General features: G+C 71.9%; 58 protein-coding genes (1 of these 58 only partly in view). 21 read left to right on the top strand and 37 right to left on the bottom strand.

Annotation, left to right across the window (positions count from 1 at the left end; all coding sequences use genetic code 11):
- Positions 1-126: 126 nt before the first annotated feature.
- Positions 127-957, bottom strand: coding sequence for a VTT domain-containing protein (locus tag AB0K10_RS31455; protein WP_363689583.1), 831 nt, complete (start codon positions 955-957; stop codon positions 127-129).
- Between the two features lie 290 nt (positions 958-1247).
- On the opposite strand from AB0K10_RS31455, the gene AB0K10_RS31460 reads away from it, so the two are divergent.
- The 3 genes from AB0K10_RS31460 (at position 1248) to AB0K10_RS31470 (ending at position 4845) form a co-directional block, all read left to right on the top strand.
- Positions 1248-4100: an aconitate hydratase gene (locus AB0K10_RS31460; RefSeq protein ID WP_363689585.1), complete on the top strand. Its 2853-nt coding sequence runs from the start codon at positions 1248-1250 to the stop codon at positions 4098-4100.
- Positions 4101-4216: 116 nt separating this feature from the next.
- Entirely contained in the window at positions 4217-4474 is a 258-nt protein-coding gene (locus tag AB0K10_RS31465; RefSeq protein ID WP_363689587.1) for a type II toxin-antitoxin system prevent-host-death family antitoxin, read from the top strand.
- Positions 4471-4845, top strand: a complete 375-nt coding sequence (locus AB0K10_RS31470) for a type II toxin-antitoxin system VapC family toxin (RefSeq protein WP_363689589.1) — start codon at positions 4471-4473, stop codon at positions 4843-4845. The genes AB0K10_RS31465 and AB0K10_RS31470 overlap by 4 nt, the downstream gene beginning before the upstream one ends.
- Positions 4846-4849: 4 nt before the next feature.
- Here AB0K10_RS31470 and AB0K10_RS31475 read toward each other — a convergent pair whose 3' ends face one another.
- On the bottom strand, positions 4850-5233 hold the full coding sequence (locus tag AB0K10_RS31475; RefSeq protein WP_363689591.1) for a hypothetical protein: 384 nt from the start codon (positions 5231-5233) through the stop codon (positions 4850-4852).
- 114 nt (positions 5234-5347) lie between these two features.
- Between AB0K10_RS31475 and AB0K10_RS31480 the strand changes: the two genes are divergently transcribed.
- Complete coding sequence (locus AB0K10_RS31480) at positions 5348-6115, top strand: Scr1 family TA system antitoxin-like transcriptional regulator (RefSeq protein WP_363689593.1); 768 nt, start codon at positions 5348-5350, stop codon at positions 6113-6115.
- Positions 6106-6294 (top strand): DUF397 domain-containing protein, encoded by a 189-nt coding sequence (locus AB0K10_RS31485; RefSeq protein ID WP_363689595.1) that lies wholly within the window; start codon positions 6106-6108, stop codon positions 6292-6294. Before AB0K10_RS31480 ends, AB0K10_RS31485 begins: the two co-directional genes overlap by 10 nt.
- 280 nt (positions 6295-6574) lie before the next feature.
- Here AB0K10_RS31485 and AB0K10_RS31490 read toward each other — a convergent pair whose 3' ends face one another.
- The 9 genes from AB0K10_RS31490 to AB0K10_RS31530 all read right to left on the bottom strand — a co-directional run bounded on the left by AB0K10_RS31490 (position 6575) and on the right by AB0K10_RS31530 (position 16323).
- Positions 6575-7843 carry a sigma-70 family RNA polymerase sigma factor gene (locus AB0K10_RS31490; protein ID WP_363689597.1) on the bottom strand — a complete coding sequence of 423 codons (1269 nt, stop codon included), beginning with the start codon at positions 7841-7843 and terminating at the stop codon, positions 6575-6577.
- A gap of 4 nt (positions 7844-7847) precedes the next feature.
- On the bottom strand, positions 7848-8183 hold the full coding sequence (locus tag AB0K10_RS31495; RefSeq protein ID WP_234588219.1) for a YciI family protein: 336 nt from the start codon (positions 8181-8183) through the stop codon (positions 7848-7850).
- Positions 8184-8267: 84 nt separating this feature from the next.
- Positions 8268-8879, bottom strand: a complete 612-nt coding sequence (locus AB0K10_RS31500; protein ID WP_266244318.1) for an ATP/GTP-binding protein — start codon at positions 8877-8879, stop codon at positions 8268-8270.
- A complete protein-coding gene (locus tag AB0K10_RS31505) occupies positions 8860-9246 on the bottom strand; it encodes a DUF742 domain-containing protein (protein WP_007462630.1) in 387 nt (128 codons plus the stop codon). Before AB0K10_RS31505 ends, AB0K10_RS31500 begins: the two co-directional genes overlap by 20 nt.
- Before the next feature lie 5 nt (positions 9247-9251).
- Complete coding sequence (locus AB0K10_RS31510; RefSeq protein ID WP_363689674.1) at positions 9252-9674, bottom strand: roadblock/LC7 domain-containing protein; 423 nt, start codon at positions 9672-9674, stop codon at positions 9252-9254.
- Positions 9675-9765: 91 nt separating this feature from the next.
- The gene (locus tag AB0K10_RS31515) at positions 9766-12345 is read right to left on the bottom strand and encodes a nitrate- and nitrite sensing domain-containing protein (protein WP_363689600.1); all 2580 of its coding nucleotides are present in this window, start codon (positions 12343-12345) and stop codon (positions 9766-9768) included.
- 123 nt (positions 12346-12468) lie between these two features.
- Positions 12469-14079, bottom strand: a complete 1611-nt coding sequence (locus tag AB0K10_RS31520) for a prenyltransferase/squalene oxidase repeat-containing protein (RefSeq protein WP_363689602.1) — start codon at positions 14077-14079, stop codon at positions 12469-12471.
- Positions 14072-14989: a terpene synthase family protein gene (locus AB0K10_RS31525; protein ID WP_363689604.1), complete on the bottom strand. Its 918-nt coding sequence runs from the start codon at positions 14987-14989 to the stop codon at positions 14072-14074. Before AB0K10_RS31525 ends, AB0K10_RS31520 begins: the two co-directional genes overlap by 8 nt.
- The gene (locus AB0K10_RS31530) at positions 14986-16323 is read right to left on the bottom strand and encodes a cytochrome P450 (RefSeq protein WP_363689676.1); all 1338 of its coding nucleotides are present in this window, start codon (positions 16321-16323) and stop codon (positions 14986-14988) included. The genes AB0K10_RS31525 and AB0K10_RS31530 overlap by 4 nt, the downstream gene beginning before the upstream one ends.
- Positions 16324-16779: 456 nt before the next feature.
- On the opposite strand from AB0K10_RS31530, the gene AB0K10_RS31535 reads away from it, so the two are divergent.
- Positions 16780-17028 carry a DUF2630 family protein gene (locus AB0K10_RS31535; protein WP_363689606.1) on the top strand — a complete coding sequence of 83 codons (249 nt, stop codon included), beginning with the start codon at positions 16780-16782 and terminating at the stop codon, positions 17026-17028.
- A gap of 49 nt (positions 17029-17077) precedes the next feature.
- On the opposite strand, the gene AB0K10_RS31540 is transcribed toward AB0K10_RS31535, so the two are convergent.
- From AB0K10_RS31540 to AB0K10_RS31550, 3 genes are all read right to left on the bottom strand, one after another.
- Positions 17078-18010, bottom strand: a complete 933-nt coding sequence (locus tag AB0K10_RS31540) for an RIO1 family regulatory kinase/ATPase (RefSeq protein WP_363689608.1) — start codon at positions 18008-18010, stop codon at positions 17078-17080.
- A gap of 201 nt (positions 18011-18211) precedes the next feature.
- A complete protein-coding gene (locus tag AB0K10_RS31545) occupies positions 18212-18856 on the bottom strand; it encodes an HAD family hydrolase (protein ID WP_363689610.1) in 645 nt (214 codons plus the stop codon).
- Between the two features lie 65 nt (positions 18857-18921).
- Positions 18922-19782 (bottom strand): carbon-nitrogen hydrolase family protein, encoded by an 861-nt coding sequence (locus tag AB0K10_RS31550; protein WP_363689612.1) that lies wholly within the window; start codon positions 19780-19782, stop codon positions 18922-18924.
- Positions 19783-19859: 77 nt separating this feature from the next.
- Between AB0K10_RS31550 and AB0K10_RS31555 the strand changes: the two genes are divergently transcribed.
- The 6 genes from AB0K10_RS31555 (at position 19860) to mug (ending at position 24326) form a co-directional block, all read left to right on the top strand.
- Positions 19860-20432 (top strand): TetR/AcrR family transcriptional regulator, encoded by a 573-nt coding sequence (locus AB0K10_RS31555; RefSeq protein ID WP_039906560.1) that lies wholly within the window; start codon positions 19860-19862, stop codon positions 20430-20432.
- An 86-nt stretch (positions 20433-20518) separates the two neighbouring features.
- Complete coding sequence (locus AB0K10_RS31560; RefSeq protein ID WP_363689614.1) at positions 20519-21451, top strand: TIGR04222 domain-containing membrane protein; 933 nt, start codon at positions 20519-20521, stop codon at positions 21449-21451.
- On the top strand, positions 21448-22266 hold the full coding sequence (locus AB0K10_RS31565; RefSeq protein ID WP_363689616.1) for a DUF692 domain-containing protein: 819 nt from the start codon (positions 21448-21450) through the stop codon (positions 22264-22266). The genes AB0K10_RS31560 and AB0K10_RS31565 overlap by 4 nt, the downstream gene beginning before the upstream one ends.
- Entirely contained in the window at positions 22263-22733 is a 471-nt protein-coding gene (locus AB0K10_RS31570) for a hypothetical protein (protein ID WP_363689618.1), read from the top strand. The genes AB0K10_RS31565 and AB0K10_RS31570 overlap by 4 nt, the downstream gene beginning before the upstream one ends.
- Positions 22734-22806: 73 nt before the next feature.
- Positions 22807-23568, top strand: a complete 762-nt coding sequence (locus AB0K10_RS31575) for an SDR family oxidoreductase (protein WP_363689620.1) — start codon at positions 22807-22809, stop codon at positions 23566-23568.
- Positions 23569-23702: 134 nt separating this feature from the next.
- A complete protein-coding gene (mug, locus tag AB0K10_RS31580) occupies positions 23703-24326 on the top strand; it encodes a G/U mismatch-specific DNA glycosylase (protein ID WP_363689678.1) in 624 nt (207 codons plus the stop codon).
- A gap of 85 nt (positions 24327-24411) precedes the next feature.
- Here the strand turns inward: mug and AB0K10_RS31585 are convergent, their stop codons facing one another.
- The 3 genes from AB0K10_RS31585 to AB0K10_RS31595 form a co-directional block, all read right to left on the bottom strand.
- Positions 24412-26388 (bottom strand): ABC transporter ATP-binding protein, encoded by a 1977-nt coding sequence (locus tag AB0K10_RS31585; RefSeq protein WP_363689680.1) that lies wholly within the window; start codon positions 26386-26388, stop codon positions 24412-24414.
- Between the two features lie 118 nt (positions 26389-26506).
- Positions 26507-27274: an enoyl-CoA hydratase/isomerase family protein gene (locus tag AB0K10_RS31590; protein ID WP_363689622.1), complete on the bottom strand. Its 768-nt coding sequence runs from the start codon at positions 27272-27274 to the stop codon at positions 26507-26509.
- Positions 27275-27320: 46 nt separating this feature from the next.
- Positions 27321-27548 (bottom strand): helix-turn-helix domain-containing protein, encoded by a 228-nt coding sequence (locus AB0K10_RS31595; RefSeq protein WP_007462679.1) that lies wholly within the window; start codon positions 27546-27548, stop codon positions 27321-27323.
- A 212-nt stretch (positions 27549-27760) separates the two neighbouring features.
- On the opposite strand from AB0K10_RS31595, the gene AB0K10_RS31600 reads away from it, so the two are divergent.
- Entirely contained in the window at positions 27761-28360 is a 600-nt protein-coding gene (locus tag AB0K10_RS31600) for a cadmium resistance transporter (RefSeq protein WP_363689624.1), read from the top strand.
- Positions 28361-28405: 45 nt separating this feature from the next.
- Here AB0K10_RS31600 and AB0K10_RS31605 read toward each other — a convergent pair whose 3' ends face one another.
- A complete protein-coding gene (locus AB0K10_RS31605) occupies positions 28406-30010 on the bottom strand; it encodes an ABC-F family ATP-binding cassette domain-containing protein (protein WP_363689626.1) in 1605 nt (534 codons plus the stop codon).
- Positions 30011-30272: 262 nt separating this feature from the next.
- Here AB0K10_RS31605 and AB0K10_RS31610 point away from each other — a divergent pair, with 262 nt between their 5' ends.
- Positions 30273-31196 (top strand): neutral zinc metallopeptidase, encoded by a 924-nt coding sequence (locus AB0K10_RS31610; RefSeq protein ID WP_363689627.1) that lies wholly within the window; start codon positions 30273-30275, stop codon positions 31194-31196.
- Positions 31197-31253: 57 nt separating this feature from the next.
- Here the strand turns inward: AB0K10_RS31610 and AB0K10_RS31615 are convergent, their stop codons facing one another.
- The 12 genes from AB0K10_RS31615 to AB0K10_RS31670 form a co-directional block, all read right to left on the bottom strand.
- The gene (locus AB0K10_RS31615) at positions 31254-31619 is read right to left on the bottom strand and encodes an SgcJ/EcaC family oxidoreductase (protein WP_363689629.1); all 366 of its coding nucleotides are present in this window, start codon (positions 31617-31619) and stop codon (positions 31254-31256) included.
- 2 nt (positions 31620-31621) lie between these two features.
- Positions 31622-31996 carry a muconolactone Delta-isomerase family protein gene (locus AB0K10_RS31620; RefSeq protein ID WP_363689631.1) on the bottom strand — a complete coding sequence of 125 codons (375 nt, stop codon included), beginning with the start codon at positions 31994-31996 and terminating at the stop codon, positions 31622-31624.
- Positions 31997-32103: 107 nt separating this feature from the next.
- Positions 32104-32766: an acVLRF1 family peptidyl-tRNA hydrolase gene (locus AB0K10_RS31625; RefSeq protein WP_363689633.1), complete on the bottom strand. Its 663-nt coding sequence runs from the start codon at positions 32764-32766 to the stop codon at positions 32104-32106.
- Positions 32767-32960: 194 nt separating this feature from the next.
- Positions 32961-33593, bottom strand: coding sequence for a LysE family transporter (locus tag AB0K10_RS31630; protein ID WP_363689635.1), 633 nt, complete (start codon positions 33591-33593; stop codon positions 32961-32963).
- 609 nt (positions 33594-34202) lie between these two features.
- Positions 34203-34664 carry a metal-sulfur cluster assembly factor gene (locus AB0K10_RS31635; RefSeq protein WP_363689682.1) on the bottom strand — a complete coding sequence of 154 codons (462 nt, stop codon included), beginning with the start codon at positions 34662-34664 and terminating at the stop codon, positions 34203-34205.
- Positions 34665-34809: 145 nt separating this feature from the next.
- A complete protein-coding gene (gene sufU / locus AB0K10_RS31640; RefSeq protein WP_363689684.1) occupies positions 34810-35283 on the bottom strand; it encodes a Fe-S cluster assembly sulfur transfer protein SufU in 474 nt (157 codons plus the stop codon).
- A 2-nt stretch (positions 35284-35285) separates the two neighbouring features.
- Entirely contained in the window at positions 35286-36590 is a 1305-nt protein-coding gene (locus tag AB0K10_RS31645) for a cysteine desulfurase (RefSeq protein ID WP_363689637.1), read from the bottom strand.
- Between the two features lie 20 nt (positions 36591-36610).
- A complete protein-coding gene (gene sufC, locus AB0K10_RS31650; protein WP_151489655.1) occupies positions 36611-37384 on the bottom strand; it encodes a Fe-S cluster assembly ATPase SufC in 774 nt (257 codons plus the stop codon).
- Positions 37384-37710, bottom strand: a complete 327-nt coding sequence (locus AB0K10_RS31655) for a non-heme iron oxygenase ferredoxin subunit (protein WP_007462703.1) — start codon at positions 37708-37710, stop codon at positions 37384-37386. Before AB0K10_RS31655 ends, sufC begins: the two co-directional genes overlap by 1 nt.
- Positions 37710-38852, bottom strand: coding sequence for a Fe-S cluster assembly protein SufD (gene sufD / locus AB0K10_RS31660; protein WP_363689639.1), 1143 nt, complete (start codon positions 38850-38852; stop codon positions 37710-37712). The genes AB0K10_RS31655 and sufD overlap by 1 nt, the downstream gene beginning before the upstream one ends.
- A 91-nt stretch (positions 38853-38943) precedes the next feature.
- Complete coding sequence (gene sufB, locus AB0K10_RS31665; RefSeq protein ID WP_363689641.1) at positions 38944-40374, bottom strand: Fe-S cluster assembly protein SufB; 1431 nt, start codon at positions 40372-40374, stop codon at positions 38944-38946.
- Positions 40371-41168 (bottom strand): transcriptional regulator, encoded by a 798-nt coding sequence (locus tag AB0K10_RS31670; protein WP_363689643.1) that lies wholly within the window; start codon positions 41166-41168, stop codon positions 40371-40373. Before AB0K10_RS31670 ends, sufB begins: the two co-directional genes overlap by 4 nt.
- Before the next feature lie 98 nt (positions 41169-41266).
- On the opposite strand from AB0K10_RS31670, the gene AB0K10_RS31675 reads away from it, so the two are divergent.
- The gene (locus tag AB0K10_RS31675) at positions 41267-42229 is read left to right on the top strand and encodes a COX15/CtaA family protein (protein WP_363689645.1); all 963 of its coding nucleotides are present in this window, start codon (positions 41267-41269) and stop codon (positions 42227-42229) included.
- Positions 42230-42350: 121 nt separating this feature from the next.
- Here the strand turns inward: AB0K10_RS31675 and AB0K10_RS31680 are convergent, their stop codons facing one another.
- The 3 genes from AB0K10_RS31680 to AB0K10_RS31690 all read right to left on the bottom strand — a co-directional run bounded on the left by AB0K10_RS31680 (position 42351) and on the right by AB0K10_RS31690 (position 44860).
- Complete coding sequence (locus AB0K10_RS31680; RefSeq protein WP_363689647.1) at positions 42351-43271, bottom strand: hypothetical protein; 921 nt, start codon at positions 43269-43271, stop codon at positions 42351-42353.
- Between the two features lie 14 nt (positions 43272-43285).
- Positions 43286-43621, bottom strand: a complete 336-nt coding sequence (locus AB0K10_RS31685; protein ID WP_363689649.1) for a hypothetical protein — start codon at positions 43619-43621, stop codon at positions 43286-43288.
- A gap of 285 nt (positions 43622-43906) precedes the next feature.
- A complete protein-coding gene (locus tag AB0K10_RS31690) occupies positions 43907-44860 on the bottom strand; it encodes a heme o synthase (RefSeq protein WP_363689651.1) in 954 nt (317 codons plus the stop codon).
- A 265-nt stretch (positions 44861-45125) separates the two neighbouring features.
- On the opposite strand from AB0K10_RS31690, the gene tkt reads away from it, so the two are divergent.
- The 6 genes from tkt to pgl all read left to right on the top strand — a co-directional run bounded on the left by tkt (position 45126) and on the right by pgl (position 53593).
- Complete coding sequence (tkt, locus tag AB0K10_RS31695) at positions 45126-47264, top strand: transketolase (RefSeq protein ID WP_363689653.1); 2139 nt, start codon at positions 45126-45128, stop codon at positions 47262-47264.
- 15 nt (positions 47265-47279) lie between these two features.
- Positions 47280-48455 carry a transaldolase gene (gene tal, locus AB0K10_RS31700; RefSeq protein WP_363689655.1) on the top strand — a complete coding sequence of 392 codons (1176 nt, stop codon included), beginning with the start codon at positions 47280-47282 and terminating at the stop codon, positions 48453-48455.
- Positions 48456-48489: 34 nt separating this feature from the next.
- The gene (locus tag AB0K10_RS31705; protein WP_363689657.1) at positions 48490-50139 is read left to right on the top strand and encodes a glucose-6-phosphate isomerase; all 1650 of its coding nucleotides are present in this window, start codon (positions 48490-48492) and stop codon (positions 50137-50139) included.
- 2 nt (positions 50140-50141) lie between these two features.
- Positions 50142-51695 carry a glucose-6-phosphate dehydrogenase gene (gene zwf / locus AB0K10_RS31710; protein WP_363689686.1) on the top strand — a complete coding sequence of 518 codons (1554 nt, stop codon included), beginning with the start codon at positions 50142-50144 and terminating at the stop codon, positions 51693-51695.
- The gene (locus AB0K10_RS31715) at positions 51692-52708 is read left to right on the top strand and encodes a glucose-6-phosphate dehydrogenase assembly protein OpcA (protein ID WP_363689659.1); all 1017 of its coding nucleotides are present in this window, start codon (positions 51692-51694) and stop codon (positions 52706-52708) included. The genes zwf and AB0K10_RS31715 overlap by 4 nt, the downstream gene beginning before the upstream one ends.
- A gap of 114 nt (positions 52709-52822) precedes the next feature.
- Positions 52823-53593: a 6-phosphogluconolactonase gene (gene pgl / locus AB0K10_RS31720; RefSeq protein WP_007462731.1), complete on the top strand. Its 771-nt coding sequence runs from the start codon at positions 52823-52825 to the stop codon at positions 53591-53593.
- Positions 53594-53630: 37 nt separating this feature from the next.
- Here pgl and AB0K10_RS31725 read toward each other — a convergent pair whose 3' ends face one another.
- The 4 genes from AB0K10_RS31725 to AB0K10_RS31740 form a co-directional block, all read right to left on the bottom strand.
- Positions 53631-53975 (bottom strand): RNA polymerase-binding protein RbpA, encoded by a 345-nt coding sequence (locus AB0K10_RS31725; RefSeq protein WP_007462733.1) that lies wholly within the window; start codon positions 53973-53975, stop codon positions 53631-53633.
- A 139-nt stretch (positions 53976-54114) separates the two neighbouring features.
- Positions 54115-54375 carry a preprotein translocase subunit SecG gene (gene secG / locus AB0K10_RS31730; protein ID WP_007462735.1) on the bottom strand — a complete coding sequence of 87 codons (261 nt, stop codon included), beginning with the start codon at positions 54373-54375 and terminating at the stop codon, positions 54115-54117.
- A 95-nt stretch (positions 54376-54470) separates the two neighbouring features.
- The gene (tpiA, locus tag AB0K10_RS31735) at positions 54471-55262 is read right to left on the bottom strand and encodes a triose-phosphate isomerase (protein ID WP_363689662.1); all 792 of its coding nucleotides are present in this window, start codon (positions 55260-55262) and stop codon (positions 54471-54473) included.
- Between the two features lie 2 nt (positions 55263-55264).
- Positions 55265-56274, bottom strand: the 3' portion of a protein-coding gene (locus AB0K10_RS31740) for a phosphoglycerate kinase (protein ID WP_363689664.1). Its footprint extends 190 nt past the window's final position; the window shows 1010 of its 1200 coding nt (coding positions 191-1200); its start codon lies off the right edge, out of view; it ends in the stop codon at positions 55265-55267.

Below are 56274 nucleotides of genomic sequence, written 5' to 3' on the forward strand. Positions count from 1 at the left end.
GGTCACCGTCGAGCACCTCGCCGACTGGATCGCCACCCGCGGCTACGCCACCAGCTGACCCCGCGAGCACACCACCGAAGGGCCGGACCCCACCAGGGGCCCGGCCCTTCTCGGCATATCCAGGGGTCAGCGATTCCTGCCGGTACGGACCGCCGCGGCACCCCGCACCGAGGTCGGCTCGTCGTCCAATGCCAGCTCGGCGCCCAGCGTCGGCGTCGGCTCTGCGGACCCTGCCGGCCCGGCGGACCGCACAGGCTCTGGGGAGTCTGTCCGCTCGGCGGAGTCTGTCCGCTCGGCGGACCCCGTCCGCTCCGCAGACTCCGCCGGCTTCGTGGACCGCGTCGGCTCGGCCGCCTCCAAGCGGTGGGCCCGGCGGCGCAGCCACCACGTGCTGGCCAGCCCAGCGAGCACCGCCAGGACCAGGCCGGCCCAGGAGATGTCCTTGAGCCAGTGTTCGGCGGCCCGGCCGACGGTGAACAGCAGGTACGTGGTGCCGAACGCCCACACGAGCCCACCGGCGGCGTTGGCCAACAGGAACCGCCGGTACGGCACGTGTAGTGCCCCGGCGAGCGGGCCGGCCAGGATCCGCAGCAGCGCCACGAACCGACCGAAGAACACCGCCCAGACACCGTGCCGGGCGAAGCTCTGCTCGGCCCGGGTGAGCTGGGCGGGGCCGAGATGGCGCGGGAAGCGTCGGCCCAACCGGGCCAGCAGCGGGCGGCCACCTCGGCGACCCACCGCGTATCCGATCGAATCGCCCACGATCGCGCCGGTGGCGGCGGCCGTGGCCACCCACTCCGGCTCCACCACTCCGGTCGCCGCGAGTAGGGCCGAGCTGACCAGGACGATCTCACCGGGCAGGGGGACGCCCATGCTCTCTACGCCGATCACCCCGGCGACGAGCAGGTAGACCGCGATCGGCGGCAGCGACACGAGCCAGTGCTGGACGTCGAACACGGTTGACCCTCCTCCGACCGGGCCTCGAACCCTACTCGTGGTCGGCGCACCCGACCGGCCCTCGGCCAGGACACCGGTCCGCACCCCCGCGGGAGTGGGCGGGCAGACACCCGCTATCCGTCCTAGGAGGCTAGGGGTAAGGCGCGGGCGACCGTGTGGGCCGGGTTGCGGAACTAGCAAGACGGACGTACGGTTTTGTTGGAGAGCGGAATCGGCGGTAAGTGTCACCTAACCTCGGCGGCACCCCGGCCGGTGCGACACACTGCTCAGGACTACTCACGGTCGCTGGTGTGAAGGAGTACGACGTGGCGAGCCTCGACACCTTCGGTGCGAAGACCCAGCTACGCGTCGGAGACGCGAGCTACGAGATTTTCAAGATCGACAAGGTGGACGGCCACGACCGGCTGCCGTACAGCCTGAAGATCCTCCTGGAGAACCTGCTGCGGACCGAGGACGGCGCGAACATCACCGCCGACCACATCGAGCAGCTCGGCGGGTGGGACCCCACCGCCGACCCGAGCGTGGAGATCCAGTTCACCCCGGCGCGGGTGCTCATGCAGGACTTCACAGGCGTGCCCTGCGTGGTCGACCTGGCCACCATGCGCGAGGCCGTACGTGAGCTGGGTGGCGACGCCACCAAGGTCAACCCCCTCGCCCCCGCCGAGCTGGTCATCGACCACTCGGTGATCGCCGACCTGTTCGGCCGCGAGGACGCGTTCGCCCGCAACGTCGAGCTGGAGTACGAGCGCAACAGGGAGCGCTACCAGTTCCTGCGCTGGGGCCAGACCGCGTTCAACGAGTTCAAGGTCGTCCCCCCGGGCACCGGCATCGTGCACCAGGTCAACATCGAGTACCTGGCCCGCACCATCATGGAGCGGGGCGGCCAGGCGTACCCGGACACGGTTGTCGGCACCGACTCGCACACCACGATGGTCAACGGCCTGGGCGTGCTGGGCTGGGGCGTCGGCGGCATCGAGGCCGAGGCCGCGATGCTCGGCCAGCCGGTCAGCATGCTGATCCCCCGCGTGGTGGGCTTCAAGCTCTCCGGCGAGATGCCGGCCGGCACCACCGCCACCGACCTGGTGCTGACCATCACCGAGATGCTGCGCAAGCACGGTGTGGTCGGCAAGTTCGTCGAGTTCTACGGCCCCGGCGTAAGTGCCGTGCCGCTTGCCAACCGGGCCACCATCGGCAACATGTCCCCGGAGTACGGCTCCACCGTCGCGATCTTCCCGATCGACGCCGAGACGATCCGCTACCTGGAGCTGACCGGCCGCGACGCCGCGCAGGTCGCGCTCGTCGAGGCGTACGCCAAGGAGCAGGGCCTCTGGCACGACCCGGAGGCGGAGCCGGCCTACTCGGAGCGCCTGGAGCTGGACCTGGGCACCATCGAGCCGTCGCTCGCCGGCCCGAAGCGCCCGCAGGACCGGGTGCCGCTGGGCGCCGCCAAGACGCTGTTCCGCTCGGCGCTCACCGACTACGTCGCCGACGACTCCGTCGGTGAGCGTGACCTCAAGCCGGGTGTGGCGCGCGAGCAGTTGCCGGTGGGGGCGAACGGGCCGGCCGACGAGGCCAGCGCCGAGTCGTTCCCGGCCAGCGACCCGCCCGCCAACCAGTTCAGCGACCCGGCCGACGAGCCGCGCGACCTGGAGACCGCTGCGGTCGGCGCGGGCGGCCGGGCCAGCAACCCGGTCCGGGTCACCGGCGCCGACGGCGTCGAGTACGAGCTGGACCACGGCGCGGTGGTGATCGCGGCGATCACCTCCTGCACCAACACGTCCAACCCGCAGGTGATGATCGGTGCCGCTCTGCTGGCCCGCAACGCCGTGGAGAAGGGCCTGACCCGCAAGCCGTGGGTGAAGACCACCCTGGCGCCGGGCTCCAAGGTCGTCATGGACTACTACGAGCGCGCCGGTCTCACGCCCTACCTCGACAAGCTGGGCTTCAACCTCGTCGGGTACGGCTGCACCACCTGCATCGGCAACTCGGGCCCGCTGCCCGAGGAGGTGTCGGCGGCGGTCAACGAGCACGACCTGTCGGTCGTCTCGGTGCTCTCCGGCAACCGGAACTTCGAGGGCCGGATCAACCCGGACGTCAAGATGAACTACCTGGCGTCCCCGCCGCTGGTGGTCGCGTACGCCCTCGCCGGCACGATGGACATCGACCTGGCCAACGAGCCGATCGGTGAGGACAGCGACGGCAACCCGGTCTTCCTGCGCGAGATCTGGCCGAACAGCGCCGAGATCCAGGACGTCATCGCCCAGGCGATCGGCGCGACCGGGTTCAGCGCCGCGTACGCCGACGTCTTCGCCGGCGACGAGCGGTGGCAGTCGCTGCCCACCCCGACCGGCGACACCTTCGCCTGGGCCGACGACTCGACCTACGTGCGTAAGCCCCCGTACTTCGAGGGCATGCAGCCGGAGCCGAGCCCTGTCGTCGACATCTCCGGCGCCCGGGTGCTGGCCAAGCTGGGTGACTCGGTGACCACCGACCACATCTCGCCCGCGGGCTCGATCAAGGCCGACTCGCCGGCCGGCGCGTACCTCGCCGAGCACGGTGTGCCGCGCCACGAGTTCAACTCGTACGGCTCCCGCCGGGGCAACCACGAGGTGATGATCCGGGGCACCTTCGCCAACATCCGGCTGCGCAACCAGCTGGTGCCCGGGGTGGAGGGCGGCTTCACTGTCAACCACCTCACCGGCGAGCAGACCTCGATCTACGACGCCTCGATGGCCTACCAGGAGGCCGGCATCCCGCTTGTCATCCTGGCCGGCAAGGAGTACGGGTCGGGCTCGTCGCGGGACTGGGCGGCCAAGGGCACCATGCTGCTGGGCGTCCGGGCGGTCATCGCCGAGTCGTACGAGCGGATCCACCGCTCGAACCTGATCGGCATGGGCGTGCTGCCGCTGCAGTTCCCGGTGGACGTCACCGCCGAGTCGCTCGGCCTGACCGGCACCGAGATGTTCACCATTACCGGGGTGACCGCTCTCAACGACGGTGACACCCCGCGCACGGTGACTGTCACCACCGACACCGGCGTGGAGTTCGAGGCCGTCGTGCGGATCGACACTCCGGGCGAGGCGGACTACTACCGGCACGGCGGCATCCTGCAGTACGTGCTGCGCCGCATGATCGCCAACTGACGTACCGACGTCGCCAGGCTCCTTCCCGCCCTCGGCGGGAGGGAGCCTGCGTCGTTCCCGGGTCGTTCCTCGTGCGGGGCCCCACCACGGGCTAACCTCTTAGCTAAGGAGGTGTCATGGTGGCCGGTGAACCTGCGGCGCAGTTCAACATCCACGATGCGAAGACGAACCTGTCACGCATCATCGAACGGGTCGAGCACGGCGAGGAGATCGTGATCAGCCGGGCTGGTAACCCGGTCGCCAAGGTCATTCCTCTGCGTCGTACAACACGCACCGGTCGCGGGTCTCTGCGCGGTGCGCTGGATCTCAGCGGTGACTGGGATTCCGACGAGGTCAACGACGAGGTTGCTCGCGACTTCGGGCTGTCCGGATGAGGCTGTTGCTCGATACGCACGTGGTGCTCTGGTGGCTGACCGACGACCCGATCCTCGCCACGGACATCAAGGACCGCATCGACACCGAACCCGATGTGTACCTGAGCCCGGTCACGCTGTGGGAGGTCGCCATCAAACAGTCGTTGGGCAAGTTGGCCGGCCCGGCCGACCTCGCCGAACGACTCCGTGACGCTGAACTCCGGGAACTCCCGATCCGCCACGATCACGCCATCGCGGCTGGTCGGCTGCCACTGATCCACCGGGATCCCTTCGACCGGATGCTTGTCGCGCAGGCCCTGCACGAAGGGCTGACCCTGGTAACCCGGGACGACCGCATCCAGAAGTACGACGTACCGATCCTGGTGGTGTGAGCGCTCAGCGCAGCCGCAGCGCGACCGCGCGAGCCTCCTCGTCGGTGAGGGGCAGGAACCAGAGGAAACGGCGGACGATGGCGACCGGATCGGGGCCGCCCGGCCGGCCGCGCAGGTCGCGGATCGCCCGGCGGGTGATCCGCGAGAACTCGGGGATCAGGGTCGCGCGGCGGGCGGCGTCCGTCGGGGTCGCCCGCAGCGCCGGGCAGGGCCAGTCCTGCCCGCAGGCGTCGCAGATCCACAGAGGGCCGTCGGCGGTGTGCGTGACCGCCGGGCCGCACCGGGAGCGCCAGCGTGCTTCGGGTACGACGTTCGGCGCGCGACCCGGGCCACGGTACGGGGGATGCGGTGGCCCGGTCGGGCGGTTCCGGGGTCTGTTCTCGCTCATCCTGTGCTCCCTCCTCGATGCTGTCTCCACAGCAGCCTGCCGAGGGTTGCCAAGCGATTACACCGCGTAGAACTATTACCTTCCGACGTCTGGAACGTTCTGAAGGGCCGGGAGATGAATCGAGCAGTACAGGCCGCGATGGTGGAGAGGGGCTACACAGCAGACACTCTCGCCGCTCAGATCGGTGTCGATCCGAAGACGGCGGCGAAGTGGGCGAGCAGGGACCGAATTCCCCAGACGCGTCATCGTGCTCGGGTCGCCGAGCTGCTCGGCCGGAACGTCGACGAGCTCTGGCCGGATGCGCTGAAGCGCCGGACGCCAGCCTGGTTTCGGCCCTGGGCCGAGGTCGAGCGCGAGGCGTTGTCGCTTCGGTCGTTTCAGCTCGCGTGGGTACCGGGCCTTCTTCAGACCAAGGCGTACGCGCTGGCGACGCTTGTCGGCGAGGCGTTGACGCCCGCGGAGGCCGACAATCTCGCCGAGGCGCGGCTGAGTCGGCAGGCCATCCTGCGCCGGGAACGCCCGCCGCTGCTCGTCGCGGTCCTGGACGAGGGAATCCTCCGGCGCACCCTCGACGGCGACCGCGCCATGATGCGGGAGCAGTGCGAGCGGCTGGCCGAGCTGGCCGCCCTGTCGAACGTGTCGCTGTTCGTCGTGCCCGCCGACGTCGGCATGTACCCGGGCCTCGGTGGCCCGTTCACCATCGCCGAGATGCCGGACGGTGCGCGGGTCGCCCACGTCGACAGCCAGGCGCAAGCTCAGCTCATCGACAAGGCTGCCGACGTTGCTACCCTCGACCGACGGTGGGAGCGCATTCGCGACGGTGCACTGTCGCGTGCGCAGTCCCTCAATCTCCTCACAGAAGCGGCAGCATCATGGACCTGACCGGCGCTCGGTGGCGCAAGAGCAGCAAGAGTGGCAACAACGGCGGCGACTGCGTCGAGGTGGCCGACAACTTCGCGAGCGTCGTCGGCGTACGCGACTCCAAGGACCCGGCCGGTCCGACGCTCGCTTTCGACCCGGCGTCCTGGACCCGCTTCCTGGCCTTGGCCAAGCGCGGCTGACCCCAACCCCCGAACGAGCGCGTACGCCTGGTCGAAGGCCGCTCCCGTTCCGACGGGAGCGGCCTTCGCCGTCCACGCCGGGGTGCGCGCTGGACGAGTAGGTCCTCACTCCCTGCCCGCCAGGGCGATGTGCTGTTGAGCGGTATACCTAAGAGTCATATATATGACTGTGAGGTATACCGCTCACTACCACATCCGCCCTCCACGGAGGTGACCGACGGTCACTGTCGACCGGTGGCTGCGCCCACCGCCGCCCCAGCCGGGTTGCCGAATCACTCGTCTAGGGGTGAGTGCTCAGCACAGCCGCAGCGCGGTCGAGGAGGGCGCGGCGCTCGGCGGCCGAGTCCACCGCTGCCGCCGCCTCCCGGAACAGCGCGGCGGCACGCGACCTGTCACCCTGCCGGGCCACCAGATCGGCCTGGACCGCCACGGCCACCGGGTGACCGTCCAGCCCTCCCCCGGCACGCGCCTCGTCCAGCAGGGCCAGTCCGGCCGCCGGCCCGTACGCGTAGCCGTGCGCGACCGCGCGGTTGAGCGCCACCACGGGCGACGGCCGGAGGCCGAGCAGAGCGTCGTAGGCACGGGCGATCGCCGGCCAGTCGGTGGCCTCGGCGGACTCCGCGGTGGCGTGGCAGGCGGCGATGCGGGCCTGCCACGCGTACGGGCCGTCATCCCGGACCCGGGCCAGTGCCGAGAGCCCCTCGGCGACGGCGGACCGGTCCCAGCGGCGGCGGTCCTGCCGATCGAGGGACAGCAGGTCACCGGCGGCGTCGCGGCGGGCGTCGCGCCGGGAGTGCTGCAACAGCAACAGAGCCCGCAACGCGGCGACCTCGGATTGCTCCGGCATCAACAGGTCGAGCAGCCGGGCCAGCCGGACCGCCTCGTCGGCGAACGCCGGCTCGCCGTCGGCGACATAACCCCGGGTGAAGAGCAGGTACAGCACGGCGAGTACACCGGGCAGCCGTTCGGCAAGCGCCGGCCCGCTCGGCACCCGGTACGGGATGCCGGCCTCGGCGATGCGGGTCCGGGCGCGGGTCAGCCGCCGGGTCATCGTCGACTCGCTGACCAGCAGCAGCCGGGCGATGTCGGCGGTCGGCACCCCGCAGACGGTCCGCAGCGTCAACGCCACCCGGGCCTCGATGGCGAGCGCGGGATGGCAGCAGGTGAAGATGAGCCGCAGCCGGTCGTCCACCACGTCCTCCCCCACCTCCGGCTCGGGCTCACCGTCGGCCGGCGTGAGCAGCGCCAGGTCGTGCAGTTTGCGGCGCTCGACGCTCGCCCGGCGCAGCACGTCGAGCGCGCGGTTACGAGCAACCGTCATCAGCCAACCGCCCGGGTTGGCCGGCACACCGTCGGCGGGCCAGCGCTCCAGCGCCACGGCCAGGGCCTCCTGCGCGCAGTCCTCGGCCAACGCCCAGTCCCCGGTCACGCGGATCAGGGTCGCGACGATCCGGGGGTACGCCTCCACGCCGGCGGCCGCGACGGCCTGAGCCGCCGCGGCCGCGCCGACGCTGTCGGGCGCACCGGTAGTGGTGTCGGTGCGGCTCACCCGATCAGGCGGACAGGTCCGCGTACGGGCGCAGTTCCAGCCGCCCCTCCCGGGCCATCGGGTGGGTGCGCGCCACCTCGATCGCCTCGTCCAGGTCGGCGCAGTCCAGCAGGTCGAAGCCCACGATGACCTCCGTGGTCTCGGCGAACGGTCCCTCGGAGACGAGCAGCTCCCCGTCGCGGACCCGGACCATTGTCGCCGCGCTTGTCGGCGCCAGCACGTTGCCGGTGAGGCGGCGGCCACGGGAGTCGTTCTCCGCCACCCACTTGTGGATGTCGGGCAGCTCGGTCGGGTCGGTGTCCGGTGCGGTGTCGGTGCAGACGAACATCATGAACTTCATCTGGCGCTCCCTCGGGTGTCCGGGTGTTTGCCAGCATGACGAACGGCCAGGGCCGTTCCGGACAGCCTCCCCGAAAAAAGTCGGTCAGTCCGTGCCGGCAGCTCGGCGACGGGCCTCGCGGGTCTTCATGGCGTGCTCCATGAGCGTCACGAGCACCTCCTTGCTGGACTCGCGTTGGCGGGCGTCGCAGAGCAGCACGGGCACGCCCGGGTCCAGGTTCAGCGCGGTCTGCACCTCGTCGAGCCGGTACTGGCGGGCGCCCTCGAAGCAGTTCACCGCCACCACGAACGGGGTGCCCCGGCCCTCGAAGTAGTCGATCGACGGGAAGCAGTCGGCCAGTCGCCGCGTGTCGGCGAGCACCACCGCGCCGATCGCGCCCAACGCCAGCTCGTCCCAGACGAACCAGAACCGGTCCTGACCGGGGGTGCCGAACAGGTAGAGCACCAGGTCGTCGCTGATGGTGATCCGACCGAAGTCCATCGCCACGGTGGTGGTGGTCTTACCCTCCACCCCGGACAGGTCGTCGATACCGACCCCGGTCTCGGTCAGCACCTCCTCGGTGCGCAACGGCCGGGTCTCGCTCACCGCGCCGACCATTGTGGTCTTGCCCACGCCGAAACCACCGGCGACCAGGATCTTGATCGCGGTGGGCAGTGGCGTCGCTCCCGCCGGCCGGTCAGAGTGCCCGTAGTCCATTGATTACCGCCTCGAAGATGCTGTTGTCGGGAAGACCGGCCGTGGTCTGCGGTTCGCGTACCTGCACGAGGTTGCGGGCCGCCAGGTCGCCGAGGAGCACCCGGATGGTCCCCACCGGCAGGTCGAGGTGGGCGGCGATCTCGGCGACGGACTGTATTCGCTGGCACAGGCCGACGATCGCCAGGTGCTCGGGACCGAGACCCACCTCCGGCGTCACGTCGGCTCGGGTCGCGGTGACCAGGGAGATCAGGTCGAACGTGCCGGTGACCGGGCGGGCCCGCCCGCGCGTCACCGCGTACGGGCGCACCACCGGGCCCGCGTGGTCATCCACCCACTGGTGCTCTGCGGACTCCCCCTGCACCGTCATCGCCGTTACCTCTCGCCAGCCGACTGTTCGGTGCCCCGCGACGGTGAGGCCACGTACTTGCCTACTCGGGTGACGAGCATCGCCATCTCGTACGCGATGAGACCGACGTCGGCGTCCTCGCTGGCGAGAACCGCGAGGCAGGCGTTGCGGCCGGCGGCGGTGACGAACAGGAACGACGACTGCATCTCGATGATGGTCTGCTGCACCTGCCCGCCCCCGAAGCGCTTGCCGGCGCCCCGGGCCAGGCTCTGGATGCCGGCCGCCATCGCCGCGAGGTGCTCGCCGTCGTCGCGGTTCAACCCCTGCGAGGAAGCCATCAACAGTCCGTCGGTGGAGAGCGCGACCGCGTGCTCAGCCTGCTTCACGCGGCCCACCAGATCATCCAGCAACCACGTCAGGTCGGCACTCGAAGCCGTCTTCTGGGCCACTTCGTCGTCCTCTTCTCGCCCGGCAGTTGCGCCGTATTCGTCTTGGGCTTGACCGTCACGCCGTGCGGGAACCCGCAGCACCGGCGCTCGGTCAGGTGGCTTGTGGTTCCTCGTCGGTCGGCTCGGGCGTCGCGCTCGGCGAGGCGTCGGACGCGCCACCGAGCAGTCGCGCCGCGTCGGTCCGGCCGCGCCGGGTGCCGGTCTGGTACGAGCTCATCATCCGGCGTACCTGCTCCGGCGGCCGCACCACGTCCTCCTCGTCGGACTCGGTTGCCGCCGGGTCGTCGCGCAGCTCCGGAACGATGCTCGCCTGGCGGACGCGGACCGGCAGGCCGGAGTCGGTCCGGTCCGTCTCGGCCCGCGTCGGAACCGGCCCTGCGCCCGGCTCGCTGCCGCCGCCGCTCGGCGCGGTCCGGTCCACCGCTGGCAGGCCGGTGGGCACCGTCGGGCCCTCCAGGGCCGGCTGGCCCAGGCCACGTCGGGCTCGGGTGGGCAGCTCCGCCGCCGGGGCGCCCAGGGTCGTCCGCTGTCGGGTGGGGAGGACGACGTCGATGTCGGTGCCGTCCACCTGCTGCTCGGTCGGGGTGCTGCTCGCGGCCGGCACCGGGGCGAGGGGAGTCACCGGCTGCGCCGCGGCCGGACGGTTCGTGTCCGTCGCCGCCGCGGCCACCGCGACCGACGACAGGCTGGCCGATCGGCCGCTGTCGGTGGGTCCGGTGGTCGTCGGACCCGGGGGCAGCGCGATGGCCGTCGGCCCGGCAGGCAACGCGCCGGAGTCCTGTGGGTCGGTGCCGTTCGCGGTGACCAGGTCCAGCGGGATGAGCACGACGGCGGTGGTGCCGCCGTACGCCGACTCCTTGAGCCGGACCCGCACGCCGTGCCGCTCGGTCAGCCGGCTCACCACGTAGAGGCCGAGCCGGGCGGCGTTGGCGAGGTTCAGCTCGGACTGGTCGACGATGCGGTGGTTCGCCGCGGCCAGGTCCTCCTCGCTCATGCCGAGGCCCCGGTCCTCGATCTCGATGGCGAACCCGTTGGCCACGAGCTGGCCGCGGACCTCCACAGAAGTGTGCGGCGGCGAGAACGACAGGCCGTTCTCGATCAGCTCGGCGAGCAGGTGGATGATGTCGCCGACCGCCCGGCCGGCGAGCGAGACGGGCCCGAGCGGCAGCACGTTGACCCGGGTGTAGTCCTCCACCTCGGCGACCGCGCCGCGCACCACGTCGACCATGGGGACGTTGCGCCGCCAGGCCCGACCCGGGGTGGAGCCGGAGAGCACGATGAGGTTCTCCGCGTTACGCCGCATCCGGGTGGCCAGGTGGTCGACCCGGAACAGGTCCTCCAGCTCCTCCGCGTCGTGTTCCCGCCGCTCCATCGCGTCGAGCAGGGTGAGCTGGCGGTGCACGAGCGCCTGCGTACGCCGGGCCAGGCTGAGGAACACCTCGCGAACGTTGCGCCGCAGTTCGGCCTGCTCGACGGCGGTGCGCAGCGCGGTCTCCTGGACGGCGTTGAACGCCTTGCCGACCTGGCCGATCTCGTCGACGCCGAACTCCAGCGGGGGCGCCTCGGTGGCGACGTCGACCTCCTCACCGCGACCGAGTCGCTGGACCACCCGGGGCAGCCGCTCGTCGGCGAGCTGCCAGGCGGCCTGCCGCAGCCGTTCCAGCTGGCGCAGGAGGGTCCGGGCCGTGGTGATCGAGACGACGACCGAGGCGATGACGGCGAGCAGACCCAGACCGGTGGCGAGCACCAGCCGGACGACGACCATCACGGCCACGCCTGTGGCCCGGCCGACGATGCCCTCGCCGCCGTCGGCGACGGCGTCGTTCACCTCGGCCAGCGCCGGCTCGACGGTGCCGCGCCACTGCTCGGCGCTCACCGGCAGCTGGGTCGCCGGTCGGCCCTCGCGGATGATGCTGTCCTGCACGGCGCGCAGCCGGGTGAACGCCTCGCCCCCGACGAGCTGCTGGTAGCGGCGCTGGTCGGCGTCCGCGAGCCGGGCCCGTGCCTCCTCGCCGAGGAACCGCTCGGTGGAGACCAGGCTGACGTAGCGGGCGTACTCCGGCCCACTCATCCGGCCGTTGCCGAAGAGGCCGCTGAGCAGCGCGTCCTCCTGCGAGATCAGCTCCTTCATCCGGTTGAGCTGGATCAGGGCCGCCGCGTCGGCGGCGATCTCCTTGTCGTCCAGGCTGCCGGTGACGTCGTAGACCCGGAAGATCGATTCGATCGCGTCCGTGTAGGCGTCGGCGGCGGAGAGCCGGTCGACCTTGCGGGCGAGCACGTCGGCGCGGGTCTGCTTCAGCCCGTCGACCTGTGCGATCGTGAGGTCCAGCTGGGTGTCGAGCGCCGCGCTGCCGGCCACGTCGACCTGCCAGTTGCGGACCGAGTCGGCGAAGTCGCCGGCCAACTGCGCGGCCTTGCGCTGTTCGGTCTCCAGCGCCGCGCGCTGCGCGGCGTCGGGGTTGCTCAGGTACGCCTGGGTCAGCCGTCGTTCCAGCTGGAGCTCCTGGAGCAGCGGTTCGGTGGGTGTGTAGACCTTGCTGTTGATCGCCTGTACGCCGAGCAGGTTGAAGCCGTCGCGCAGGGTCACCCACGCCGCGAACATCCAGAGAGCGACCAGGGAGAGCAGCAGGGCGACAACCTTGGTGCGGATACTCGTACCGCGAGAACGCATTGAACCGTCCCAGGCCGGGCGTTGACTCAGCTCATCAACGGGTGATCATGGAAGACGACGTCCCGCCACAGCGGGGCATCGGGGCTGAGGCTCTGCGTACGCTAGCAGTGTCCACACAACCCCTCAAGTTGTTGTTTTTGTTGCCTGGTAACCACAATCCACCACCGAACGGTCGGTGTCCGCCAGGTGGACGGCGGCCAGCCGGCAGGCCGCCAACACCGTCGCGCGAACGATCGCGGTAGGACAGTACAACTCCTTGCCGTACCACAGTGGAGGGTGCGGCCGATCGGACGATTGGTGCAGGTAGGCGTGGCCGCGAGCCACCGCGTCGTCGACCCGCGGCGCTCCCGTCGGCGCGGCCAGCAGCACCTGCAGCGCGTACGCGGTCTCCTCGGCCGTGCCGTCCCAACGCCCCCACGAGCCGTCGGCGCGCTGGTTGTCCAGCACCCAGCGGGCCGCCCGGTCCACCGCCTCGGCCGCCGCGCCGCCGCGACCGAACTCCGCCAGGGCCAGCACGCAGCACACTGTCGCGTAGTACGGCGAGGCGTGCCACCGGTCCTGCCAGGGGCCCTCGGCGAGCTGGTGCGCCGGCAGCACGACGCTGAGCCGCTCGACCGCCCGGTGGTACCGCGCGTCCGCGCCCGGGTGCGCCGCCACATGCTGGCCGAACGCGTCCAGGACGTGCGCGTTGGTGGTGACCGAGAAGCCGTCCTCGCTCCCCGGCCAGGTGCAGAAGCCGTCCGCCGTCTCGTACGCCCACAGGCTGGCCGCATCCGCGGGGCGGCCGAGACGGGCCAGCGCGTCCAGCGTGACCGAGGTGGTGTCGGCGTCGGTCGGCAGACCCTCGCCGGTGGCGACGCCCTCGGCGGCGCCGGTGGCGGCGGCCAGGGTGCGCAGCACGGTGGCCGGCGGGTCGACCGCGACACCGGCGCGGCGCAGCCCGCTGAGCACCCAGGCCCGTTCGAAGACGGTGATCGGGCTGGGGCAGGGCACCGGCCCGTCGCCGTCGCGGATCAGCTCCCGCAGGAAGGCGTGTGCGGTGGGGCCGGCGGCCGGGCCGGCGGCGGTCAGCCAGGCGGCGGTCGCGGCCGGCGACGCGCCGACGGCGGTGAGGGTCGGCCCGGCGTCGGCCGGTGTCGCGTCCAGCACCTCGTAGAAGTGGGCCAGCTTCGTCGGCAGCGCCGCGCCGGCGGCCACCGCGGCCCGTACCGCGCGCAGCCGGTCGGGGCCGAGCCCAACGGGGAGTGTCAGCGGCGGGCGGGGCAGCCGGTCGGCGAGCGCCCGGTCCAGCCGGGCCAGCCGATCGTTCACCGACTCGACAAGCGCCGGGACGATGAGGTCCAGCGCCGGAGTGTCCGGCAGCGCCCGGGCGTGCGTGGCGAGCAGCCGGCCGCTGAGCGCGTCCAGCCCGCGCCCCACCGGGGCGAGCAGGTCCGTCCCGGACCAGCCGCCGTCGGCCAGCACGGCGAGCAGCGCGTCGACGGCGCTGAGCGTGGGCACCAGGGCGTACCCCTCGGGTGGGCCCCACGCGCCGTCCGGGCGCTGCTCGCGCAGCAGAAATCCGACCCGTTGATGGTGGCCCGGCAGCCAGGACGCCCCGGCGACCAGCCGGGCGCTCTCGTACACCGAGGGGGCGACCTGCCCCCACGGCCGCAGCGCGACGCCGGCGATCAGCTCGCGCGCGGCGGCGTCGGTGGCCGGCTCGGTCAGTACGCGGGGGGAACTCTCACTCACCGCGCGCTCCCCAGAAGTCCGAGACCTCGTAGAAGCCACCCGTGAAGGAGATCTGCCGGTGCAGGTAGTCCGCCTGGCGGGGGCAGCGCTCGGCGAGGGCGGCCAGGTCCCCCCGGGACCGCGCGGTCAGTTCGGCGAGCCGGGCGTGCACCCGCGCCGGGTCGTCGACGAGCTGCAACGCGTTCAGGTCGCCCCACTCGGCGTCCCGGTCCTGTGTGGCGAGGTCGTTGACCAGCCGCAGCACCCGCTGGACGCCACGTCCGGCGTCCAGCAGGTCGGTCAGCTGGGCGAGTGTCCGCTCGTCGCCGGTGGCGATCCAGTGGGTGACGTTGACGAAGGAGCTGCCGGAGTTGTCGGCGTTGTCCAGGTAGCGGTCCAGGTCCGGCAGACGCTGCCCGGTGGTCGGGTCGGTCGGCAGGTTCTTCCAGTCCCACTCCCGGGCCGCAGCGGCGAGCATCTGGGCCAACTCGTCGCGCCAGATCGGGCGCAGCCGGGCGAATGCCGGCACGGTCGCCAGGTCGTCGCGCAGGTCTGCCAGCAGCCGCGCCAGGTGCCGGCCCGGCGGGGGCGCGGCGCCGTCGGCCACCGCAAGGCAGTCGGTCACCAACTGCCGGACGTCGTCGGCGGACCGGGCGAGGTAGTCGATCTGCCAGTCGGCGGCGAAGACCCAGAGCACGGTACGGGTGGTGATCCGCAGTTCGGCGGCGGTGTGCCAGGGCGCGATGAAGGCGACCACTGTGGCCACCGAGCTGAGCAGCGCCGGGTCGAACGGCGCGGCGTCGAACAGTTCCGGGTGGGCGGCGGTGACGGCCTGCAGGTCGCGTACGCCGCGCACGGCGAGCGCGCACACCCGGCCCTGCTCGGCGACCGCGTCAGGGCCGGCCTGCACCGGCCACGGCGTGCCCGTCATGAGGCGACCGGGCGCTCGACCGGGGTGACGATCAGCTCGGCCCGCTGCTTGGGTTGCAGCGAGGCCCCGAGCCGGGGTGTCAGGCCGACGGGTTCACGCAGTCGGAACCGGTAGCGACTCAGCACCGTGCTGACGATGAGTTGCGCCTCCAGCAGGAACAGGTACTGCCCCAGGCACTGGTGCGGGCCGCCGCCGAACGGGAAGTAGGAGTAGCGGTAGCGCCGGCGGGGCCGCTCCGGCGCGAAGCGCTCCGGGTCGAACAGCGTGGGGTCGTTCCAGAACGTCGACATCCGCTGGGTGACGTAAGGGCTGACCAGCACTGTGCCACCGGCCTTGATCCGCACGCCGCCCAGCACGTCGTCGGCGACGGCGGTCCGGGGGATCATCCAGCCGGCCGGGTAGAGCCGCAGCATCTCGTCGAGCACCATCCGGCCGTAGCGCAGCTGGGGCAGGTGCTCACGGCCGACCCGGTCGGCGCCGACCACCCGCTCGATCTCGTCGGTCATCCGCTCGGCCACGTCGGGTCGGGAGGACAGCACCGGCCAGAGCCAGGAGAGCAGGGCGATGGTGGTCTCGGTGGCGGTGGAGAACATGGCCACGACGTCGCCGCGGATCGCGTACTCGTCGGGCTCGCTGCCGTCGGCGCGCGGCCGGCAGAGGGTGGAGATGATGTCGTCGCCGTCGCCGGGGTTGGCCCGCGCCTCCCGGATGATCGGCAGCACCACCTCGTCGATGGCCCGCACGGCCTCGTTGAAGGCGCGGTCGCGGGGCATCGGCACCGCGTACGGCACGAAGGGCACCAGCAGGCGCGGGAGCATCGCGGTGGTGAGGGTGTCCAGTGCCGCGCTGATCCGCAGCGCGTCCGGCACCGAGATCCGGTCGGCGAAGAGCACCCGCATCGTGGTGCGCAGGACGATCCGGGTGAGCTCGGCCCCGCCGTCGATCGCACGGCCCTCGCGAGCCGGTTCCAGCCACTCGTCGACGGCCTCGTTGATCGCCTCGGCCATCCGGTCGACGAGCGTCTCGGCCCGCTTCGCGGTGAACAGCGGTTGCAGCGCGCCCCGGCTGGACTCCCAGATCTCACCCTCGGCGACCAGGATGGCGTCGCCGACGATCCGGCGTACCGGACGCCACAACAGGCCGTCCCCGTCGCGGGTGTAGTTGGCAACGTTGTCCCTCAGCACGCGTTGCAGGTGCTCCGGGTGGCTGACGAGGTAGGGGCGGAACGAGCCGAGGTTGAGCCGGACGACCTCGCCACCGGCGTCGTCGGCGAAGCCGACAAGCGCGGCGAGCGGGTCGCGCACCAGCGCGGGCAGGGCGCGACGGAGTGGGATCATCCGGGGTTCGGTGCTGACGGGGGCGGGGCCGGCATCGGACACCTGGGACATGCAACGTCTCCTCGTCGTTCCGCCGACCAAAACTGTCTACTGTGGCCGGTGGGGACCGTGAAACTTTCACCTTCTGGGCGACGGAAGCATCTCACCAAATCCGAGGCACCTCCATACCTGCGACCGGTGAGATTCCACGCCTCCGGCCGGCCGGCGTCGACGCCACGCGGGATTTACCATCCTGAATGGAGCGTGAGGTTTGGGCACCGGCGCAGGTCGCGCCCGTACGCCGAGGGCCGCGAGGGTCGCGCGGACGGGCACGGGCTCCTCGGAGGCCGAGCCGCCCGCCGCCGGGATCCGGGCGGGCACGGCCCTGGCCGGCCGAGCCGCGCGAGTGAGCCAGGACCCACCGGTACCCCCGAATCCGGGCGATGCCGGGCACCCTGTGCCAGGCTCTGTGGCATGGACGACAAGACCATCCTGAACCGGATCTCCGAACTGGTCGACGAGGAACACAAGCTGCGCGGCGAGGCCCAGGCCCACGAGTCGGGCACCGAGGGCGAGGCCAGCGAGCGGCTGCGCGCCCTGGAGGAGTCCCTCGACCAGTGCTGGGACCTGCTGCGTCGCCGTCGGGCCGCCCGCGCCAGCCACGGCGACCCGGACTCCCAGGGCGAACGCCCCAAGCCCGAGGTGGAGCGCTACCTGCAGTGACCGGTACGGGTGGGTCGGGCAGACACCCGACCCACCCGCACCGCTGCGGTCAGCGGACGCCCGCCTCGCGCAGCAGTTCCCCGGTCAGCGCCTCGGGGTCGACCTGCTCGGCGGCCAACCCCCGGGCCTTGAACCAGGCGCTGACCACCCGCACGTCGCGGGCCAGGAACTCGGGCCCCTGCGGGTTCGCCACCACGTCGACCACCTGCGGCAGATCGATCACGACCAGCCGCCCGTCGTGCACCAGCAGGTTGTACGGCGACAGGTCGCCATGGGCGTAGCCGGCCCGGGCCAGCACGCGCAGCGCCTCCACCAGCTGGGCCCACAGGTCGCGCAGCTCGGCCGGGCCGGGCCGCAGCTGAGCCAGCCGGGGCGCGGCCAGCCCCGACTCGGCGTCACCGACGAACTCGAGCATCAGCTCGGTGCCGCGCAACTGCACCGGGTACGGCACGGCGATCCGGTCGTTCCCGGCGCCGATCTCCCAGAGCCGGGCCAGCGCGGCGAACTCGGCCGCCGCCCACTGTCCGGCGATCATCTCTCGACCGAAGGCCGTCCGGCCGGCCATCGCCCGGTTCTCTCGGGACCGCCGCACCCGGCGGCCCTCCAGATAGCCGGCGTCGCGGTGGAACAGCCGGTGCTCGGCGTCCCGGTATCGCTTGACCGCCAGCAGGCAGGACCGGTCCGTGTCCGGTACCGCCCGGCGGACCAGGTGGACGTCCGCCTCCTTGCCGGTCTTCAGCACACCGAGTTCGGTGTCCTTCGCGGCCAGCTCGGTGACCAGCCACTGCGGGTGCGGCGCAGGGCCGTGGACGGCGTCGTCCCAGGACGACCAGCGTTCGCCGGTCGCCGGGTCGGGGTCGCTGTCGGGGTCGGCGGGCGGCTCACTGGGCCGCCCGCGCTTCAGAAACTGCGGTTCGTCGTCGTCGAAGCGGCTCTTGCCGCGGCTGCGGCGCTCGAGCGCCGGCAGGTCATGATCGCGCACTGTGGTGAGGTTCCCTTGATCGAGGCTGAGATAGGCAGCTGGAAGCGACCTGCGAAGACGGCCATGGCCGACCTCCTCTCCTCGACCGGGCGTCCGCCCGGGTGCACGATGCGCCGCCCATCCTGGCGGCAGTCCCGACGGTCGGTCAACCGAATTACGGCCGCCTCGACCGCTGGACGCCGCGTCCGGCGGCGGGCCGCGTCAGCTGGCGAGCACCGTGGCGACCGCGGCGATCAACCCGTCCACCGTGCGGCTCGGCGCGAACCGGACGTCCGACCAGGTCCGTCCCCGGTGCAGCCAGACGCTGGGCAGCCCGACCGCCGCGGCGCCGCCGATGTCCGCCTCCGGGCTGTCGCCCACCACCCAGGCGCCCCGCAACGGCATCCGGACCCGCTGCGCGGCGAGCGCGAAGATCCGCGGGTTGGGCTTGCTGACCCCGGCCTCCTCGGAGATCACCCAGTCGGCGACGTAGCGGTCCAGGCCGGTACGGCGGATCTTGGCGTCGTCCACGCGTACGGTGCCGTTGCAGACCACCACCGGCACCCAGCCCGCGTCGTCGGCGATCCGCAGCGCGCAGGCGGTCAGCGGATCGAGGCGGGTCTGCGCCACCACCCCGTCGTGCAGCTCCTCCACCAGGTCGATCGAGGGGATACGCAGCTCGTAGCGGTCCCGGATCGCGTCGGCCAGGTCCCAGCGGTCGGTCAACCCGTCCGCGTCGATCGAGAGCAGCCAGTCGATGTCGGTGGGGGGCGCGCCGATGCCGTCCAGGAAGCGCTCACCCCAGCGGCGGAACGGCCCGGCCCGATCCAGCAGGGTGTTGTCCAGGTCCAGCAGGAGCAGTGGCACTCGGGCACCCTACGGGACCGACGTGTCCGCCAACAGATCCCGTGGGTCTCGACCTCACGGTGGGCTCAAACGGTCAGCGACACCCGTGGACCTCCCTGGTTCGGCAGCAGATCGGCGAGCATCGAATGGGCCGCTCGGGTGGCCGTGAGCGCGGCCGGATCGAGCGTCGCCACCAGCACCGCCGAACCCTCGTCGGCGCCCCGCACGAGCGCACGTCCCTGCGGGTCGTAGACGGCCGCGCCGCCGTTGAACCGCCACGGGTCGCTGCCGCCGACCGCGTTGGCGAAGACCACGAACATCGTGTTGTCCAGGGCCCGCGCCGCGTAGTACAGGTCCCTGCGGTGTTCGGAGCCGGCCAGGTAGCCGCTGGGGCACAGGTAGGCGTGCGCGCCGTCGAGCGCGGCGGCGCGGCCGTGCTCGGGGAAGCAGCCGTCGTAGCAGATGCCCAGCCCCAGCCGCCAGTCGTCGACGAGCAGCGTGGCACCCCGCCCGCCGGGGCTGAACAGCTCCCGTTCGTCGCCCCACAGTTGCTGCTTGTCGTACCCGACGCGGACCGTGCCGGCGCGGTCGACCACCAGGGCGGCGATGGTGCGCCGGCCGTCCGGGTGCCGCGCCGCCGCGCCGACCACCACTGTGGTTCCGGCCGTCCGTGCCGCGGCGCGCAGCGGGTCGAGCCGACCGTCGGCGACCATCCCGGCCGGGTCGGCCGCGACGTCGGTGCCGACCAGATCGGCGGCGAGGGTCGGCGGGTGGTAGGCGCAGAGGTACAGCTCGGGGAGGACTGCCACCCGGGCGCCCTGCTCGGCGGCACGACGGACCAGCTCGGCGGCGGCGAGTGCGTTGCCGGCCACGTCACCTGGCGTCGGTGTCGCCTGGACGGTGGCCACGGTCAGCGGGGCGGACGGCACGGGATGCGGCGGGATCACCGGCCGATGGTAAACGGCACGTTACCAAGCCGTACGTACGGTTTGCGTGGCCCGGGGTGACCTGCGACGATCGCCGTGTGCCCAGAGTAAGCCAGGACCAGCTCGACGCGCGCCGGCAGGAGATCCTCGCCGCCGCGCGGGCGTGTTTCGCGCGGCTCGGCTACGAGGGGGCCACCGTCCGCCGCCTCGAGGAGGCCACCGGCCTGTCCCGTGGCGCCATCTTCCACCACTTCCGCGACAAGGACTCACTCTTCCTCGCCGTCGCCGAGGACGACGCCGCCGTGATGGTCGAGACGGTGGCCCGCAACGGTCTGGTGCAGGTGATGCGCGATCTGCTGGCCCGTGCGATGTCTCCCGACACCACCGGCTGGCTGGGCAGTCAACTGGAGGTCTCCCGGCGGCTGCGCACCGATCCGGCGTTCGCCCGGCGCTGGGCTGAACGTTCCGCCGCGATCGCCGAGGCGACCCGTGACCGGTTGGCCCGCCAACGTGACGCCGGGGTGCTGCGCGAGGACGTACCGATCGACGTGCTGGCCCAGTTCCTGGAGCTGGCCTACGACGGCCTGGTGCTGCACCTGGCGATGGGCCGACCGGCCGGCGACCTGGGCCCGGTCCTCGACCTGGTCGAGGAGGCGGTCCGCCGCCGCTGAGCGCCGTCGCCGCACACCGGCGTGGGACCCGTGGCGGTGGTGCTCCACAATGGGGCCGCCGATCCCTCCGGCGACAGGAGCAGCCGATGATCGTCCACGCCGCGTCGGGCGACACCTGGGGTGTCCCGGGCCCGACCTTCCTCCGGTTCTACCTCGTGGCGGCCGCCGTGGTGGTCGCGTTCGCGGTGCTGCACCGGGTCCGCCCCGCCACGTCAGGCGGGCACGCCAGCGTCGACCCGCTCGGCCCGCAACAGGTCGCGTACCTCAACGGTGGTGCCGGACTCGCCGTGCACGCCGCGCTCGGCGGGCTGCGCGGCAGCGGCGCGATCGGCGTACGACCGGACCGCCGGCTGACCACGGTCGGACCGACGCCGACGGGGCTCACCCCGTTGGACGCGGCCATCCACTGGGCCGCCCACCAGCACTCCCGCGTTCGGGACCTGAGCCAGAACGAGCGGGTCGTCACCGCGCTCCACCAGCTCCGCACCGGTCTCGAAGAGCGTGGGCTGCTCGTGAGCCCCACGCGACGGGCCACCGCGCGACGGTGGGCGCTGCTCCTCACCGCCCTGCTGGCGCTCGGTGTGGTGCGGCTGATCGCCGGCCTGGCCAACGGCCGGCCCGTGGGCTACCTGGCGCTCACCCTGGTCGGGGTGCTGGTGGCGACGCTGCTGCTCTGGCGGATACCGCGAACCACCCGGGCCGGTCGCGCCGCGCTGCGCGATCTGCGCAAACGGCACACCCACCTCACCCCCGACTCGTCCCCCGCGTACGCCACCTACGGCGCGGCCGGCGCGGCGATGGGCGTCGCCCTGTTCGGCACCGCGTCGCTCTGGGCGATCGACCCGGGCTTCGCCGAGCAGGCCGAGATCCAGCGCCAGGCCATCGCCGGCGGTGGCTGGTCCTCGGGCTCCGGCAGCGGAACGTCGGGCAGCTCGTGTGGCGGCGGCAGCTCCTGCGGCGGCGGCAGTTCCTGCGGCGGTGGCGGCGGGTGCGGCGGCGGTGGTGGGTGCGGCGGATGACCGGCCCTTCCGGCGTCGGCATCGGTTGGCGTCCCGAGATCGCCGGTTTCGTGGCCGAGCTGCCCGGGTTGCGCTTCGTCGAGGTGGTGGCCGAGTCGGTGCCCTCGACCGGACCGCTCCCGCCGGGGTTGGCGCAGCTGCGGGAGCGCGGCGTGACAGTCGTACCGCACGGGGTGCGGCTCTCTCTCGGTGGCGCCGAGCCGGTCGACCCGACCCGCGTCGCCCACCTGGCCGCGGTGGCGCAGCGGGTCGACGCCCCGCTGGTCAGCGAGCACATCGCCTTCGTCCGGGCCGGCGGGCTGGAGGCCGGGCACCTGTTGCCGCTGCCGCGCAGCCGGGAGGCGGTCGACGCGGTCTGCGCCAACGTGGCCCGAGCGCAGGCCGAGCTGCCCGTGCCGATCGCGCTGGAACCGATCGCGGCCCTGTTCGACTGGCCCGACGACGAGCTGGACGAGGCGGACTTCCTCACCGAGATCCTCGACCGCACCGGCGCGCTGCTGCTGCTGGACATCGCCAACGTGCACGCCAACGCCCGCAACCGGGGCACCGACCCGCTCGCGCTGCTCGACCGGCTGCCACTGGACCGGATCGGCTACGTGCACGTCGCCGGCGGGGCCGAGCACGGCGGGTTCTACCACGACACGCACACCGATCCCGTACCGCCGCAGGTGCTGGAGCTGGTCGGCGCGCTCTGCGCCCGGCAGCGGCCACCGGCCTTGCTGCTGGAACGCGACGGCGGCTATCCCCCGGCCGCCGAGCTGCGCGCCGAACTGGACGCCCTCGCTGCCGCCGGGGGCTTCCCGGCCGTGACGTGACGGGCACGCTCGCCGAGCGGCAGGCCGAGCTGGTCGCGGCGCTTGTCGCCGGAGGCCCGTCGCCCGCCGGGTTCGCGGCCGGGCCGCTCGCGGCCGCCCGGGCGGCGCTGCTCCGCAAGCGGGCAGGCGAGGTGGCTCGGCACTGGCCGCTGCTCGCCGCCGGCCTCGGCGCGGCGTGGCCGGCGACCTTCGCCGACTGGGCCGCCGACCGCCCCACCGCCGGTTCGCTGCGCGACGGCTGGGACCTCGCCCGCACGCTGCGCGAACGCGAGGCCCTGCCGCCGGCGGGCGCCGAGGAGCTGGCCGTCCGAGAGGCGGTCCTGCGCTACGACGGGCGGGCGGCGCCACGTCCGCGCCGGCTGCCGGCCGTGGCCCGCGCCGGCGGCGCCGTCGCGGTGCAGATCGCCGGTCGGGTACGCCTGGTGCGCCCCGCCGCGCGTCCGCCCGCCCAGGTCGACGCGCGCTAGGGCCTCGGTCGGGCCGAGGCGGAGTGCAGGGGCTTCGACACGGGCCTCAGCCCTATGCGGCATGATCGGCGGCATGGATCTCGGACTGACCGACCGGGTGTACGTGCTCACCGGCGCCTCCCGCGGCCTCGGTTACGCGACGGCGCGGTGCCTGGTCGCCGACGGCGCGCGGGTCGTGCTCTCGGCCCGCGACGCCGACGCGGTCGCCGCCGCAGCGGAAGGGCTCGGTGGCCCGGACCGGGCGGTGGGCGTCACCGCCGACCTGACCGACCCGCAGACCCCGGATCGGCTCGTCGCGGCGGCCCGGCAGCACTTCGGCCGGATTGACGGCGCGCTCATCTCCGTCGGCGGCCCACCCGCCGGCAACGCCGCGTCGATCACCGACGAACAGTGGCGGCACTCCTTCGAGACCGTCTTCCTGGGCACCGTCCGCGCGGCACGCACGGTCGCCGCCGCGCTGCCCGACGGGGGCGCGATCGGGCTGGTGCTCTCCACCTCCGCCCGTGGCCCGGTGCCCGGCCTCGGCATCTCCAACGGCCTGCGGCCCGGCCTGGTCGGCGTCGCCAAGGACATCTCCGACGAATACGGCCCTCGCGGCGTACGCGTGGTCGGCCTCCTGCCCGGCCGGATCATGACCGACCGAAACCGGGAGCTGTTCGCCGCCACCGGTGACCCCGAGCGGGCCCGCGCCGAGGCGGAGGCGAGCATCCCGCTGCGGCGCATCGCCGACCCGGCCGAGTTCGGCCGGGTGGCCGCCTTCGTGCTCTCCCCTGCCGCCAGCTACCTGACCGGGCTCACCGTGCCTGTCGACGGCGGCGCGCTGCGCGGGCTGTGACGCCCGACCGGCCGCGAGCTGCCCGTACGGTCACGCCGCCCGAGCCCGATCCCCCGGTCGTTGATCGACTCGGCTTTCCGGAAGTCGGGCAGTCGACGCGACCGGGACGCCCCGACTTGCGGGAACCCGAGTCGATCGACGCGCGGCACACCGGCCTTTCCCCCGCCGTCGAGCCCGGCTCGGCCCGGCCGACCCGCGCGGAGCTGGCGGCGGCCGCGGACCGGACCATCCCCGACGTGCTCGCGCCGGGGATGGCGGTGCTGTTCGTCGGCATCAACCCGGGCCTCTGGTCGGCCGCCACGGGCTGGCACTTCGCCCGCCCCGGCAACCGGTTCTGGCCGGCGCTGCACACCGGCGGGTTCACCCCTCGGCTGCTGCACCCCAGCGAACAGGACCAGCTGCCCGCCCTGGGCCTCGGCATCACCAACATGGCCGCCCGGGCTAGCGCCCGCGCCGACGAGCTGACCGCCGCGGAACTCCTCGACGGCGCGGCGATCCTGACCGACAAGGTCACCCGGTACCGGCCGCGCTGGGTGGCGGTGGTGGGAGTGACCGCGTACCGCATCGGTTTTCAGCGGCCCAAGGCCACCTTCGGGCCGCAGCCGGAGTCGTTGGCCGGGGCACGGCTGTGGGTGCTGCCCAACCCGAGCGGCCTGAACGCGCACTTCACGCCTGTCACGCTCGGCGCGGCGTTCGCCGAGCTGCGCGAGGCGACGGGCCTTCCGGACCGCCGCAGACCCGACCCACCCAGCCGTTGATCGACTCGCTTTCACGAAAGTCGGGTTGTCGGTGCGACCAGAACACCCCGAATCTCAGGAACCCGAGTCGATCAACCGCCGTGGGTCAGTTGGCGGCGGCGGGTGGCATGGCCTCGTCGGCGACGTACGTGCCCAGGGGCATGACCACCGGCTCGGGGCCTGTCGCGTCCACGTAGGGCTTCGGCGAGTCCACGACCGCGAACTGCGTGCGGTACAGCTCGGCGTAGAGCCCGCCGACCGCGACCAGCTCGTCGTGGCGGCCACGCTCGACGATCCGCCCGCCGTCGAGCACGAGGATCTGGTCGGCGTCGCGGACGGTGGAGAGCCGGTGCGCGATCACCAGGGCGGTACGACCGGCCAGCGCCACCGACAGCGCCCGCTGCACCGCTGCCTCGCTCTCCGAATCCAGGTGTGCGGTCGCCTCGTCGAGGATCACGATCGACGGGGCCTTGAGCAGCAGTCGGGCGATGGCGATGCGCTGCTTCTCGCCGCCGGAGAAGCGGTAGCCGCGCTCCCCCACGGTGGTGTCCAGACCGTCGGGCAGCGCCCGGACGAGGTCGGCCACCTGGGCTCCGGCGAGCGCCGCCCAGATCTCGTCGTCGGTGGCGTCCGGCTTGGCGTAGCGCAGATTCTCGGCGATCGTCTCGTGGAACAGGTGTGAATCCTGGGTGACGACGCCGATCTCGTCGCGCAGGGAGGCGAGGGTCGCGTCGCGCACGTCCACGCCGCCGACAAGCACCTGCCCGTCCGTGACGTCGTAGATCCGGGAGATGAGCATGGACAGCGTCGACTTGCCGGCGCCGGACGGGCCGACCAGGGCGACCATCTGCCCCGGCTCGACGCTGAACGAGACGCCCTTGAGCACCGGCTCGTTGACGGTGCGGTCGAGCGTGGCGACCTCCTCCAGCGACGCGAGGGAGATCTCGGCGGCGCTCGGGTAGCGAAAGCGCACGTCGCGGAAGTCGACCCGGCCGGCGCTGCGGGGCACCGGCACCGCGTCGGGCTTCTCCACGATGCCGGGTTCGAGGTCGAGCACCTCGAAGACGCGGTCGAAGGAGACCAGCGCGCTCATCACGTCCACCCGGACGTTGGAGAGCGCGGTGAGCGGCCCGTACAGCCGGGTGAGCAGCAGCGCGAGGGTCACGACGGTGCCCGCGCTGACGCCGCCGGTGACCGCGAGCCAACCGCCCAGGCCGTAGGTGAGCGCCTGGGCCAGCGAGGCGACGAGCAGCATCGCCACGAAGAAGGTCCGCGAGTACATGGCCGACTGGATGCCGATGTCACGCACCCGCTCGGCCCGGTCGGCGAACCGGCGGGCCTCGATCTCGGGCTGCCCGAACAGCTTCACCAGCAGCGCGCCGGCCACCCCGAACCGCTCGGTCATGGTCGCGCTCATCTTGGCGTCGAGGTTGTACGCCTCGCGGGTGATGTCGGCCAATCGCCGACCGACCCGTCGGGCCGGAATGATGAAGATCGGCAGCAGCACCAGCGAGAGCGCGGTGATCTGCCAGGAGAGGGTGAACATCACCGCGGCGGTGAGGACCAGCTGGATGACGTTGCTGACCACACCGGACAGCGTGGAGGTGAACGCCCGCTGGGCGCCGAGCACGTCGTTGTTGAGCCTGCTGACCAGCGCGCCGGTCTGGGTGCGGGTGAAGAACTGCAACGGCATCCGCTGCACGTGGTCGTAGACCCGGGTGCGCAGGTTGAGGATGATGCCCTCGCCGATGCGGGCCGAATACCACCGCTGGGCCAGGGACAGCAGCGCGTCGGCGACCGCCAGCCCGGCGATGAACAGGGCCAGCCGGACCACGAGCCGGCCGGCCTCGCTGCCACCACGGTTGATGGCGTTGATGACGTCGCCGGCGAGCACCGGCGTGGCCACGCCGATGATGGCGGCCAGAACCACGGTGGCCAGGAAGACGATGATGTCGCGCCGATAGGGCTGGGCGAACGCCACGATGCGGCGGGCCACCCCGTGCTTGAGCCGGTGGGTGGACACCTCGTCGCGGTTGCGCATCGACCGGAGCATGCTCCACCCGGCCATGCCACCGCCGGACATCGGGTTGGACACCGCTCACCTCCGGGTCGTCGGGTGGGACACCTCCGTCAGGGTCAATTCTCCCGACGACTCTGACAACCTCGGTCGTAACCCGGATCTTCCCGTACGGTCCTTACTACTATTCTCCCCGGCCGGCCAGGTCCCGCAGGCGGCGGGTCTGCGCCTCCCGTTCGGCGCGCTGCTGATCGGCGTGCGACCGGCCGGCCGCGCCGGCGAGCAGGGCCTTGATCTCCACCACCGCGTCGCGTGGCCCGGCCAGCAGGCCCGCGGTGAGGTCACGGACCGCGTCGTCCAGCTCGCCCGGCGGTACGACGAGGGTGGCCAGCCCGATCCGGTCCGCCTCGGCGGCGTCCAGCCGGCGGCCGGTCGCGCAGATCTCCAGCGCGCGGGAATAGCCGACCAGCTCGACGAGGCGCTTCGTGCCGGCCAGGTCGGGCACCAGCCCGAGGGTCACCTCGGCCATCGACAACTTCGCGTCGGCGGCCAGGACACGCAGGTCACAGGCCAGAGCGAGTTGGAAACCGGCGCCGATCGCGTGCCCCTGCACGGCGGCCACGGAGATGACGTCCGGACGGTGCAACCAGGTGAAGCCGGCCTGGAACGCGGCGATCTGGTCGGCGCACTCCTGCTCGGGCAGTGTGGCCAGCTCGGCGAACGACCCCGGGCCGGAGGCGCCGGCCACCGCGAGGTCGAGGCCGGCGGAGAACGCACGCCCCTCGCCCCGCACCACCACCACCCGGACGTCGCCGGGCAGGTCGCGGGAGAAGTCGCTCATCGCGCGCCACATGGCAGGCGTCTGGGCGTTGAGCACGTCGGGCCGGCACAACGTCACCGTGGCAACCGGCCCGTCGCAGGTCAGCCGAACCCCGGTCGCCTCGGCGGTCACCGGGCGGCCCGGGGCGCGGCGCTGGTGGACGACGCTGAGGGGCGGGTCACGCCTTCTTGCGGCGCCGGGCACCGCCGCGCTGACGCAGCTGAACCCCGGACTCGGTGAGCACTCGGTGGATGAACCCGTAGGAGCGGCCGGTAGAGGCCGCCAGCGCGCGGATGCTCTCTCCCGAGGTGTACCGCTTTACCAGGTCCTTGGCGAGCGTCTGACGCTCGGCTCCGACGATCCGGCGACCCTTCTCAGTGCTGGTGGCTGTGCCAGTGGCTGCCATACTGTGTCCTCACGTCCCAGACTGTGCGGTTCGGATACGGTCCCACCTATTAGACCGCCTCGGACGATCATGCGCCAGATATCAACTCTTCGCCAACCGACACGCTATGCAATGTCAGCTTCCCGATAGAGTGATCCTCGCGATCGGTCCCGGCGCGTCGTCCGGGTGGGCCACCGCCGAGCGGCGACTCCTCTCGCCGTACGCTCCCGGGCGTGATCGACCTGCTCGGCACCGCGGCGGGAGCGGCAGTGGTCTTCGCCGCCACCGACATCGACGACATCGTCATCCTCACGCTGTTCTTCGTGGCGGCTCGCACCACCGGCCGGCCCCGCACCTGGCAGATCGTCGCCGGCCAGTACCTCGGCATCGGCGCGCTCGCGCTGGCCAGCGCGGTGGTCGCCGCAGGGCTGCTGGTCGTGCCGGACCCGTGGACCGGGCTGCTCGGCCTGCTGCCGATCGCGCTGGGCGTCCGCGCCCTGGTGCGACGCGACGACGACGAGGCGCCGAGCGTGGTGGCGTCCACGCTCGGCGTGGCCGGGGTGACCATCGCCAACGGCGCCGACAACGTGGCCGTCTACGTACCCGTGTTCCGGGCCCTCGGCCCCGGCGACAGCGCGGTCTTCCTGCTGGTCTTCGTGGTGCTCGTCGGCCTGTGGTGCGCCGCCGCGGCCTGGCTGGGTGGTCACCGCAGGGTGGTCCGGCTGGTGGAGCGTGCCGGACACTGGCTGGTCCCGACGATCTTCGTCGCCATCGGGGTGATGATCCTGGTCAGCTCCGGCGTGCTCGGCCGGCTGGTGGACCTGCTTGGCTGAGACCGGCCCGAGCCCGACGACCCGAGCCCGACCCAGCCGGGTCGGTCAGGCCAGCTCGACCAGTTCGAGGAGGTCGTCGCTCCAGGCGTCCTCGTCGCCGTCGGGCAGCAGGATCGCGCGGTCGGGCTTGAGCGCGAGGACCGCGCCCGGGTCGTGCGTGACGAGCACGATGGCACCCGGGTAGTTGGCGATCGCGTCGAGCACCTGCTCCCGGCTGACCGGGTCGAGGTTGTTCGTCGGCTCGTCGAGAAGCAGCACATTGGCGCCGGAGCAGACCAGTGTGGACAGCGCCAGCCGGGTCTTCTCGCCGCCGGAGAGCACCCCGGCCGGCTTGTTCACGTCGTCGCCGGAGAACAGGAACGCGCCGAGGATCTTGCGCAGGTCGGTGTCGGACTGCTCGACGGCGGCGGCCCGCATGTTCTCCAGCACCGTCCGCTCCACGTCCAGCGTCTCGTGCTCCTGGGCGTAGTAGCCCAGGCGCAGCCCGTGCCCCGCGTGCACCTCGCCGGTGTCCGGGTTGAGCAGCCCGCCGAGCATCCGCAGCAGCGTCGTCTTGCCGGCGCCGTTGAGCCCGAGGATGGCCACCCGGGAACCCCTGTCCACCGCGACGTTGACGTCGGTGAAGATCTCCAACGAGCCGTACGACTTGGACAGGCCGGTCGCGGTGAGCGGCGTCTTGCCGCACGGGGCGGGGCTGGGGAAGCGGACCTTGGCGACCCGGTCGGCGACGCGTACCTCCTCCAGGCCGGAGATCAGCTTCTCGGCACGGCGGGCCATGTTCTGCGCGGCGACGGTCTTGGTGGCCTTGGCCCGCATCTTGTCGGCCTGCGCCATCAGCGCGCCGGCCTTCTTCTCCGCGTTGGCCCGCTCACGGCGGCGGCGGCGCTCGTCGGTCTCGCGGGCCTCCAGGTATGCCTTCCAGCCCAGGTTGTAGACGTCGATCACGGACCGGGTGGCGTCGAGGAACCAGACCTTGTTGACCACCGACTCCAGCAGCGCGCCGTCGTGGGAGATCACGATGAGGCCGCCCTTGTGGTTGGCGAGGAAGCCGCGCAGCCAGGTGATCGAGTCGGCGTCGAGGTGGTTCGTCGGCTCGTCGAGCAGCAGGATGCCGCCGCCGTTCTCACCGGCGTCGCGGAACAGGATCCGCGCCAGCTCGATGCGCCGGCGCTGACCGCCGGAGAGGGTGCCGATGGTCTGGGCGAGGGCGCGGTCCGGGAGCCCCAGGTTGGCGCAGATACGGGCGGCTTCGGCCTCGGCCGCGTACCCGCCGAGGGCGGCGAACTGGTCCTCCAGCGCGCCGTAGCGGCGGACCAGCTTGTCGCTGGAGTCCTCGACGAGCTGGGCCTCGATCTCCTTCATCTGGGCCATCAGCACGTCCAGGCCACGGGCGGAGAGCACCCGGTCGCGGCCTGTCACCTCCAGGTCGCCCGTGCGCGGGTCCTGCGGGAGGTAGCCGATGGCGCTGCGCTGGTCGATCTGCCCGCCGTACGGCTGCCCCTCGCCGGCGAGCACCTTCAGGGTGGTCGTCTTGCCGGCGCCGTTGCGGCCGACCAGGCCGATCCGGTCACCGGGCTGCACGCGCAGGGTGGTGTCGGACAGCAGGATCCGGGAGCCGGCACGCAGCTCCAGGCCGGTGGCAGTGATCATCTCGTGGGACTCGCTCTCGGGGTCTGGAAGGCTGACTCAGGGCACGCGAAAGCGCCGGCGGGCGGTGGGCCCGTCGGCGCGGGGCGGTTCAGCCTTCGCAGCGTGGCACGGAGACAAGTGTACCGGGCGCTCCCCGGCGGCCCGCCCGGATTACCAATCAAGATCATCGGGTACCGGAACGCCTGTCCGGACCCCGTCCGGCACTGAAGCGACACAACGACATACATACGACATTCACCGGCATACGGCGATCGGGGTCACCATGGAACTCAACGAGCGGGCCGAGCTCGACACCTCCCAGGCCAACGACCTGGGGCGTGGATCCGGCGGTGGGGGCGGCGGCATGGGCATCCCCATCCCGGGCGGCGGCGGTCGGGGCGGGATCATCGGCATCGTGGTGGCCGTGCTCATCGCCCTGCTCGGCGGCGGCTTCGGCCTGAACGCCATGACCAACGGCGACGACGGCGGCCAGGCCGGCGGCGGCGACATAGACCAGGCGTGCGGCACCGCCAATCCGGACCGTCTCCAGGACGCGCGCTGCCGCAACCTGCTCTACGTCAACAGCATCCAGGGGTACTGGCAGAAGGAGTACCCGGAGCTGGGCAACGGAAAGTACGAGCCCACCACCACGAACTTCTTCCAGCAGGCAGTGAACACCGGCTGCGGTCAGGCCGACTCGGGCGTCGGCCCGTTCTACTGCCCCGCCGACAAGTTGGTGTACATCGACCTGAGCTTCTACGACGAGCTGGCCACCCGGTTCGGGGCGAAGGGCGAGTTCGCCCAGCCGTACGTGCTCGCGCACGAGTACGGCCACCACGTCCAGGACCTGCTCGGCACCAACGCCAAGGCCGGCCAGGGCGACCAGAGCGGCCCCCGCTCCGCCTCCGTGCGGTTGGAGTTGCAGGCCGACTGCTACGCGGGCGCCTGGGCCAAGCACGCCACCGAGAGCAAGGACAAGACCGGCCAGCAGCCGCTTTTCAAGAGCATCACCGAGGCCGACATCAGCCAGGCCGTCGACACCGCCGAGGCGATCGGTGACGACAGCATCCAGGAACGCTCCGGCGGGCGGGTCAACCCGGACCAGTTCACCCACGGCACGTCCGAGCAGCGCAAGCGCTGGTTCACCCAGGGCTACACCGGTGGCGACCCGAAGAACTGCGACACCTTCGGCACCGACCAGCTCTGACAAATCGCCGTACGTCGTGGCAGGTCCTTCGGGGCCTGCCACGACCATGTTCGCGCCTCAGCCCAGCCGAGAGACCTGGTAGTGCCCGATGAGCCAGTCGTCACCGATCCGGCGGACGACCACGCCGAGGTGGACCGTCAGGGCCGGGCGGTCGGTGAAACCGAACTCCACCTCCAGATAGCCCAGGACCACGTCGTCGGCGAGGCGTCGGGTCTCCCGGATGTCGTACGTGGCGGTCATGCCGAGCGGCTGCGCCTCGTAGTACGCGGCCACGCCGTCCCGGCCGACGCTGTACGGGTGCAGCCCCTGGAAGATCGCGTCATCGGTGAAGCAGGACGCCACGTCATCCGGCTCGTGCGCGTCGACGGCGGTCCTCCACCGGTCGAGGACGCTCCGCAGGATCTCCGCCTCGCTGCTGACCATGGTCAAGCCCTCGGTTGCCGGGGCGGCTGACCCGGGTCGTTCGGGTGCGGCGTCAACGGGGTGACGGTCTCGCGCCGCCAGGCGCGCAGCGGCATCGACGCGAGCACCGCCTCCAACTCGTCCGCGTCGTCGGCATGGAACAGCCCCCACGTACGCCACTCCCCCGGCGCAAGCGGCGGCCGCCACAGCCGCAGGAGGCTGCCGTGCGCCACCAGCTCGGCCGAACGCGCCGCCTCGCGTGTCCGCATGTCGGCGACCTCGTCCTCGGAGATGCCGTCGGGCACCGTCGTCACCATGTCCACCAGAAACTCCACAGGCCCATCCTCCGACGGGCCACCCGGGAGCACGCCGGGAACCCCGATCTGCGTGGCGGTCATCTCCTCCACGGCCCGCCGTTCGTCGCCGGCGGCGAGGGTCGGGCCGCCGTGCCGATCAAGCGGCGGTGGGCACGACCTGCCCGTCCGCCGACAGCACGAAGCCGTCGTCACTCGGCAGGGTCGGGCGCCGGGTCGCGCAGCCGGATCCGTACCGCACGGGCCGCGCCCACCGCCGCGACCAGGACCGCGTGCCGCGGCTCCGGCACGTCGAGCAGCCGCTCGGCGCGCAGCGGCACGAGCGGGGCCAACCGCCGGTCGGCCAGCACCGTGTCCACGGCACGCCGGTCGCCACCGCAGACGACCGCCGCCAGCCGCGCCGCCTCCGGCAACAGCAGGCGTACGGCCAGGTCCGCCGCATCGCCCAGCGCCGCCTTGGCCTGGTTGTCGCGGCGACGGGCGAACCGGTGCTGCGACCATCCCCCGGCGGCGGTGCGCCCCTGCACGTACCGGGTGTCCACCTTGGAGACCACCAGGTCGGGGCCCTGCGCCACACCGATCGCCACCGCTCCCTTGCGGGCCAGCAGCAGGCCGATCCGGTGTGGCGTGCCGGCGGCGGCCACGAACGCGTCCACGTCGGCGCCCACCGGAGCGCCAGGTGGGGCGTACAGCTCGGCGGTGCTCCCGTCGGGGGCGGTGAGCAGCAGGCCGTACTTCCGTGTGGTGGTGGTGGGCGGGCCGTGCCGGTCGGCGAAGCCCTCGACCCAGCGGCCGACGCGGGCCGGGTCGACCTCGACCCACCGGCCGCCCCCGGCTGCGGGTCGACTGGTCACGGCCCCGACCGTACGCCACGGCCGCTCCGATCGGGCCGCCGGGCGGACGGCTCAACCCGGCAGCAGCCCGCCACCGCCAGCGCGGCTCAGCCCGGCAGCAACGCCGCCACCGCCAGCGCGGCTCAGCCCGGCAGCAACGCCGCCACCGCGAGCGCGGCTCAGCCCGGCAGCAACGCCGCCACCGCGACGGCGGCTCAGCCCGGCAGCAACGCCGCCACCGCGACGGCGGCGATGAGCGCGCTGGAGACCAGGCCGGTGACCAGCCGGCCACGCGGTCCGGTCAGCGCCCGGCCGACAATCGTGCCGCCGCCGGCGATGAGCAGTTGCCAGCTCGCCGACGCCAGGAACACACCGGCCACGAAGAGCGTGGCGGCCGGGCCGTTCGCGTCGGCGGTGTCCCGGCGGCCGAGCACCAGCGCGGCGAAGTAGAGCACCGTCGTCGGGTTCAGCAGGGTCAGCCCGAGCACCGCCGCGTAGGCCCGCCCGGGAGTGTTCAGCCCCCGACCGACCGACGGCGGCGGCTCGTGCCGGGCGTGGTGGGTGGCCCACGTGCGCCAGAGGCCGTGTGTGGCGAGACCCAGCAGGACCACGGCGGCGACCACCCGCAGCGGGCCGGCCGCCGGTGCGACGATCCCGGCCAGGCCCGCGCCGCCGAGCGCGGCGACAGCCGCGTACAGCCCGTCGGCCGTCGCCACCGCGAGCGCCGCGGCCGCACCGACCCGGAACGAGGTACGGGCACTGAGCCCCAGGATGAGGACCGCGATCGCGCCGACCGGGATGGCCACGCCGTAGCCGGCCACCAGGCCGGCGAGGAACGCCCCGCTCACGACAGCGGGCGACGCATCGAGGCCACCGCGGGCAGGGTGCGCTGTCGACGTACGGCGGTGGCCGCACGGACAGAAACCTGCATCGGGTACGCCTCGATCACGATCGAATCCTCCGCGCCAAACCCCCGCCGGCGCCACAGGATTTCCCGCCCCCACCCCGACTACCAGCCCTCACCTCCAGCTCCCACTCGGCCCCGCGCGCCGGCCCGCACCCCGCACCCCGGGCCCACCCCGGCCCGCACCCCGCACCCCGCCGCACCCCGCACTCTGACCTGGGCAGCGGCCGAAAATCGCGCAACTTCCGGGATGTTGCTGTCTCTCGGGCGGCGGAGGCAGCACTTTCGCGGATGTTGTGCGGATCTTCGGCTCGGTCGGGGCCGAGATCGTGCTCGATCCTGGTTCTAGTGGCCTCAGCGAGCCGCGGACACCACTACAACCCGGAAACTGCGCGATCTTGCAGCGCGACGAGAGAACGACCGCAGGCGGGGGCGGACAGCCCAGCGCGGGGGGGCGTCGGCGGCGCGTGCCCTGCTTGGGCCTTGAGACGGGTCGAGCGCGGCGCCCCGGGTGGGGCGTCGCGCTCGACGGGTGGGGCCGACCGGAGTCGGGTCAGACGTTGAAGCCGAGGGATCGGAGCTGGTCGCGACCCTCATCGGTGATCTTGTCCGGGCCCCACGGCGGGAGCCAGACCCAGTTGATCCGGATGTCGTTGACCAGGCCGCCGCCCGGGCCGGTGGTGAGCGCCTGCCGGGCCTGGTCCTCGATCACGTCGGTCAGCGGGCAGGCCGCGGACGTGAGGGTCATGTCCAGGGTCGCGACGTTCTCGTCGTCGACGTGCACCCCGTACACCAGGCCGAGGTCGACCACGTTGATGCCCAACTCGGGGTCGACGACGTCCTTCATCGCCTCCTCGATGTCGGCGATCATGGCCTTGCTGACGCCGCCCGCCGAGGTGGCGGCGTCGGCGCCCGGCGTCGCAGCGCCGTCGGCCGCGGCATCGCCGGCAGCCGGCGTCGCTGCGGCACTGGTCGTCGCAGCGGCGCTCGTCGTCGCGACTCCGTCGGTCGTCACGGCGTCGGCCTGCGGCGCCGCGGTGGCGTCACCGGCCTCCGGCGTCGCCGCGGTAGCGGTGTTCTCGCTCATGCCGTCCCTCCGGTTCGCTTCGTGATGCCACAGGGCACCACGGTGCTGCTGGAATTCGCTCGCTGGCGCTGGCTCACGCCTTCACCTCCGGGCTCACGCCCACGCCCGCGCGTGCCGCGGCGTCCTTGAACGCCATCCACGGCAGCAGCGCGCACTTCACCCGGGCGGGGTAGCGGGCAACGCCCGCGAAGGCCACCCCGTCACCGAGTACGTCCTCGTCCGGCGTGACCTGGCCACGTCCGGACATCAACTCGACGAACGCCTCGTGCACCTCGAATGCTTCCCCGGCGTCGCGACCGCGCAGCAGCTCGTGCAGCACGCTCGCCGAGGCCTGGCTGATCGAGCAGCCCATGCCGTCGTACGAGATGTCGTGCAGCACGTCGCCGTCGGTGGCCACCCGGACGGTGACCTCGTCGCCGCAGGTCGGGTTGACGTGGTGCGCCTCCGCGACCCGGTCGGTCGCGTCCTCGGCGTCGCGCAGGCCACGGCCGTGCGGATGCTTGTAGTGGTCCAGGATGATCTCCTGGTAGAGCTGGTCGAGTTGCACCATCAGTCGAACACCTTCCGCACCTGCTCCAGACCGCCCACCAGAGCGTCGATCTCCTCGGTGGTGGTGTAGAGGTAGAACGAGGCCCGGGTCATCGCCGGGACGCCGAACCGGCTGCACACCGGCTTGGCACAGTGGTGGCCCACCCGCACCTGCACGCCGAGCGAGTCGAGCACCTGACCCACGTCGTGCGGGTGCACGTCACCCAGCGCGAACGAGATGGTGCCGCCCCGGCCGATCGGCACGGTCGGGCCGAAGATCCGCAGGTCCGGCACCGTGGCGAGGGCGTCCAGCGCGTACGCCGTCAGCTCCTTCTCGTGCCACTGGATGGCAGGCATGCCGATCCCGGTCAGGTAGTCCACCGCCGCGCCGAGCGCGACCGCCTCGGCGATCGGCGGGGTGCCGGCCTCGAACCGGGCCGGCGGCGCGGCGAACGTCGAGCGGGCCATGGTGACCGTCTCGATCATCGAACCGCCGCCGAAGACCGGCGGCATGGCCGCCAGCAGCTCGCCCCGGCCCCAGAGCACACCGATGCCTGTCGGGCCGAGCATCTTGTGCCCGGTGAAGACGATGTAGTCGGCGTCCAGGTCGACCACGTCGATGGGCAGGTGCGGCACCGACTGCGAGCAGTCCAGCAGCAGCAGCGCGCCGACCTCGCGGACCCGCGCGGTGATCCGCGAGGTCGCGTTGACCGTGCCGAGGATGTTCGACATGTGCACCAGCGAGACGATCTTCGTCCGTTCGGTGACCAGGTCCTCCAGGCCCGACTCGTCCAGCCGCCCCTGGTCGGTGACCGGGAACCAGCGCAGGGTCGCGCCGGTCCGCTCGCAGAGCAGCTGCCACGGAACGATGTTGGAGTGGTGCTCCATCTCGGAGATCACCACCTCGTCGCCCGGGCCGAGCCGGAACCGCGGGTCGCCGTCCGCGCGCAGCGAGGCGTTGGAGAAGGCGTACGCCACGATGTTGATCGCCTCGGTGGAGTTCTTGGTGAACACCACCTCGTCGACGCTCGGCGCGTGAATGAACGCGGCGATCTTCGCCCGCGCCCCCTCGTACGCCTCGGTGGCCTCGGTGCCCAATGTGTGCACCGAGCGCGACACGTTGGCGTTGTGCCGCGCGTAGTGCTCGTCGAGCACGTCGAGCACTTGGCGGGGCTTGTGCGAGGTGTTGGCGCTGTCGAGGTAGACCAGCGGGTGCCCGTTGATCTCCCGATCGAGGATCGGGAAGTCGGCGCGCACCCGGGCCACGTCGAAACGCGGCACGTCGTCGTACTGCGGCATCCCTGACGGGATCGCGATGCTGGTCATCTCGGCAGCGCCTCTCCCGCTCAGGCCTTGGCCGTGCCGGCCCCGGCGGCGTACCGCTCGTAGCCCTCGGCCTCGAGCTTGTCGGCCAGCTCCGGGCCGCCCTGCTCGACGATCCGGCCGGCCACGAAGACGTGCACGAAGTCCGGCTTGATGTAGCGCAGGATCCGCGTGTAGTGGGTGATCAGCAGCACGCCTGTGTCACCGGTGTCGCGGACCCGGTTGACGCCCTCGCTGACCACGCGCAGCGCGTCGACGTCGAGGCCGGAGTCGGTCTCGTCGAGGATCGCGATCTTCGGCTTGAGCAGCTCCAGCTGGACGATCTCGTGCCGCTTCTTCTCGCCACCGGAGAAGCCCTCGTTGACGTTGCGCTGGGCGAACGCCGGGTCCATCTGGAGGCGCTCCATCGCGCCGCGCAGCTCGCCGCCCCAGGTGCGCAGCTTCGGCGCCTCGCCGTCGATGGCGGTCTTGGCGGTACGCAGGAAGTTCGCCACCGAGACGCCGGGCACCTCGACCGGGTACTGCATGGCCAGGAAGAGGCCGGCGCGGGCGCGCTCGTCGACGGTCATGGCCAGCACGTCCTCGCCGTCGAGGGTCACCGAGCCGCCGGTGATCTCGTACTTGGGGTGGCCGGCGATCGAGTACGCCAGGGTGGACTTGCCGGACCCGTTCGGGCCCATGATCGCGTGGGTCTCGCCCGACTTCACGGTCAGGTCGACGCCGGCCAGGATCGGCTTGAGCTCACCCTCGGGCAGCTTGACCGACACCTTCAGGTCGCGGATCTCCAGGGTGCTCATTATCGGGTCACTCCATTACTCGGCGTCAGGCTGAGGTAGATGTCGCCGTCGCGGACTTCGACGGGGTAGACGGGTACGGGTTCGGTGGCCGGCAGGCCGCTCGGCGCGCCGGTGCGCAGGTCGAAGCGCGAGCCGTGCAGCCAGCACTCCAGCGTGCAGCCGTCGACCTCACCCTCGGAGAGGGCGACCGCGGCGTGCGAGCACTCGTCGTAGGCGGCGTAGAACTCGCCGTCCTCGCCGTGCACCAGGGCGATCGGGGTGCCGTCGACATCCGCGCTGATCGCGGTGCCCTTCGGCACGTCCTCGGTGGAGCAGATCCGGATCATCAGGCGCCGGTCCTGGAGAGGCGCGCCTCGATGGCGTCGCCGAGGCGCTCGCGCAGCGACTCCACCGGGATCTTGTTGATCACCTCGGCGAAGAAGCCGCGGACCACCAGACGGCGGGCCTCACCCTCCGGGATGCCCCGGGCCATCAGGTAGAACAACTGCTCGTCGTCGAAGCGGCCGGTCGCGCTGGCGTGGCCGGCGCCGGCGATCTCGCCGGTCTCGATCTCCAGGTTGGGTACGGAGTCCGCCCGCGCGCCGTCGGTGAGCAGCAGGTTCCGGTTGATCTCGTACGTGTCGGTGCCGGTCGCCTCGGCCCGGATCAGCACGTCACCCACCCAGACGGTGTGCGCGTCCGCGCCCTGCAGGGCGCCCCGGTAGCCGACGTAGCTGCGGCAGTCCGGCACGGAGTGGTCGACGAGCTGGCGGTGCTCCAGGTGCTGCCCGCCGTCGGCGAAGTAGACGCCGTACAGCTCGGCCTCGCCGCCCCGGCCCGTGTACTCCACGCTTGTGAACTGGCGCACCAGGTCACCGCCCAGGCTCACCTGGACGTGCGTCACACGGGCGTCCCGACCGAGCTTGATCTTGAGGTGCTGGGCCTGCACGGCGTCCGGCGCCCAGTCGGCCACGGTGACCAGGGTCAGCTTGGCCCCGTCGCCCACCGACACCTCGACGTTGTCGGCAAGGGTCGCCGAGCCGACGTGCTCCAGCACCAGCGTCAGCTCCGCGAATCGGCCCACCTCGACGAAGGTGTGCCCGAAGGCCAGGCCCTCGCCGCCGTCGCCGACCACCCGCACGCTCACCGGCGCGCCCACCACGACATCGCTCGCCACCGAGAGCAGCAGCGCCTGCCCGGCGCCGCCGTACGCGAGCGCGCTGACCCGGTCGACCGGGGTGAGCACGCTGCCCACCCGCGGGTCGTCGGTGCCGATGCGCTCGATGGCGACGCCCTCGGGCAGATCGCCGTACTCGTGCCGGACCGTGCCGGTGCCGGCCTGCGGCTCGCCCGCGAGGCCGCGCAGCCGCTTGAGCGGGGTGAAACGCCACTCCTCCTCCAGGCCGGTGAGGGCCGGGAAGTCGGCGACGTCGTACGAGCGCAGCGCCTGCGACTTGGTGCTGGGCGGCGCGGAAGCCTGGGTAGTCATGTCTTCCTTGGTCTGTCTGTTCCGTGGCGACGAGGGTGGGGCAGGGTGCGGGCGGGCCGAGGTTCCGGCCCGCCCCGCGGGAGCGGCGGCGTCAGCCGACCGCGCCCTCCATCTGAAGCTCGATCAGGCGGTTCAGCTCCAGGGCGTACTCCATCGGGAGCTCCTTGGCAATCGGCTCGATGAAGCCGCGCACGATCATGGCCATCGCCTCGTCCTCGCTCAGGCCCCGGCTCATCAGGTAGAAGAGCTGGTCGTCGCTGATCTTGGAGACGGTCGCCTCGTGCCCCATCGACACGTCGTCCTCACGGATGTCGACGTACGGGTACGTGTCCGAGCGGGAGATGGTGTCGACAAGCAGCGCGTCGCACTTGACAGTGCTCCGGCTGTGGTGCGAACCCTCCAGCACCTGCACCAGACCCCGGTACGAGGTGCGGCCTCCGCCACGGGCGATCGACTTGGAGATGATGGTCGAGGAGGTGTGCGGCGCGGCGTGCACCATCTTGGCGCCCGCGTCCTGGTGCTGGCCCTCGCCGGCCATCGCCACCGAGAGCACCTCGCCCTTGGCGTGCTCGCCGGTCATGTAGACCGCCGGGTACTTCATGGTCACCTTGGAGCCGATGTTGCCGTCGACCCACTCCATGGTCGCGCCCTCGTGGCAGACGGCGCGCTTGGTGACCAGGTTGTAGACGTTGTTCGACCAGTTCTGGATGGTCGTGTAGCGGCAGCGCGCGTTCTTCTTGACGATGATCTCCACGACCGCGCTGTGCAGCGAGTCGGAGGAGTACATCGGCGCGGTGCAGCCCTCGACGTAGTGCACGTACGCGCCCTCGTCGACGATGATCAGCGTCCGCTCGAACTGGCCCATGTTCTCCGTGTTGATCCGGAAGTAGGCCTGCAGCGGGATGTCCACGTGCACGCCCTTCGGCACGTAGATGAACGAGCCGCCGGACCACACGGAGGTGTTCAGAGCGGCGAACTTGTTGTCGCCGACCGGGATCACCGTGCCGAAGTACTCCTTGAAGACGTCCTCGTGCTCGCGCAGCGCGGTGTCGGTGTCCAGGAAGAGAACACCCTGCTCCTCAAGGTCCTCACGGATCTTGTGGTAGACGACCTCGGACTCGTACTGCGCCGCGACACCGGCGACCAGCCGCTGCTTCTCCGCCTCCGGGATGCCCAGCCGGTCGTAGGTGTTCTTGATGTCCTCGGGCAGGTCCTCCCAGCTGGTGGCCTGCTTCTCGGTGGACCGCACGAAGTACTTGATGTTGTCGAAGTCGATCCCGGTGAGGTCCGCGCCCCAGGCCGGCATCGGCTTGCGGCCGAACAGCCGCAGACCCTTCAGGCGCAGGTCGAGCATCCAGGCCGGCTCGTTCTTCTTGGCCGAGATGTCCCGCACCACCGCCTCGTTGATGCCGCGCTGGGCGACCGCCCCGGCGGCGTCCGGGTCGGACCAGCCGTACTCGTAGCGACCCAGGGCGGCGAGCTGCTCTTCCTGGGTCAGGGGCTGGACGATCTGCTCGGTCATCTATCTGTCCTCACAGTGGTGACGGGATTACCGGATTGGGCGCGGCCCGGCTGGGTCGGGATGTGCGTGGTGCACACCCCGTCGCCGTGCGCGATGGTGGCCAGGCGCTGCACGTGGGTGCCGACCAGACGGGAGATCACCGCGGTCTCGGCCTCGCACAGCTGGGGAAACTCGGCGGCCACGTGCGCCACCGGGCAGTGGTGCTGGCAGAGCTGGCCGCCGGAGGCGATCGTGGTCGCGTTGGCAGCGTAACCCTCGGCGGTGAGCGCTCCGGCGAGTGCCTCAGCCCGCGCCAGGGGCTCGTCGCCGGCGTCCTCCATGGCGGCACGGCAGCGCGACTCCAGCGCGGACACCTGCTCGGCGGCGAACGCCTCGACAGCGTCCGGACCGCCGCTTCGGGCGATCCAGCGCAGTGCGGCGGTGGCCATGTTGTCGTAGTGGTGCGTGCCACAGCGGACACGGGCCGCCTCGGTCAGCACGAACACCTTGGCCGGACGCCCCCGGCCGCGGCTGCCCTGCACCGTCTGCTCGCGGGCGACGACGTCACCGTCGGCGAGCATCGCGTCCAGGTGCCGGCGGATCGCCGCCGGGCTCAGGCCGAGCGCCAGGCCGAGCTGCGCGGCGGTGGTCGCGCCCCGCTCCAGCAGCAGCTGGGTGACGCGGTCCCGGGTCGAGGTCTCGGTGACGGTGCCGCCGAGGGTCGGCGCCGGGGCCCCGACGAGGGCGGACGCGGACGCGCCGACGGCCGGGACAGCCGTCGACTGGTGCCCGGAGAGCGCCGCCGCGTTTTTCACAACGCCAACGTTACGTAATTACCTCAACGGTCGCAAACCCGGGCCCCGGTGATCCGAACCACCGACCCGGCGGAGTCGGACGAACCTCGATCACTACGGTGCGTAGGATTTGCGCCGTGAACCGCATCGTCCGCCCGGTCTCCGGCACCCTGCTGCGCCGCCTCGCGCTCGCCTCGATCATCGCGAACGTCGGCATCGTCGTCACCGGCGGGGCGGTCCGGCTGACCGCGTCGGGCCTCGGCTGCCCCACCTGGCCCCGGTGCACCGACGACTCGTACGTCACCACCCCCGAGATGGGTGTGTACGGGGTGATCGAGTTCAGCAACCGGCTGCTGACCTTCGCGGTGGGCCTGATCGCGCTGGCCACCGTGCTGGCCGTGCTGGCACACCGGCCGCGCCGCCGCGGGCTGCTGACCCTCGCCGTCGCCGTCTTCCTGGGCATCCCCGCCCAGGCGGTGATCGGTGGCATCACGGTGCTCACCAACCTCAACCCGTGGGTGGTCGGGCTGCACTTCCTCGCCTCGATGGCGGTGATCGCGGCCGCGTACGCCCTCTGGCGGCGGGCCGCCGAACCGGACGGCCCGACGGTCGCGTCGGTGCCCACTCCCCTGCGCGCGCTGGCCCGGGTCACGACCGGCGTCGCCGTGGCGGTGCTGGTCGTCGGCACCTGGGTCACCGGCAGCGGCCCGCACGCCGGGGACCACGGCGCGGCCCGCAACGGGCTCGACCCGGAGTCGATCTCCCAGGTCCACGCCGACGTCGTCTTCCTGCTGATCGGCCTGTCCGTGGCGTTGATCTTCGCGTTCCGCGCGGTGGGAGCGGCCCGGGCCACCCGGGCCGCCGTCGTCCTGCTCGCGGTGGAGCTGGGTCAGGGGCTCATCGGCTTCGTGCAGTACTTCACCCACGTGCCGGCGATCCTGGTCGGCGCGCACATGCTCGGCTCGTGCCTGGTGCTGCTGGCCGCGCTGTCGGTGCAGTGGTCGACAGGCGAACGCCGCCCGGTCACCCCGGCGCCCCAGACCACCGCAGCCGACGTCGAGGCCGTCCCCGTCACCGCCTGACGCCCCGCGCTGCGCGGGCCGCCGGTGTGGCGTGATCGACTCGGATTCCCGGAAGTCGGTCCATCGGGCGGGCCCGGACACCGCGACTTCACGGAAACCGAGTCGATCACGCCGCACCTGGTCAGGCGCGGCGGGCCAGGTGGGTGGCGATCGCGGCAGCGAGGCGGTCGGGTGCGCCGTCGGCGTACCCGACGAAGAGCGACGGCTCCGTCAGCTCCAGTTCGACAAGGACCGGGGCGCCGTCCGGGCCAGGGATCAGGTCGACCCGGGCGTAGAGGAGTTGACGCGTGCCGCCGGGCACCGCGCCGAGGGTCTTCTCGGCGACCGCGAGCTGTTCGGGTCGGGCGGTACGAGAGGTGATCTCCTCGGCCTTGTAGAGCCCGTCCGGGCCGAGGTCCGGGCCGGTCAACATCGGGCCCTTGCGGATGGCGTGGCTGTACGCGAGCCCGTCCGGGCCGGCCAGGAAGAGCAGCGCGGTCTCGCCCTCGCTGTCGACGGCGCTCAGGTACGGCTGGAGCATTGTCGTCCGGCCGGCGGCGGAGAGCCGGCGAACGTGGGCGGCGGCCAGATCGCGGTGCTCGGGGTCGGCCAGGTCGTACCGGCCGGTGTCCTGGCTGCCGGCGCTGACCGAGGGCTTGAGCACGTACTCGCCGTTGTCGGCGGGCGGCGACCAGGTCTGCCCGGGCTCGACCCAGGACGTCGGCACGGTCGGCACCCCGACGGCGCTCAGCTCGGCCAGGTAGCGCTTGTCGGTGTTCCACCGGACCACGTCGGCCGGGTTCACAAGCGTCGGCACTGTTGCCGCCCAGGCGACGAACTCGTCGCGGCGCAGGGCGTAGTCCCACGGTGAGCGGAGCACGACCAGGTCGTACGAGGACCAGTCGACGCCCGCGTCGTCCCAGACGACCGCCTCGGCGGCGATCCCCCGGGCGGTGAGCGGCTCGAGGACGAGGCGGTCGTCGGGGTCGAGGTCGACCAGCTCGGCGCAGGTGACGAGAGCGACCCGGGGTTCCCCCCGGGTCGACTGGTGGTGGTCGGTCAATTCAACTGTCTATCTCAACGGGCCATCGTGCGCCGGGCCATCGACCGCCAGAGGTCGTTGCTCGGTCGCATCTGGTCCATCAGTTCACGCTCCCAGGCGTTCTCGACGGTGACTCCCGCCTTGGCGCACGCCTCCCGGGCGGTGACGGTGTCCTCGGCGAACTGGTCGCCCCACTCACCGTCGGCGCCCACGAGGACGATCCGTGCGCCGCGCTTACCGACGTACTCGATGACCGCCTTCGCGCCGCCGTGCTCGGCGGCGAACGACTTGAGACCCGCGACCAAGCCGTGCGGGGCCTGCTCGCCGGCGGTCTGCTCGGCCGTCAGCGTCGTATCGGAACCTTCTGCCATGACGCGAAGCCTAAGCAGAGTTGCACTCGCGCGGGCGAGAACCATGAACCTTTTGTGATGCCAATTACCTAGAGGTTTACGGAAGACGACAGCCAACCTGCCCGGTTATATCCGGACTTTTCCGTACTAACCACTCGGCCAAATGCCGCTCGGCCGCTGCAGGTTGAGTCGATCCGACTCATGCCGAAAGTTACTCTGATGTGACGTTAAACCCGGACAACTCATCCATGTCCATGATTAGCCGGTCGAATTCCGCCGGCGTGCGTGGGAAACCCGCGACGGGCGTCAGATCAACGCGTCGAGCGCGACGGCCACGAAGACGATCGTCAGGTACGTCGTCGACCAGTGGAACAGCCGCATCGGCTTGACCGCCTCACCACGCGTCGCCCGCCGGCAGAGCCGGTGCGCCTCGACAAGGAAGACGGCGCCCACCACAAGCGTCGGCACCCCGTAGATCGCGCTGAGACCCAGCGGCCAGACCGCGAGGGAGGTGAGCACGGTGAGCCAGGCGAAGATCAGGATCTCGGCGTTCACCCGCCGGACGGAGGCCACCACGGGCAGCATCGGGATGCCGGCGCGGGCGTAGTCGTCCTTGTACTTCATCGCGAGGGGGTAGAAGTGCGGCATCTGCCAGAAGAAGACGACCGCGAACAGCCCCCAGGCCGCCGGGGCCAGCCCGCCGGTGACCGCCGCCCATCCGATGAGCACCGGAGCGGCCCCGCAGGCGCCTCCCCAGAACGTGTTCGTCGGGGTGGAGCGCTTGAGCCACAGCGTGTAGACGACGTCGTAGTAGACGATCGCGGCCAGGGTCAGCCCGGCGGCGAGCAGGTTGGTGAACGCCGCCATCAGGACGATCGAGATCGCCGCCAGCACCAGACCGAAGACGAGCGCGTTACGCGGCGAGACCGTGTGCGCCGGCAACGGGCGTCGCTTGGTCCGCCGCATCAACTGGTCGATGTCCCGGTCGATGTAGCAGTTGAGCACGCTTGCCGCACCCGCTGCGAGCGAGCCACCGATGAGCACCACGGCCATCAGCCACAGCGACGGCAGGCCCCCGTCGGCGAGCATCATCGCCGGGATGGTGGTGACCAGCAGCAACTCGACGATGCGCGGCTTGGTGAGCGCCACGTACGCCGAGAGGATCGCGCGCACGTCCCGCCGCGCCACCGGACCCTCGGCCGCCCGCGCCGGAGGCTGCCCGGCGGGGTTGCTCGCGGGGCGCTCGGTGATCATGCTCACGGATTGCCACCTTCCGGCATTGGCACGGGGAGATCGAGTCGGCGGGGCCCGCTCGGGGACCGCACACCGACCCACACACTACGCGTTGTCGTTTTGGCTGCCCGGCCGACCCGACAACGGTGCGGGCCGTCACACCACCGGGTTGAACGACTGGGCGCAGAGTCACGTACCGCACACCATGCGGAGATCCCCGGGCGGACGTTTAGTCGCGCTCGATAGGGTCATCAGTGAGGGTTCCGCCCATCTGCCGAGGAGCACAACCATCGTGGCTGCCAACCGACCCGAGCACTCCGAACTCAACTGGTCCGACCTCGATCGCCGGGCTGTCGACACCGTCCGCGTCCTGGCCATGGATGCCGTCGAGAAATCCGGCAACGGCCACCCGGGCACCGCGATGAGTCTGGCGCCCGCGGCCTATCTTCTCTTCAACCGGGTCATGCGGCACAACCCGGCCGACCCGAACTGGCCCGGCCGGGACAGGTTCGTGCTCTCCGCCGGCCACTCCAGCCTGACCCTCTACATCCAGCTCTTCCTGTCCGGCTACCCGCTGAGCCTGGAGGACCTGAAGTCGCTGCGGCAGTGGGGCTCGATGACCCCGGGTCACCCGGAGCACGGTCACACGCCGGGCGTGGAGACCACCACCGGCCCGCTCGGGCAGGGCCTGGGCAACGCGGTCGGCATGGCGATGGCGGCCCGTCGCGAGCGTGGCCTGTTCGACCCGGAGGCCGAGCCGGGCGCGTCGGTCTTCGACCACAACATCTGGTGCATCGTCTCCGACGGTGACATCGAGGAGGGCATCAGCCACGAGGCCAGCGCCCTCGCCGGGCACCAGCAGCTGGGCAACCTCACGGTGGTCTACGACGACAACGAGATCTCGATCGAGGACGACACCCGCATCGCCAAGAGCGAGGACGTCGCGGCCCGCTACGAGGCGTACGGCTGGCACGTGCAGACCGTCGACTGGCGCAGCGGGGACGCCGACCAGGGTGACTACCACGAGGACGCCGAGGCGCTGTACCGCGCGCTGGTGGCCGCCAAGGCGGAGACCGGTCGCCCCTCCTTCATCGCCCTGCGCACCATCATCGGCTGGCCCGCCCCCAACAAGCAGAACACCGGCAAGATCCACGGCTCGGCGCTCGGCGCCGACGAGGTGAAGGCCACCAAGCGGATCCTCGACTTCGACCCGGAGCAGACCTTCCAGGTCGACGAGGAGGTGCTCGCGCACGCCCGCAACGTGATGGGCCGCGGCTCCGACGCCGAGCAGCAGTGGACGAGCGCGTTCGACGCCTGGAAGAAGGCCAACCCGGAGCGCACCGCGCTCTACGAGCGGATGGCCGGCCGGGTGCTGCCGGACGGCTGGACCGACGCGCTGCCGGTCTTCCCCGCCGACGCCAAGGGTGTCGCCACCCGGGCCGCCTCGGGCAAGGTGCTGGAGGCGCTCGCGCCGGTGCTCCCGGAGCTGTGGGGCGGCTCGGCCGACCTGGCCGAGAGCAACAACACCACCATGAAGGGCGAGCCGTCGTTCATCCCGGCCTCCCACGCCACCAAGGACTTCCCCGGCCACGAGTACGGCCGCACCCTGCACTTCGGCATCCGTGAGCACGCCATGGGCGCGGTCCTCAACGGCATCGCGCTGCACGGCGGCACCCGCCCGTACGGCGGCACCTTCCTGGTCTTCAGCGACTACATGCGCCCGTCGGTGCGGCTGGCCGCGTTGATGAAGCTGCCGGTGACGTACGTCTGGACGCACGACTCGATCGGCCTGGGCGAGGACGGCCCGACCCACCAGCCGGTGGAGCACCTGACCGCGCTGCGCGCCATCCCGGGCCTGGACGTGGTCCGCCCGGCGGACGCCAACGAGACGGCGTGGGCCTGGCGGCAGGCGCTGGTGCACACCGACCGGCCGACGGCGCTGGCGCTGAGCCGCCAGCCGCTGCCGACCCTGGACCGGGACGTCCTGGGCGGCGCGGACGGCGTGGCCAAGGGCGGCTACGTGCTGGCCGAGGCGTCCAACGGCAAGCCCCAGGTGATCATCGTCGGCACCGGCTCCGAGGTGCAGCTCTGCCTGACCGCCCGGGAGCGGCTGGAGGCCGACGGCACCCCGACCCGGGTCGTCTCGATGCCCTGCCAGGAGTGGTTCTACGAGCAGGATGAGGCATACCGGGAGTCGGTGCTCCCGCGCGGGGTAAAGGCACGGGTAAGCGTGGAGGCCGGGATCGCCATGTCCTGGCGTGGCATCGTCGGTGACCTCGGCGAGAGCGTCAGCCTGGAGCACTACGGGGCGAGCGCCCCGCACACCGTGCTCTTCGAGCAGTTCGGGTTCACTCCCGACCGGATCGTGGCGGCGGCACACGCCTCGCTGGCCCGGGTGGGCGACATCACCGGTTTCACGACCGGCAACTGAGGGAGCGTGGACGGCATGACGGACAAGCTGAATGAGCTCACCGCCGCGGGTGTGGCGGTCTGGCTCGATGATCTTTCCCGAGTACGTTTGAGCTCCGGCGGGCTGGACCAGCTCCGCCGTGAGAAGCACGTCGCGGGCGTGACCACCAACCCGACGATCTTCGCAAAGGCGTTGAGCGACGCGGACGAGTACAACTGGCAGCTGCACGACCTCGCCACCCGTGGCGTGGACGTGGAAGAGGCCGTGCGGATGCTCACCACGTACGACGTGCGGTGGGCCTGTGACGTGATGCGTCCGTCGTACGACGGCAGCGAGGGCGTCGACGGCCGGGTCTCCATCGAGGTGGACCCGCGCAGCGCACACGACGCGGACAAGACGGTGGCCGAGGCCAAGGCCCTGTGGTGGCTTGTCGACCGCCCCAACCTCTACATCAAGATCCCGGCCACCGAGGAGGGCCTGTCGGCGATCACCGACACCCTCGCCGAGGGCATCAGCGTCAACGTGACGCTGATCTTCGGTCTGGACCGCTACTCGGCCGTGATGGAGGCGTTCCTCGCCGGTCTGGAGCAGGCCAAGGCCAACGGTCACGACCTGTCGAAGATCGGCTCGGTGGCGTCCTTCTTCGTCTCCCGCGTCGACTCCGAGGTCGACAAGAGGCTCGAGAAGATCGGCTCCGACGAGGCCAAGGCCCTGAAGGGCAAGGCCGCCGTCGCCAACGCCCAGCTGGCGTACGAGCGCTACACCGAGGTCTTCTCCTCCGACCGCTGGAAGGCACTCGCCGCCGCCGGCGCACACCCGCAGCGGCCGCTGTGGGCCTCCACCTCGACGAAGAACCCGGACTACCGGGACGTGATCTACGTCGAGGAGCTGATCGCGCCCGGCACGGTCAACACCATGCCGGAGTCGGTCATCCACGCGTACGCCGATCATGGCGAGACCCGCGGCGACACCGTCACCGGCGCCTACGACGCGGCCCGCAAGGTCTTCGCGGACCTGGAGTCGGTCGGGGTGGACATGGACGACGTGATCGCCACCCTGGAGCGCGAGGGCGTGGAGAAGTTCGAGGCGAGCTGGCAGGAGCTGCTCGACGGCGTCCGCAAGTCGCTGGAGGCGGCGGCGAAGGGCAAGGGCGCGCCGAACAAGGCCGCCAAGAGCAACGCCAAGGGTGCCGAGAAGGCGGGTGGCGCGTGAGCGAGCCAATCAGCGAGCGAAGTGGAGTGGCCGCATGAGTGACCTTCTCGCAGGACCGGTGGAGGCTGCCGCCGGCCTCGCCGTCTACGGCGCGGACGCGGTCGACAAGTCCGCGCCCGCCTCGACCAGGGAGGCGCTGGTCAAGGCCGACGTCCCGAGCAAGCTGGCCGCCAAGGACGCGGGCCTGTGGGGTCCGGACGCCGAAGCCGAGGCGAAGGTCCGGCTCGGTTGGGTGGACACCCACCGGCGCAGCCGGGAGTTGCTGGCGCAGTTGGCCGAGCTGAAGGCCGAGCTGGCCGACCTGGACCACGTGGTGCTCGCCGGGATGGGCGGCTCGTCGCTCGCCCCCGAGGTGATCACGCGGACCCTGGGCCGGCCGCTGACCGTGCTGGACACCACCGACCCGGGTCAGGTCCGGGCGGCCCTCGGTGACCGGCTGGAGCGCACCGTGGTGGTGGTCGCCAGCAAGTCCGGCTCGACGGTGGAGACCGACAGCCACCGGCGCGCCTACTGGCAGGCGTTCCTGGACGCCGGGATGACCGAGGCGGAGGCCGGCCGGCACTTCGTCATCGTCACCGACCCGGGCTCGCCGCTGGAGACGACAGCGGCCGAGATGGGCGCGTTCACAGTGCTCGCCGACCCGAACGTGGGCGGCCGGTACTCGGCGCTCACCGCGTTCGGCCTGGTGCCCTCGGCGCTGGCCGGCGTCGAGGTCGCCGAGCTCCTCGACCAGGCCGACGCGCTGTCCGAGTCGCTCGCCGGAGACCGCGACAACCCGGCGCTGGCGTTGGGCGCCGCGCTGGGCGCCGCGGCCACGCTGGCCCGCGACAAGGTCGCCCTGGTGTCCGACGGCACCGGCATCGACGGCCTGGGCGACTGGGCCGAGCAGTTGATCGCCGAGTCGACAGGCAAGGCCGGGGTCGGCATCCTGCCCGTCGTGGTCGAGTCCCCGCAGAGCCCCGGCGCCACCGGTCCGGACGTGTTGACAGTCAGCTACGGCGGCGCGTTGACCGCCGGTGACGTGCCGGGCGGCGGCGCCGACCCGGACGTGGCAGTCAACGGCCCGCTCGGCGCGCAGTTCCTCGCCTGGGAGTACGCCACGGCGGTGGCCGGCGTGGTGCTCGGCATCGACCCGTTCAACCAGCCGAACGTCACCGAGTCCAAGGAGAACACCAACAAGATCCTGGCCTCGGGCCTGCCGGCGGAGACGCCGTCGTTCACCGAGGGCGCGATCGAGGTGTACGCGCCGCAGGGCGCACCCGGTGACCTGGCCGGCGTGCTGCGCTGGCTGCTCGACGGTCTCGGCGACGACGGTTACCTCGCGGTGATGGCGTACCTGGACCGCTTCGCCGACGCCGACGCGGCCCGGCTGCGGCCGCTGCTGGCCGGCGCGTCCGGCCGCCCGGTCACCTTCGGCTGGGGGCCGCGGTTCCTGCACTCCACCGGGCAGTACCACAAGGGCGGCCCGCAGGTGGGCAGCTACCTGCAGGTGACCGGCGCGGTCACCGAGGACCTGGCGGTGCCGGGCAAGCCGTACACCTTCGGTGAGCTGCAGGCGGCACAGGCCGCCGGCGACCGGCAGGCCCTCGCGGGTCGGGAGCGGCCGCTGCTGCGGTTGCACCTGACCGACCGGGCAGCCGGCGTCGCCCAACTACTCGACGCGGCCGGTGAGCTGCGGGCGTGAGGATGGACGCTGTGACAGAAGCGGAGCGAGGAGGCGGTTCGGTGAACCCGCTGCGCGACCCGCAGGACCGCCGGTTGCCCCGGATCCCCGAGCCGTGCGCTCTGGTGATCTTCGGGGTGACCGGCGACCTGGCCCGCAAGAAGCTGCTGCCCGCGGTCTACGACCTGGCGAACCGGGGGCTGCTGCCGCCCGGTTTCGTAGTGCTCGGCTTCGCCCGCCGCGACTGGGGTGACGGCGACTTCGAGACCCTCGCGTGCGAGGCGGCCCGCAAGCACGCCCGCACCCCGTGGCGGGACGAGGTCTGGGCACGGTTGGCCGGCAACATCAAGTTCGTCGGCGGGTCGTTCGACGACGACGCGGCGTTCGACCAGCTCGCCTCGACGCTTGACGACCTGCGGCAGACCCACGGCATCGCCGGCAATGCGGCGTTCTACTTCTCCATCCCCCCGGCCGCGTTCCCCGTCGTGCTCAAGCAACTGGCGCGCACCGGGATGGCCGACAACGAGAAGTCCGGCGGCTGGCGCCGGGTGGTGGTGGAGAAGCCCTTCGGCAACGACCTGCCGTCGGCGAAGGCGCTCAACGACCTCGTCGACGACGTGTTCACCCGCGAGGACGTCTTCCGGATCGACCACTACCTGGGCAAGGAGACCGTTCAGAACATCCTGGCGCTGCGGTTCGCCAACAACCTGTTCGAGCCGCTGTGGAACTCCAAGTACGTCGACTCGGTGCAGATCACCATGGCCGAGGACGTCGGCATCGGCAGTCGCGCCGGCTTCTACGACACCGTCGGCACCGCCCGCGACGTGTTGCAGAACCACCTGCTGCAACTCCTGGCCCTGGTGGCGATGGAGGAGCCGACCAGCTTCGACGCCGACGAGATCCGCGCCGAGAAGCTGAAGGTGCTCAAGGCGATCACCCTGCCGAAGGACGTGGCCCGGGACACCGTCCGCGGCCAGTACCTGCCCGGCTGGGTGGGCGGCGAACGCGCGGTCGGCTACCGGGAGGAGCAGGACGTCCCCGCCGACTCCACGACGGAGACGTACGTGGCGGTGCGGCTGGGCATCCAGAACCGGCGCTGGGCCGAGGTGCCGTTCTACATCCGGGCCGGCAAGCGGCTGCCCCGGCGGGTCACCGAGGTCGCCATCATGTTCAAGAAGGCGCCGCACCTGCCGTTCAACGACGCCGACATGGAGTCGCTGGGCAACAACCAGCTCGTCATCCGGGTGCAGCCGGACGAGGGCGTGGTGCTCAAGTTCGGCTCGAAGGTGCCCGGCACCACCATGGAGGTCCGCGACATCGCGATGGACTTCCAGTACGGCGAGGCGTTCACGGAGTCCAGCCCCGAGGCGTACGAGCGGCTGGTGCTGGACGTGCTGATCGGGGACCGGACCCTGTTCCCGGACGCGGCAGAGGTCGAGCAGAGCTGGCAGGTGATCGACCCGCTGGAGCACGCCTGGGAGGGCACCACGCCGGAGCCGTACCGCGCCGGTGAGTGGGGGCCGCGGGCGGCCGACGAGATGCTGGCCCGCGAGGGCCGCGCTTGGAGAAGAGCATGATCGGGCTGTGGGACACCACCGGCAACGAGGTGGTCAAGGCGCTGGCCGCCGAGCGGCGCAGCGCCGGTGGTGTGGCCAGCGGCATGGCACTCACCCTCATCGTGGTGGTGGACGAGAAGCGGGTCCGGGAGGCGGAGGCGGCGGCGACCATCGCCGCCGCCGCCCACCCGTGCCGGCTGGTGGTGGTGGTCCGCTCCGACATCGAGCGGGAACGCAACCGGCTGGACGCGGAGATCGTTGTCGGTGGCCGGCTCGGCCCCTGCGAGGCGGTGGTCACCCGGATGTACGGGCGACTCGCCCTGCACGCCGAGTCGGTGGTGATGCCGCTGCTGGTGCCGGACGTGCCGGTGGTCACCTGGTGGCACGGCGAGCCGCCGGCGGAGATCGCCACCGACTTCCTCGGGGTGGTCGCCGACCGCAGGATCACCGACTCGGCGCAGGCCGCCGATCCGGTGGAGGCGCTGCGGCAGCGTGCCCGGGACTACGCCCCGGGCGACACGGACCTCGCCTGGACCCGGATCACCCCGTGGCGGACCCTTGTCGCGGGGGCGTTCGACACCGCCAGTGAGCAGGTTGTCGAGGCGACGGTCGTCGCGCCACCGAGCGACCCGACGGCGGCGCTGATGGTCGGTTGGCTGTCCAGCCGGCTCGGCATCACCCCGCACAAGGTGGACACCGACGAGTTCCCCCGGATGCGGGAGGTGCGGTTGAGCTGTGCCAACGGCGACCAGCTGACGCTGACCCGCGAGGACAGCATGGCGGTGTTCCGCCGTACCGGCCAGGACGACAGGGCCCTGCCGTTGGTCCGTCGGCCGCTCGGCGACGAGCTGGCCGAGGAGCTGCGTCGGCTGGACGCCGACCAGGTGTACGCGGAGGCTCTCGGCGCGACCGCCGGCCTGCGGGGTCTGGAACAGCGGCCCCCGCAGCGGGTGCACGTCTGGAAGGATCCGGCCACGGCCCAGCGCGCCGAGGCCGGGGTCACCGCGCACAGCGGCACGAGCGGCGAAAGCTGAGCAGCACCACACCCGAGGGCCGGGACGCCACGTCCCGGCCCTCACCGCCACCCCGGACGTCGCGTCCGGGCACGACGCGACAGCGACCGCCCAGCGGTCGGGAAGGCACAACCCATGAGTGAGGCGAGTGTCGCCGTCCACGCCGACGCCGACCTGCTGGCGCAGGCCGTGGCGGTCCGGTTGCTGGTGAAGTTGCTCGACGCCCAGGCCGACCGGGGCGAGGCCGCCATGGTGCTCACCGGTGGGCGGATCGCCGCGGCCGTCTACCGGGCGGTGGCGCAGTTGCCGGCCCGCGACGCGGTGGACTGGTCCCGCGTCGACGTGTGGTGGGGCGACGAGCGGTTCCTGCCCGCCGGCGACCCGGAGCGCAACGAGACCCAGGCCCGCGCCGCCCTGCTGGACGTGGTGCCGCTGGACCCGGCCCGGGTGCATCCCATGCCGGCCTCCGACGGCCCGGCCGGCAACGACCCCGAGGCGGCCGCAGCCGCGTACGCCGACGAGTTGGCTCGCGCCGCCCGACCCGGGCACGCCACGCTGCCGCACTTCGACGTGCTGATGCTGGGTGTCGGCGAGGACGGGCACGTGGCGTCGATCTTCCCCGAGCACCCGGTGCACTACGACACCCGCCCGTGCAGCGCGGTGCGGGGCAGCCCGAAGCCGCCGGCCGTGCGAACCACCCTCACCCTGCCGACGATCAACACCGCCGAGGAGGTCTGGCTGGTGGCCGGCGGCGCGGACAAGGCCCGCGCGGTGGGCATGGCGCTGGCCGGCGCCGGCCCGGTGCAGCTGCCGGCCGCCGGGGTGCACGGCGTGGACCGTACCCGCTGGCTGCTGGACCGCGCGGCGGCCGCCGACGTACCCGCCCGGCTGCGTAGCCTGCGCTGAGCGACGGGGAGGGACCTTCGTGGGTCCTTCCCCTCCCCTAACTTTCGCCCCGGCGACGGCGCAGCGCGGCGAGCGCCTCCGCCAGCAGAGCTTCGCCCTCCTCGGCGGTACGCCGCTCCTTCACGTACGCCAGGTGGCTCTTGTACGGCTCCGCGCGGACCCGCCCGGGCGGGTTCTGCGCGTCCGGTCCGGCGGGCAGCCCGCAGCGGGGACAGTCCCACAGCGGCGGCGCCGTGGCGTCGGCCGCGATCCTGATGTCGGTCCGGTGGTCGTTGCGACACCAGTAGGTGACGTCCTGTCGGGGTGCGGGTTGGTGCCGCTCGTCCGGGCGCATGGGTGCGGACCCGACGCGGGCGCCGCGGATGACGTTGCCACTTGGCACGGCTGCTCGCTCCTGTCGTCGGAGGGGACCCGCCACCGTCGGGGATGGGTGGCGGGCGACGCGGTGCAGCGGAGAAAGGACTGCGCGCGGCCCGTCGAGTGACGGACCGCGCGCAGATTGTACGACTTAGCGGGCCTGCTCAGGTGCCGCTGTTCATCTGGAGACGGAGCCAGAGCCCCAGCCCGACGATCGCCGCGAACCAGACGACACCCACCAGAACGGTGTAACGGTCCAGGTTCTTCTCGGCCACCGAGGAGCCGGCGAGGCTGGAGCTGACGCCACCGCCGAACATGCTCGACAACCCGCCGCCCTTACCGCGGTGCAGCAGGATGAGCATGGTGAGCAGGATGCTCGTGATGACCAGCAACACGATCAACGTGTATGCGAACCAGATCGGCATGGCTGGGGGCAGTCCTCTCGTAGCGATCCTCGCCCGGACAGGTCGGGCACGGCGGCACCGGCCGGTGGACGGGCGGTGTCCAGGATAGCGAGCGATCAGCGAGCGATGTGCTCGGGGAACCGGCAGATCTGCGCGAATTCTTCCGCGTCCAGGCTGGCGCCGCCCACCAGGCCCCCGTCCACGTCCGGCTGGGCCATGATCGAGGCGACGTTCGACGCCTTGACCGAGCCGCCGTAGAGGACCCGGACGGCGTCGGCGGTCTCCTGGTCGAGGCGCTGCGCCAACCGCTGGCGGACCGCCCCGCAGACCTCCTGGGCGTCCTCCGGCGTCGCGGTCTTGCCGGTGCCGATCGCCCAGACCGGCTCGTACGCGATGACGACCTGGCGCACCTGCTCGGGGGTGAGCCCGGCGAGGCCTCCGTCGAGCTGGTCGGAGCAGTGCGCCACGTGGGTGCCCTGCTCGCGGATGTCCAGCCCCTCCCCCACGCAGAGGATCGGGGTCAGGCCGTGCGTGAGCGCCGCCTTCACCTTCGCGTTGACCACCCCGTCGTCCTCGTGGTGGTAGGCCCGCCGCTCGGAGTGGCCGACCACCACGTACGTGCAGCCGAGCTTGGCGAGCATCGCGCCGGAGATGTCCCCGGTGTACGCGCCGGCGGCGTGCGGGGAGAGGTCCTGCCCGCCGTAGCCGATCAGCAGTTTGTCGCCGTCCACAGCCGTCTGCACGGTGCGCAGGTCGGTGAACGGCGGCAGCACGACCGTCTCGACCTCGGTGAGGTGCTTCTCGGTCAGGCTCGCGGCCAGCTTCTGCACGAGCAGGTTGGCCTCGAGGTGGTTGAGGTTCATCTTCCAGTTGCCGGCCATCAACGGCCGACGGGTCGTGCTCGCCATGCTCAGTTCTCCAGGGCCGCGATGCCGGGGAGGGTCTTGCCCTCCAGGTACTCCAGGGAGGCGCCGCCGCCGGTGGAGATGTGACCGAAGCTCGACTCGTCCAGCCCCAACGCCCGCACCGCCGCGGCGGAGTCGCCGCCACCGACGACGCTGAACGCGTCGGCCTTGGTGATCGCCTCGGCGATGCCCCGGGTGCCGGCCGCGAACGCCGCCATCTCGAACACACCCATCGGGCCGTTCCAGAAGATCGTCTTGGCCTGCGACAGGGCGGCGGCGAAGCCGGCGACCGTCTCCGGGCCGACGTCCAGGCCGAGCCGGTGGCTCGGGATGCCGTCGACGCGGACCGTGTCGTGCGCGGCGTCCGGGGCGAACGCGTCCGCGACCACCACGTCGACCGGGAGCATGATCTTGCCCTCGGACCGCTCCAGCAGGTTGCGGCAGGTCTCGACCATGTCCTTCTCCAGCAGCGAGGTGCCCACCTCCAGGCCCTGGGCCTTGAGGAAGGTGAAGCACATCCCGCCGCCGATGAGCAGCCGGTCGACGGTGGGCAGCAGGGCCTCGATCACCGCGAGCTTGTCGGAGACCTTGGACCCGCCGAGCACCACCACGTACGGCCGCTCGGGCTCGCTGGTCAGCTTGGAGAGCACCTCGACCTCGCGCAGCACCAGCCGGCCCGCCACGTGCGGCAGTCGCGCCGGCACGTCGTACACGCTTGCGTGCTTGCGGTGCACGGCGCCGAACGCGTCGTCGACGTACGCGTCGCCGAACGCGGCGAGCTGGTCGGCGAACGCGCCCCGCTCGGCCTCGTCCTTGCTGGTCTCACCGGCGTTGAAGCGCAGGTTCTCCAGCAGGGCGACCTGGCCGTCGGCCAGGTCGGCGACAGTGGAGCGGGCCGAGTCGCCGACCGTGTCGGTGGCGAAGCGCACCGGAGCGCCGAGCAGCTCACCCAGCCGGTCGGCGACCGGGCTCAGGCTGAACTGCGGGTCCGGAGCGCCCTTCGGGCGGCCCAGGT

Source organism: Micromonospora sp. NPDC049274 (assembly GCF_040678875.1).
GTDB lineage: Bacteria > Actinomycetota > Actinomycetes > Mycobacteriales > Micromonosporaceae > Micromonospora.

Bases quoted from the DNA above. Each gene is read 5' to 3' on its own strand.
- secG (WP_007462735.1), bottom strand. From the start codon at position 54,375: ATGCCGATCTGGTTCGCATACACGTTGATCGTGTTGCTGGTCATCACG.
- AB0K10_RS31560 (WP_363689614.1), top strand. From the start codon at position 20,519: ATGATCGTCCACGCCGCGTCGGGCGACACCTGGGGTGTCCCGGGCCCG.
- AB0K10_RS31495 (WP_234588219.1), bottom strand. From the start codon at position 8,183: ATGAAGTTCATGATGTTCGTCTGCACCGACACCGCACCGGACACCGAC.
- AB0K10_RS31565 (WP_363689616.1), top strand. From the start codon at position 21,448: ATGACCGGCCCTTCCGGCGTCGGCATCGGTTGGCGTCCCGAGATCGCC.
- tpiA (WP_363689662.1), bottom strand. From the start codon at position 55,262: ATGGCGAGCACGACCCGTCGGCCGTTGATGGCCGGCAACTGGAAGATG.
- AB0K10_RS31645 (WP_363689637.1), bottom strand. From the start codon at position 36,590: ATGACCAGCATCGCGATCCCGTCAGGGATGCCGCAGTACGACGACGTG.
- AB0K10_RS31485 (WP_363689595.1), top strand. From the start codon at position 6,106: ATGGACCTGACCGGCGCTCGGTGGCGCAAGAGCAGCAAGAGTGGCAAC.
- AB0K10_RS31610 (WP_363689627.1), top strand. From the start codon at position 30,273: ATGGAACTCAACGAGCGGGCCGAGCTCGACACCTCCCAGGCCAACGAC.
- AB0K10_RS31595 (WP_007462679.1), bottom strand. From the start codon at position 27,548: ATGGCAGCCACTGGCACAGCCACCAGCACTGAGAAGGGTCGCCGGATC.
- AB0K10_RS31615 (WP_363689629.1), bottom strand. From the start codon at position 31,619: ATGGTCAGCAGCGAGGCGGAGATCCTGCGGAGCGTCCTCGACCGGTGG.
- AB0K10_RS31685 (WP_363689649.1), bottom strand. From the start codon at position 43,621: ATGGCAGAAGGTTCCGATACGACGCTGACGGCCGAGCAGACCGCCGGC.
- AB0K10_RS31620 (WP_363689631.1), bottom strand. From the start codon at position 31,996: ATGACCGCCACGCAGATCGGGGTTCCCGGCGTGCTCCCGGGTGGCCCG.
- sufC (WP_151489655.1), bottom strand. From the start codon at position 37,384: ATGAGCACCCTGGAGATCCGCGACCTGAAGGTGTCGGTCAAGCTGCCC.
- AB0K10_RS31525 (WP_363689604.1), bottom strand. From the start codon at position 14,989: ATGACGGGCACGCCGTGGCCGGTGCAGGCCGGCCCTGACGCGGTCGCC.
- AB0K10_RS31705 (WP_363689657.1), top strand. From the start codon at position 48,490: ATGAGTGACCTTCTCGCAGGACCGGTGGAGGCTGCCGCCGGCCTCGCC.
- AB0K10_RS31515 (WP_363689600.1), bottom strand. From the start codon at position 12,345: ATGCGTTCTCGCGGTACGAGTATCCGCACCAAGGTTGTCGCCCTGCTG.
- AB0K10_RS31475 (WP_363689591.1), bottom strand. From the start codon at position 5,233: ATGAGCGAGAACAGACCCCGGAACCGCCCGACCGGGCCACCGCATCCC.
- zwf (WP_363689686.1), top strand. From the start codon at position 50,142: ATGGACGCTGTGACAGAAGCGGAGCGAGGAGGCGGTTCGGTGAACCCG.
- AB0K10_RS31465 (WP_363689587.1), top strand. From the start codon at position 4,217: ATGGTGGCCGGTGAACCTGCGGCGCAGTTCAACATCCACGATGCGAAG.
- AB0K10_RS31470 (WP_363689589.1), top strand. From the start codon at position 4,471: ATGAGGCTGTTGCTCGATACGCACGTGGTGCTCTGGTGGCTGACCGAC.
- AB0K10_RS31535 (WP_363689606.1), top strand. From the start codon at position 16,780: ATGGACGACAAGACCATCCTGAACCGGATCTCCGAACTGGTCGACGAG.
- sufD (WP_363689639.1), bottom strand. From the start codon at position 38,852: ATGACTACCCAGGCTTCCGCGCCGCCCAGCACCAAGTCGCAGGCGCTG.
- AB0K10_RS31500 (WP_266244318.1), bottom strand. From the start codon at position 8,879: ATGGACTACGGGCACTCTGACCGGCCGGCGGGAGCGACGCCACTGCCC.
- AB0K10_RS31505 (WP_007462630.1), bottom strand. From the start codon at position 9,246: ATGACGGTGCAGGGGGAGTCCGCAGAGCACCAGTGGGTGGATGACCAC.
- AB0K10_RS31655 (WP_007462703.1), bottom strand. From the start codon at position 37,710: ATGATCCGGATCTGCTCCACCGAGGACGTGCCGAAGGGCACCGCGATC.
- AB0K10_RS31585 (WP_363689680.1), bottom strand. From the start codon at position 26,388: ATGTCCGGCGGTGGCATGGCCGGGTGGAGCATGCTCCGGTCGATGCGC.
- pgl (WP_007462731.1), top strand. From the start codon at position 52,823: ATGAGTGAGGCGAGTGTCGCCGTCCACGCCGACGCCGACCTGCTGGCG.
- AB0K10_RS31605 (WP_363689626.1), bottom strand. From the start codon at position 30,010: ATGATCACTGCCACCGGCCTGGAGCTGCGTGCCGGCTCCCGGATCCTG.
- AB0K10_RS31575 (WP_363689620.1), top strand. From the start codon at position 22,807: ATGGATCTCGGACTGACCGACCGGGTGTACGTGCTCACCGGCGCCTCC.
- AB0K10_RS31715 (WP_363689659.1), top strand. From the start codon at position 51,692: ATGATCGGGCTGTGGGACACCACCGGCAACGAGGTGGTCAAGGCGCTG.
- AB0K10_RS31480 (WP_363689593.1), top strand. From the start codon at position 5,348: ATGAATCGAGCAGTACAGGCCGCGATGGTGGAGAGGGGCTACACAGCA.
- tal (WP_363689655.1), top strand. From the start codon at position 47,280: ATGACGGACAAGCTGAATGAGCTCACCGCCGCGGGTGTGGCGGTCTGG.
- sufB (WP_363689641.1), bottom strand. From the start codon at position 40,374: ATGACCGAGCAGATCGTCCAGCCCCTGACCCAGGAAGAGCAGCTCGCC.